General features: G+C 70.3%; 56 protein-coding genes (1 of these 56 running past the window's edge). 16 read left to right on the top strand and 40 right to left on the bottom strand.

Going from position 1 to position 56,682, the window contains the following annotated elements:
• Positions 1 to 79 precede the first annotated feature (79 nt).
• Positions 80 to 454 (top strand): SHOCT domain-containing protein, encoded by a 375-nt coding sequence (locus QYS60_RS16745; RefSeq protein WP_003935354.1) that lies wholly within the window; start codon positions 80 to 82, stop codon positions 452 to 454.
• Between the two features lie 25 nt (positions 455 to 479).
• Complete coding sequence (locus QYS60_RS16740; protein ID WP_371383698.1) at positions 480 to 1,262, top strand: crotonase/enoyl-CoA hydratase family protein; 783 nt, start codon at positions 480 to 482, stop codon at positions 1,260 to 1,262.
• On the opposite strand, the gene QYS60_RS16735 is transcribed toward QYS60_RS16740, so the two are convergent.
• On the bottom strand, positions 1,259 to 1,840 hold the full coding sequence (locus tag QYS60_RS16735) for a DUF488 family protein (RefSeq protein WP_289377609.1): 582 nt from the start codon (positions 1,838 to 1,840) through the stop codon (positions 1,259 to 1,261). The genes QYS60_RS16740 and QYS60_RS16735 overlap by 4 nt on opposite strands.
• A gap of 42 nt (positions 1,841 to 1,882) precedes the next feature.
• Entirely contained in the window at positions 1,883 to 3,298 is a 1,416-nt protein-coding gene (locus QYS60_RS16730; protein WP_371383697.1) for a TrkA family potassium uptake protein, read from the bottom strand.
• Between the two features lie 157 nt (positions 3,299 to 3,455).
• Between QYS60_RS16730 and QYS60_RS16725 the strand changes: the two genes are divergently transcribed.
• Positions 3,456 to 4,709, top strand: a complete 1,254-nt coding sequence (locus QYS60_RS16725; protein ID WP_371383696.1) for a MurT ligase domain-containing protein — start codon at positions 3,456 to 3,458, stop codon at positions 4,707 to 4,709.
• A complete protein-coding gene (locus QYS60_RS16720; protein WP_289377930.1) occupies positions 4,702 to 5,409 on the top strand; it encodes a type 1 glutamine amidotransferase in 708 nt (235 codons plus the stop codon). Before QYS60_RS16725 ends, QYS60_RS16720 begins: the two co-directional genes overlap by 8 nt.
• A gap of 165 nt (positions 5,410 to 5,574) precedes the next feature.
• Here the strand turns inward: QYS60_RS16720 and QYS60_RS16715 are convergent, their stop codons facing one another.
• The gene (locus tag QYS60_RS16715) at positions 5,575 to 6,291 is read right to left on the bottom strand and encodes a GAF and ANTAR domain-containing protein (protein WP_289377931.1); all 717 of its coding nucleotides are present in this window, start codon (positions 6,289 to 6,291) and stop codon (positions 5,575 to 5,577) included.
• Positions 6,292 to 6,547: 256 nt separating this feature from the next.
• Between QYS60_RS16715 and QYS60_RS16710 the strand changes: the two genes are divergently transcribed.
• Both QYS60_RS16710 and QYS60_RS16705 read left to right on the top strand, forming a co-directional pair.
• Entirely contained in the window at positions 6,548 to 6,781 is a 234-nt protein-coding gene (locus tag QYS60_RS16710; protein ID WP_003935361.1) for a hypothetical protein, read from the top strand.
• A gap of 214 nt (positions 6,782 to 6,995) precedes the next feature.
• Positions 6,996 to 7,136 (top strand): hypothetical protein, encoded by a 141-nt coding sequence (locus QYS60_RS16705; protein ID WP_289377932.1) that lies wholly within the window; start codon positions 6,996 to 6,998, stop codon positions 7,134 to 7,136.
• A gap of 44 nt (positions 7,137 to 7,180) precedes the next feature.
• Here the strand turns inward: QYS60_RS16705 and QYS60_RS16700 are convergent, their stop codons facing one another.
• The 13 genes from QYS60_RS16700 to QYS60_RS16640 form a co-directional block, all read right to left on the bottom strand.
• The gene (locus QYS60_RS16700; protein WP_289377933.1) at positions 7,181 to 7,576 is read right to left on the bottom strand and encodes a hypothetical protein; all 396 of its coding nucleotides are present in this window, start codon (positions 7,574 to 7,576) and stop codon (positions 7,181 to 7,183) included.
• Positions 7,577 to 7,595: 19 nt separating this feature from the next.
• Complete coding sequence (locus QYS60_RS16695; RefSeq protein WP_289377934.1) at positions 7,596 to 8,135, bottom strand: hypothetical protein; 540 nt, start codon at positions 8,133 to 8,135, stop codon at positions 7,596 to 7,598.
• Positions 8,135 to 9,346 carry an MlaD family protein gene (locus QYS60_RS16690; protein ID WP_289377935.1) on the bottom strand — a complete coding sequence of 404 codons (1,212 nt, stop codon included), beginning with the start codon at positions 9,344 to 9,346 and terminating at the stop codon, positions 8,135 to 8,137. Before QYS60_RS16690 ends, QYS60_RS16695 begins: the two co-directional genes overlap by 1 nt.
• Complete coding sequence (locus QYS60_RS16685) at positions 9,343 to 10,392, bottom strand: MCE family protein (protein WP_289377936.1); 1,050 nt, start codon at positions 10,390 to 10,392, stop codon at positions 9,343 to 9,345. Before QYS60_RS16685 ends, QYS60_RS16690 begins: the two co-directional genes overlap by 4 nt.
• Positions 10,389 to 11,516 (bottom strand): MCE family protein, encoded by a 1,128-nt coding sequence (locus QYS60_RS16680; protein WP_289377937.1) that lies wholly within the window; start codon positions 11,514 to 11,516, stop codon positions 10,389 to 10,391. The genes QYS60_RS16685 and QYS60_RS16680 overlap by 4 nt, the downstream gene beginning before the upstream one ends.
• Complete coding sequence (locus tag QYS60_RS16675) at positions 11,513 to 12,550, bottom strand: MCE family protein (RefSeq protein WP_289377938.1); 1,038 nt, start codon at positions 12,548 to 12,550, stop codon at positions 11,513 to 11,515. The genes QYS60_RS16680 and QYS60_RS16675 overlap by 4 nt, the downstream gene beginning before the upstream one ends.
• On the bottom strand, positions 12,547 to 13,569 hold the full coding sequence (locus tag QYS60_RS16670) for an MCE family protein (RefSeq protein WP_289377939.1): 1,023 nt from the start codon (positions 13,567 to 13,569) through the stop codon (positions 12,547 to 12,549). The genes QYS60_RS16675 and QYS60_RS16670 overlap by 4 nt, the downstream gene beginning before the upstream one ends.
• Positions 13,566 to 14,840, bottom strand: a complete 1,275-nt coding sequence (locus QYS60_RS16665) for an MCE family protein (RefSeq protein WP_371383695.1) — start codon at positions 14,838 to 14,840, stop codon at positions 13,566 to 13,568. The genes QYS60_RS16670 and QYS60_RS16665 overlap by 4 nt, the downstream gene beginning before the upstream one ends.
• On the bottom strand, positions 14,837 to 15,697 hold the full coding sequence (locus tag QYS60_RS16660; protein WP_289377941.1) for an ABC transporter permease: 861 nt from the start codon (positions 15,695 to 15,697) through the stop codon (positions 14,837 to 14,839). Before QYS60_RS16660 ends, QYS60_RS16665 begins: the two co-directional genes overlap by 4 nt.
• On the bottom strand, positions 15,697 to 16,506 hold the full coding sequence (locus QYS60_RS16655; RefSeq protein WP_371383694.1) for an MlaE family ABC transporter permease: 810 nt from the start codon (positions 16,504 to 16,506) through the stop codon (positions 15,697 to 15,699). Before QYS60_RS16655 ends, QYS60_RS16660 begins: the two co-directional genes overlap by 1 nt.
• Positions 16,507 to 16,565: 59 nt before the next feature.
• Positions 16,566 to 18,149, bottom strand: a complete 1,584-nt coding sequence (gene fadD5 / locus QYS60_RS16650) for a fatty-acid--CoA ligase FadD5 (protein WP_371383693.1) — start codon at positions 18,147 to 18,149, stop codon at positions 16,566 to 16,568.
• A 270-nt stretch (positions 18,150 to 18,419) separates the two neighbouring features.
• Positions 18,420 to 19,199: an enoyl-CoA hydratase gene (locus tag QYS60_RS16645; protein WP_371383692.1), complete on the bottom strand. Its 780-nt coding sequence runs from the start codon at positions 19,197 to 19,199 to the stop codon at positions 18,420 to 18,422.
• A complete protein-coding gene (locus QYS60_RS16640) occupies positions 19,196 to 20,179 on the bottom strand; it encodes a nitronate monooxygenase family protein (RefSeq protein ID WP_289377945.1) in 984 nt (327 codons plus the stop codon). The genes QYS60_RS16645 and QYS60_RS16640 overlap by 4 nt, the downstream gene beginning before the upstream one ends.
• A 249-nt stretch (positions 20,180 to 20,428) precedes the next feature.
• On the opposite strand from QYS60_RS16640, the gene QYS60_RS16635 reads away from it, so the two are divergent.
• Genes QYS60_RS16635 through QYS60_RS16625 form a run of 3 tightly spaced genes read left to right on the top strand, consistent with a single transcriptional unit; the run spans position 20,429 to position 23,318 of the window.
• The gene (locus QYS60_RS16635; RefSeq protein ID WP_371383691.1) at positions 20,429 to 21,724 is read left to right on the top strand and encodes a TetR/AcrR family transcriptional regulator; all 1,296 of its coding nucleotides are present in this window, start codon (positions 20,429 to 20,431) and stop codon (positions 21,722 to 21,724) included.
• On the top strand, positions 21,721 to 22,839 hold the full coding sequence (locus QYS60_RS16630) for an NAD(P)-dependent alcohol dehydrogenase (RefSeq protein ID WP_289377947.1): 1,119 nt from the start codon (positions 21,721 to 21,723) through the stop codon (positions 22,837 to 22,839). Before QYS60_RS16635 ends, QYS60_RS16630 begins: the two co-directional genes overlap by 4 nt.
• Positions 22,840 to 22,841: 2 nt before the next feature.
• The gene (locus tag QYS60_RS16625; RefSeq protein WP_289377948.1) at positions 22,842 to 23,318 is read left to right on the top strand and encodes a DUF4334 domain-containing protein; all 477 of its coding nucleotides are present in this window, start codon (positions 22,842 to 22,844) and stop codon (positions 23,316 to 23,318) included.
• A 92-nt stretch (positions 23,319 to 23,410) separates the two neighbouring features.
• Here QYS60_RS16625 and QYS60_RS16620 read toward each other — a convergent pair whose 3' ends face one another.
• Positions 23,411 to 24,088: a GntR family transcriptional regulator gene (locus QYS60_RS16620; protein ID WP_371383690.1), complete on the bottom strand. Its 678-nt coding sequence runs from the start codon at positions 24,086 to 24,088 to the stop codon at positions 23,411 to 23,413.
• Positions 24,089 to 24,091: 3 nt separating this feature from the next.
• Positions 24,092 to 25,243 (bottom strand): acyl-CoA dehydrogenase family protein, encoded by a 1,152-nt coding sequence (locus QYS60_RS16615; protein ID WP_371383689.1) that lies wholly within the window; start codon positions 25,241 to 25,243, stop codon positions 24,092 to 24,094.
• A gap of 129 nt (positions 25,244 to 25,372) precedes the next feature.
• Here QYS60_RS16615 and QYS60_RS16610 point away from each other — a divergent pair, with 129 nt between their 5' ends.
• Both QYS60_RS16610 and QYS60_RS16605 read left to right on the top strand, forming a co-directional pair.
• Positions 25,373 to 26,887, top strand: a complete 1,515-nt coding sequence (locus QYS60_RS16610; RefSeq protein WP_289377951.1) for an aldehyde dehydrogenase family protein — start codon at positions 25,373 to 25,375, stop codon at positions 26,885 to 26,887.
• Positions 26,888 to 26,892: 5 nt separating this feature from the next.
• The gene (locus QYS60_RS16605) at positions 26,893 to 27,867 is read left to right on the top strand and encodes an oxygenase MpaB family protein (protein ID WP_289377952.1); all 975 of its coding nucleotides are present in this window, start codon (positions 26,893 to 26,895) and stop codon (positions 27,865 to 27,867) included.
• A gap of 57 nt (positions 27,868 to 27,924) precedes the next feature.
• Here the strand turns inward: QYS60_RS16605 and QYS60_RS16600 are convergent, their stop codons facing one another.
• The 4 genes from QYS60_RS16600 to QYS60_RS16585 all read right to left on the bottom strand — a co-directional run bounded on the left by QYS60_RS16600 (position 27,925) and on the right by QYS60_RS16585 (position 31,020).
• A complete protein-coding gene (locus tag QYS60_RS16600; protein ID WP_054373314.1) occupies positions 27,925 to 29,424 on the bottom strand; it encodes an MFS transporter in 1,500 nt (499 codons plus the stop codon).
• Between the two features lie 100 nt (positions 29,425 to 29,524).
• The gene (locus QYS60_RS16595; protein ID WP_003935372.1) at positions 29,525 to 30,082 is read right to left on the bottom strand and encodes a TetR/AcrR family transcriptional regulator; all 558 of its coding nucleotides are present in this window, start codon (positions 30,080 to 30,082) and stop codon (positions 29,525 to 29,527) included.
• Entirely contained in the window at positions 30,079 to 30,687 is a 609-nt protein-coding gene (gene recR / locus QYS60_RS16590; protein ID WP_003935373.1) for a recombination mediator RecR, read from the bottom strand. Before recR ends, QYS60_RS16595 begins: the two co-directional genes overlap by 4 nt.
• Before the next feature lie 9 nt (positions 30,688 to 30,696).
• Positions 30,697 to 31,020, bottom strand: a complete 324-nt coding sequence (locus QYS60_RS16585) for a YbaB/EbfC family nucleoid-associated protein (RefSeq protein WP_040781537.1) — start codon at positions 31,018 to 31,020, stop codon at positions 30,697 to 30,699.
• Between the two features lie 77 nt (positions 31,021 to 31,097).
• Between QYS60_RS16585 and QYS60_RS16580 the strand changes: the two genes are divergently transcribed.
• Complete coding sequence (locus QYS60_RS16580; protein ID WP_371383688.1) at positions 31,098 to 31,856, top strand: Rv3717 family N-acetylmuramoyl-L-alanine amidase; 759 nt, start codon at positions 31,098 to 31,100, stop codon at positions 31,854 to 31,856.
• On the opposite strand, the gene QYS60_RS16575 is transcribed toward QYS60_RS16580, so the two are convergent.
• Positions 31,853 to 32,287 carry an SRPBCC family protein gene (locus tag QYS60_RS16575; RefSeq protein WP_003935377.1) on the bottom strand — a complete coding sequence of 145 codons (435 nt, stop codon included), beginning with the start codon at positions 32,285 to 32,287 and terminating at the stop codon, positions 31,853 to 31,855. The genes QYS60_RS16580 and QYS60_RS16575 overlap by 4 nt on opposite strands.
• 136 nt (positions 32,288 to 32,423) lie before the next feature.
• Between QYS60_RS16575 and QYS60_RS16570 the strand changes: the two genes are divergently transcribed.
• Together QYS60_RS16570 and QYS60_RS16565 are read left to right on the top strand one after the other, a co-directional pair.
• Positions 32,424 to 33,857 (top strand): FAD-binding oxidoreductase, encoded by a 1,434-nt coding sequence (locus QYS60_RS16570; protein WP_371383687.1) that lies wholly within the window; start codon positions 32,424 to 32,426, stop codon positions 33,855 to 33,857.
• Complete coding sequence (locus QYS60_RS16565) at positions 33,854 to 35,155, top strand: class I SAM-dependent methyltransferase (RefSeq protein ID WP_371383686.1); 1,302 nt, start codon at positions 33,854 to 33,856, stop codon at positions 35,153 to 35,155. Before QYS60_RS16570 ends, QYS60_RS16565 begins: the two co-directional genes overlap by 4 nt.
• Before the next feature lie 84 nt (positions 35,156 to 35,239).
• Here the strand turns inward: QYS60_RS16565 and QYS60_RS16560 are convergent, their stop codons facing one another.
• From QYS60_RS16560 to QYS60_RS16490, 15 genes are all read right to left on the bottom strand, one after another.
• Positions 35,240 to 37,390 (bottom strand): 3-hydroxyacyl-CoA dehydrogenase NAD-binding domain-containing protein, encoded by a 2,151-nt coding sequence (locus QYS60_RS16560; protein ID WP_289377958.1) that lies wholly within the window; start codon positions 37,388 to 37,390, stop codon positions 35,240 to 35,242.
• Between the two features lie 28 nt (positions 37,391 to 37,418).
• The gene (locus tag QYS60_RS16555; protein WP_003935381.1) at positions 37,419 to 38,633 is read right to left on the bottom strand and encodes an acetyl-CoA C-acetyltransferase; all 1,215 of its coding nucleotides are present in this window, start codon (positions 38,631 to 38,633) and stop codon (positions 37,419 to 37,421) included.
• Positions 38,634 to 38,782: 149 nt separating this feature from the next.
• On the bottom strand, positions 38,783 to 39,445 hold the full coding sequence (locus QYS60_RS16550; protein WP_371383685.1) for a response regulator: 663 nt from the start codon (positions 39,443 to 39,445) through the stop codon (positions 38,783 to 38,785).
• Entirely contained in the window at positions 39,430 to 41,364 is a 1,935-nt protein-coding gene (locus tag QYS60_RS16545) for a histidine kinase (RefSeq protein ID WP_289377959.1), read from the bottom strand. The genes QYS60_RS16550 and QYS60_RS16545 overlap by 16 nt, the downstream gene beginning before the upstream one ends.
• 44 nt (positions 41,365 to 41,408) lie before the next feature.
• Entirely contained in the window at positions 41,409 to 42,095 is a 687-nt protein-coding gene (locus QYS60_RS16540) for a hypothetical protein (protein WP_371383684.1), read from the bottom strand.
• Positions 42,096 to 42,367: 272 nt separating this feature from the next.
• Positions 42,368 to 42,505 (bottom strand): hypothetical protein, encoded by a 138-nt coding sequence (locus QYS60_RS16535; protein WP_017681507.1) that lies wholly within the window; start codon positions 42,503 to 42,505, stop codon positions 42,368 to 42,370.
• A 110-nt stretch (positions 42,506 to 42,615) separates the two neighbouring features.
• Entirely contained in the window at positions 42,616 to 42,843 is a 228-nt protein-coding gene (locus QYS60_RS16530; RefSeq protein WP_371383683.1) for a helix-turn-helix domain-containing protein, read from the bottom strand.
• Positions 42,843 to 43,475 carry a hypothetical protein gene (locus QYS60_RS16525; protein ID WP_289377961.1) on the bottom strand — a complete coding sequence of 211 codons (633 nt, stop codon included), beginning with the start codon at positions 43,473 to 43,475 and terminating at the stop codon, positions 42,843 to 42,845. The genes QYS60_RS16530 and QYS60_RS16525 overlap by 1 nt, the downstream gene beginning before the upstream one ends.
• 93 nt (positions 43,476 to 43,568) lie before the next feature.
• Positions 43,569 to 44,783 carry an RIP metalloprotease gene (locus tag QYS60_RS16520; RefSeq protein ID WP_371383682.1) on the bottom strand — a complete coding sequence of 405 codons (1,215 nt, stop codon included), beginning with the start codon at positions 44,781 to 44,783 and terminating at the stop codon, positions 43,569 to 43,571.
• Complete coding sequence (locus QYS60_RS16515; protein WP_003935388.1) at positions 44,783 to 45,469, bottom strand: cutinase family protein; 687 nt, start codon at positions 45,467 to 45,469, stop codon at positions 44,783 to 44,785. Before QYS60_RS16515 ends, QYS60_RS16520 begins: the two co-directional genes overlap by 1 nt.
• A 119-nt stretch (positions 45,470 to 45,588) precedes the next feature.
• Positions 45,589 to 46,434, bottom strand: a complete 846-nt coding sequence (locus tag QYS60_RS16510; RefSeq protein WP_371383681.1) for a polysaccharide deacetylase family protein — start codon at positions 46,432 to 46,434, stop codon at positions 45,589 to 45,591.
• The gene (locus tag QYS60_RS16505; protein WP_371383680.1) at positions 46,431 to 46,895 is read right to left on the bottom strand and encodes a hypothetical protein; all 465 of its coding nucleotides are present in this window, start codon (positions 46,893 to 46,895) and stop codon (positions 46,431 to 46,433) included. The genes QYS60_RS16510 and QYS60_RS16505 overlap by 4 nt, the downstream gene beginning before the upstream one ends.
• 5 nt (positions 46,896 to 46,900) lie before the next feature.
• Positions 46,901 to 48,847, bottom strand: coding sequence for a primary-amine oxidase (locus QYS60_RS16500; protein WP_371383679.1), 1,947 nt, complete (start codon positions 48,845 to 48,847; stop codon positions 46,901 to 46,903).
• Complete coding sequence (locus QYS60_RS16495) at positions 48,844 to 50,325, bottom strand: APC family permease (protein WP_371383678.1); 1,482 nt, start codon at positions 50,323 to 50,325, stop codon at positions 48,844 to 48,846. Before QYS60_RS16495 ends, QYS60_RS16500 begins: the two co-directional genes overlap by 4 nt.
• A gap of 198 nt (positions 50,326 to 50,523) precedes the next feature.
• A complete protein-coding gene (locus QYS60_RS16490; protein ID WP_371383677.1) occupies positions 50,524 to 52,029 on the bottom strand; it encodes an aldehyde dehydrogenase family protein in 1,506 nt (501 codons plus the stop codon).
• Positions 52,030 to 52,475: 446 nt separating this feature from the next.
• Here QYS60_RS16490 and QYS60_RS16485 point away from each other — a divergent pair, with 446 nt between their 5' ends.
• Both QYS60_RS16485 and QYS60_RS16480 read left to right on the top strand, forming a co-directional pair.
• Entirely contained in the window at positions 52,476 to 53,897 is a 1,422-nt protein-coding gene (locus tag QYS60_RS16485; RefSeq protein ID WP_371383676.1) for an APC family permease, read from the top strand.
• Entirely contained in the window at positions 53,894 to 54,649 is a 756-nt protein-coding gene (locus QYS60_RS16480; protein ID WP_054372950.1) for an IclR family transcriptional regulator, read from the top strand. The genes QYS60_RS16485 and QYS60_RS16480 overlap by 4 nt, the downstream gene beginning before the upstream one ends.
• A 46-nt stretch (positions 54,650 to 54,695) precedes the next feature.
• On the opposite strand, the gene QYS60_RS16475 is transcribed toward QYS60_RS16480, so the two are convergent.
• Together QYS60_RS16475 and QYS60_RS16470 are read right to left on the bottom strand one after the other, a co-directional pair.
• Positions 54,696 to 55,409, bottom strand: a complete 714-nt coding sequence (locus QYS60_RS16475) for a response regulator transcription factor (protein WP_371383675.1) — start codon at positions 55,407 to 55,409, stop codon at positions 54,696 to 54,698.
• Between the two features lie 92 nt (positions 55,410 to 55,501).
• On the bottom strand, positions 55,502 to 56,682 hold the 3' portion of the coding sequence (locus QYS60_RS16470) for an amidase (protein WP_054372953.1). 235 nt of this gene lie beyond the right edge of the window; the window shows 1,181 of its 1,416 coding nt (coding positions 236-1,416); its start codon lies beyond the right edge, outside the window — the gene reads right to left on this strand; its stop codon occupies positions 55,502 to 55,504.

Genomic DNA, 56,682 nt, shown 5'->3' with positions numbered 1-56,682 from the left:
GGCGGTACTCTTCCCCGGGGAGTGCCGTCGCATTCCGCGTTTTCCCACCGCGCGCGTGCCCCACGAAAGGGAGCGTCACATGGATTTCTGGGACATCATCTGGTTCATCATCGTCAGCTTCGCGTTCATCGCGTACCTGATGGTGCTCTTCTCGATCATCGGCGACCTGTTCCGCAACCACCAGCAGTCCGGCTGGATCAAGGCGATCTGGATCGTCTTCCTGATCTTCGTGCCGTTCCTGACCGCACTGATCTACCTGATCGTCAACGGCAAGGGCATGGCCGAGCGCTCCGCTAAGGAATACGCGCAGGTCAAGCAGGCCCAGGACAGCTACATCCGCGAGGTCGCCGGCAAGTCCCCCGCCGAGCACATCGCCGACGCCAAGGCGTTGCTCGACGCGGGCACCATCACCGAAGCCGAGTACCAGGCCCTCAAGGCCAAGGCGCTGTCCTGACCACCCGCCCGCAGGACCGAGAGCGATGACGTCGGATCCGGTGCTGGTCGACCGCGACGGGCCCGTCACCAGCATCGGCATCAACCGTCCGCACGTGCGCAACGCCGTCGATCGGGCGACGGCCGAAGCGCTGGCCGGCGCCTTCCGCGCCTTCGACGCGGACGACGACGCGGCTGTCGCCGTGCTGCACGGCACCGGTGGCACCTTCTGCGCCGGCGCCGACCTGAAGGCGATCAGCGAGGGACAGCCGAACCGGGTCGCCCCGGACGGGGACGGGCCGATGGGTGTGTCGCGCATGCGGCTGTCCAAGCCCGTCGTCGCCGCGATCTCGGGGCACGCCGTGGCGGGCGGGCTCGAACTGGCCCTGTGGGCCGATCTGCGCGTCGCCGAGGAGGGGGCGGTGCTGGGGGTGTTCTGCCGCCGCTGGGGCGTGCCGCTGATCGACGGCGGCACGGTGCGGCTGCCGCGGCTCATCGGCGAGAGCCGCGCGATGGATCTCGTCCTGACCGGCCGCGCCGTCGACGCCGAGGAGGCATTGCGCATCGGGCTGGTCAACCGGCTCGTCCCCGCCGGCCAGGCACTCACCGCGGCCCGGGCGCTCGCGGCCGAGATCGCCGCCTTCCCGCAGACCTGCCTGCGACGGGACCGCCTCTCGCTGCTCGAGCAGCACGGGCTCGCCGAGGACCAGGCCATGCTCAACGAGTTCCGGCACGGCGCGGTCTCCCTGGCGCACGACACGCTCGAGGGCGCGTCCCGGTTCGCCGGCGGTGCCGGGCGGCACGGCAGTTTCGGCGAGCCCGGTACCTAACCGTCCGCGCCACTGCCGTCCACGCCACTGCCGTCCGCGCCACTGCCGTCCACATCACTGCCGTCCCACACCACCTGCCCGTCCGCCCGCATGCGGGCACCCGGCGCCGCCTCGTGCGCCAGTAGGCGGCCGTCGTGCATGAGGTGCTCGACGTCGCGGCCGAAACGCAGCACGACGACGTCGGCGACGAGGCGGCGGTGGCATCGCCACCACACGCTCTCGCTGCACATCATCGCGGTCCGGCGCTGTGCGGACTCCTCGAGCAGCCCGTCGAGCGCGTCGGCGAACTCCTCGGTGCGGGTGTGGGCGGCGTAGGCGGCGAACTGCTCGACCCGCCACCACGAGTCCTCGGGTGTGGTCCCGGCAGGGAGCCGTCGCCGGCCGCCGAGCCGCCGCTCGAGCCGGTAGTCGATGCCGGCATCGGCCAGCCATTGCGTCATCGCGTCGCTCGACAGGTCCGGGTTGCGCCGGCTGCCCGGGAAGCGGCGGACGTCGACCAGCGACTCGACGCCGGCGGAATGCAGCAGCTCGGCCAGCTGCGTCCGGTCGAGCCGTCCGTGCCCTACGGAGAGCAGCATCGCGACGATCCCTTCCCTCGGGTCGGTTTCCCTCCGGCGTACTCACTCCGCCGGCATACCCACCCGCCCGGCATACCCCGCTGCCGGCTGTCGCATGCCCGTCCCCACGCCCGCGGCCGGCGCGTGCCGGCAGCCACCCGGCGACGCGATCGGCAGTTCCTCGAACCGGCCGTCCGGGAGGCGCAGGTGCACATGCACCGCCCCGGCGACCACCCCCAGCGGTTCGCGACCGAGCAGGCGCGCGAGCACGTAGGTCGCGCTCAGGCTGGTCACGTCGCGGATCACGCCGAGCGGCAGCAGCGAGCCCGTCTCGGCGAGCACCTCGCGCTCCCCGGCGCGCAACACCAGCCGCAGGCCCGGTGCGATGCCCTGGACGGCGAGCGAGACCGCGACGTTGTCCCGGTCGTCGGACCCCACCGCGGCGAGCGCGACCGCCCGACGGACCCCGACGCGCTCGAGCAGCCGGCGGTCGCCGCCGTCGCCGACCACTGCGGGGATGTTCAGGTCGCGCACCAGCCGCAGATTGCGCGCATTGGTGTCCCGCTCGACACCCACCACCGGGATACCGAGGTCCCGCAGCTCCCGGCACAGTCGCAGACCCACCTGCCCGAGGCCCACGACGATCACGTGCCCGGAGCGGGGCAGCGAACGAGGGCCGAACAACGCGGTCAGGCGCGGGCCCAGCAGCCGGTCCACGACCCCGGCGGTGAACATGGCGGTGAACACGATCGTCGCCAGCATCGCGGTGGACGCGATCGCGGCGTATGCCTCGTTGCTGTGCGGGTCGGCCGCCGGTCCGACCGTGGTGACCACGCGGACTGCCTCGTGGAACGCGTCGATCGTTCCTTTGCCCTCCCCGAAGGTCAGCCAGGCCCAGTCGCCGAACAGCACCGCCGCCAGCCCGAGCAGCCCGGCCAGCAGGATGCGCGTGCCGGTCTCGTGCGTGCGCAGCACCGCGGTGAGCTGACCGGCCCACCGCTGCCACAGGATGCGGCGCGGCACCGCCACCGGCACCTCGTCGAGCACGTCACCGGCCACGCGGATGCCGCGCGGTCCGCGGGTGGAGGTCACGGCCAGCAGGTCGGGTGCCACGCACGGCCCGGCCAGGGACGCGGCAGCAAGATCGGCCGGCGACGTCACGTCGCACTGCGGCAGGAACCGCGCGAGCTGATCGCCGATCGTGCGGTCGAAGATCGTCGCGACCATCGGTGCGTCCGGCTGCAGATGCGCCGCGGCGAGCGCATACCGCAGGGCGACCACGTCGTCCTGCAGGAGCACCGCGATCCCGGCGACCGGCGGCCGGTCCAGCAGGGCCCGCAGCTCCTCGTCGTCGGGCCGCGGCGCGTGCCGCACGGCGCAGCCCAGGGCGACGAGTGAGGCGCAGACCCGGCGCGCGACCGTGGTGTCGCCCACCACGACGTAGGTACCCGTGTTGCTGGTTGTGTCCGCATCCGCCACGGCGACCACCTCCCCGCCCCAGGGGACCACGCCACCTGGGGGGGACGCATCCGGCACCGCCGGTCCTGTGAGCGATTCGCACCGGCGCAGCGGCGTGTGACAGCGCGGACACGGCGGCGCCGCGGCGCTGCCGGCGGCGCTGTGGAAAACTCGCGACGTGGGTACAAGCACTCGAATCACCGGGCGCGGGCGGCTGGCGCTGCGCGCAGCGAAGGCCGCCTCGTGGGCGTCGCTGAAGGCGGGACGTGGCAAGGGGTCGATGATCGGCGGTCTCGTCGCGCTGAAGATCGATCCGCGCCTGATGGAGCAGCTCGGCCGGGGCCGGCGCACCGTCCTGGTCACCGGCACCAACGGCAAGTCCACCACCACCCGGATGACGGCGGCGGCACTGGAGACGGTGGACTCCGTCGCCACCCAGGCCGACGGGGCGAACATGGACGCCGGCATCGTCGCGGCGCTGGTCGCCAACCAGGACGCGCCGCTCGCGGCGATCGAGGTCGACGAGTTGCACACCCCGCACGTCGCGGACGCCCTCGACCCCGAAGCGATCGTGCTGCTCAATCTGAGCCGCGATCAGCTCGATCGGGTGGGCGAGATCAACATGATCGAACGCAAGCTGCGGGCCGGTCTCGAACGGCACCCGGACGCGGTGGTCGTCGCGAACTGCGACGACGTGCTCGTCACGTCCGTCGCCTACGACCACCCGAACGTGGTGTGGGTGGCAGCGGGTGCCGGGTGGGCGGGCGACTCGGTCAGCTGCCCCCGCACCGGGGAGCCGATCCTGTGGGAGGACGGGCACTGGCGCAGCACGGGATCGGAATTCGCGCGGCCCGAACCGGATTGGTGGGTCGACGACGAGAATCTCTACGGCCCGGACGGGCTGGTGCTGCCGATGACGCTGACCCTGCCCGGGCGCGCCAATCGGGGCAACGCCGCGCAGGCGGTGGCCGCGGCGGTTGCCCTCGGCGCAGATCCGGCCGCGGCCGTCGCCGCCGCGGGTGTCGTCGAGGAGGTCGCCGGCCGGTACAAGACCGTGCAGGTCGGTCCGCACTCGGTGCACATGCTGCTGGCGAAGAACCCGGCCGGCTGGCAGGAGGCCCTGTCGATGATCGACCCGACGGTCGACGGTCTGGTCATCGCGGTCAACGGGCAGGTACCCGACGGGGAGGACCTGTCGTGGCTGTGGGACGTGCGGTTCGAGCACTTCGAGGGCGTGCAGGTGGTGGCGTCCGGCGAACGCGGCACCGATCTGGCCGTGCGGCTGACCTACGCCGGGGTCGAGCACACGCTGGTGGCCGATCCGGTCCGGGCCATTGCGTCGTGCCCGCCCGGACGGGTCGAGGTCCTGGCCAACTACACCGCGTTCCGGGATCTGAACACCGCCCTGGCGAAGGGAGCTGCGCATGTCTGAGTCCACCGTGCGGATCGGCCTCGTGCTGCCCGATGTGATGGGCACCTACGGCGACAGCGGCAATGCGCTGGTCCTGCGGCAGCGCCTGCGGATGCGCGGCCACGACGCCGAGGTCGTATCGATCAACCTGACCGACCCGGTGCCCGATTCCCTGGACCTGTACACCCTCGGCGGGGCCGAGGACTCGGCGCAACGCCTCGCCACACGGCATCTGCAGCGGCATCCGGGTCTGCAACGGGCAGCCGAGCGGGGCGCCCCGGTACTGGCGATCTGCGCGGCCATCCAGGTGCTCGGCAACTGGTACCAGACGTCGGCGGGCGAACGCGTCGACGGCGTCGGCCTGCTCGACGTGACCACCGCTCCGCAGCAGACCCGCGCCATCGGCGAGGTGGTGACCACTCCCCTCGCCGACGGGCTGCACCTGCCGTTGACCGGATTCGAGAACCACCGCGGCGGAACGACCCTGGGGCCGGATGCCCGTGCCCTGGGCCGGGTCACCCGGGGTGTCGGCAACGGCGTGGGCGACGGCGTCGAGGGCGCGGTGCAGGGTTCGGTGATCGGCACCTACATGCACGGACCGGTCTTGGCTCGCAATCCCGAGTTGGCGGACCTGCTGCTGGCACGCGCGCTCGGCGTGGACTCGCTGCCGCCGCTGGATCTGCCGGAGGTCGAGCAGTTGCGGCGCGAGCGACTGGCCTGACCCGGCGTCCGCGAACATCCCCTGGACAGGGGTTCGGCCCGGGAAATCGCTTTCGCGTTCACCGGGCCGGATCTCTGCTTCACGAGCCTCTGTCGTCCTCGGACGTCTGCTCGATTCGCACTACCGATGTTATCTGCATCACACCCCGAGCGCAAGGGTCGGGACTCAACTGCGTTTTTTCGTCTCGTGGTGATGCTGCTCGACGACGGTGCGGGCCAGTTCGGCGACCTTGACGTTGAGCTGTTGCGACGTCCGGCGGAGCAGGTCGAACGCCTCGACGTCGGAGATCTTGTTCAGCGCCATCAGAAGACCGACTGCCTTGCCGATCTCCCGGTTGCTCTCGATGCCGTTGCGCAGTGATGCGATGTCCTCGCCCCGCGACGTGGCGGCGACGGCAACGGCGGCGAAGGCGGCCAGAACGCTGCCGTGGGTGGCGGACGCGAGGTCGAAGGCCCCCGGCGTATCGGAGAACAGGTTCAGCGACCCGACCTTGCGGTCGTCGACTCGCAACCGGAATCCCATCGCTCCACGCACGGGCGTCTGCGTCACGATGCCGGGCGCCAGGTGCGGCCATTGCTCGGAGACATTCAGGTCCGGCTCGATCTGGGCGGCGTCCTCCTCGATCGCGTCCAGGCACGGCCCCTCACCGGTCACGCGTTCGAGGTCGTCGATGTGCCGCGCGACGTCGTCGGAGGCACCGACGGTGACGTACGCCTTACCTTCCCGCAGCATGAGACTCGCACGGTCGCAGCCGGGTACCAGCATCGTGGCGGCCACACAGATCGCCGAGTACGTCTCGGAAGGGCCGGCGCCGCGATAGACGATCTCGGCAAGCGCGGTGAACACCGTCGCCGGATCGGCCGCGGACTGACCGTTGTGCATGAGCGCTCCTCGCCCTCTTCTTGCCGCGCCTTCGGTGCGGGCCCTCGAACCGCCATTCAATCAGACATGCGGAAACACCCACGATCCGCTGGGACGGCGAATTCGCTCGCCACGTGCGAATTCAGACCCGACGAGCGACCCGGGGCCCGAGTTGGACAGTCGCTCGAGTAGCACTTGTCGCTGTGATGGGGTACAACACATCGGCATTGGTTTTGTGAACCAAGTCACGGATTGCTTGCAGGGGGATTAACCGAATATGACAGGCACGGCAACGCGCCAGCACACCGCACGCTACGAGGACGTCCGGAGCGTCCCGATGGTGCTCGTGTCCACCACCAGCTCGTCGACGCGAGGGTGGCGCGCCGCTCTCGGGCACACACTCGGCACCGCCGTCTCGGTCGGCGCCGCAGCCCTCATGGTCACCGGCCTCACCGCGGTCGGTGCAACCACCACCGTCACGGGTCTCGTGTCCTTCCTCCGGACGAACTGATCGTCCAGGTCGACCGAGCCCCGTTCATCCGACACCACAGACAGGAACACCACCACACATGCACACCTCCGCTGTCGCCGCACCCCGTCGCTCCATGAGCACCGAGGAGATCAAGGCCCGCATCGAGGCCATGTTCGCGGACCACGACCAGCAGGAGCGCCCGACGGCCGACTGACGGTCGGCGCCCGGGCCGCACGTCGAGAGGAGAACAGATATGAACGCGAACGTGGTCGAGCTGCTGCTGTTGCTCGGTGCCGCACTGGGCGGCACCGCAGCCTTCAAGGCCTACCTGGCGCGACCGGATTCCGCGCATCCGCCCGTATCCGACGACCTGGTCCGCCCGCCCCGGTACTGACGAGAGAGCACCCGTCCGGAAGGCTTCCTTCCGGACGGGTTTTCTCATCCCGGACGGCCCGGCCCGCGAAGCACGACGCGGGCCCGGTGCCACGGTCCGGACAGGATCGGCAACATCCCGGTAGGCAACCGGGACAGCTGCCCGCGGACCGCGGTGACCGGAGTGAGCAGCCAATCGGCGGTGTCCACGATCCGCTCGATCCTGCGGAGGGTCAGGTCGACCCGGTCGATCGACGCGCCGAGCCGGTCCACAGCCACGGCGAAGTCGCCGAGCTGCTCGTCGAACCGGCCGAGCACGCGGTCGAAGTTCGCGAGCGAGACACCGATCCCCTCCGCCGCCCGTTCGACCCGGGCGATCGTCGCGTCCGCGTTGAGCGCGGCCTGCGTGAGCCTCCTGATCCGGCCCGACGCTCCGTCGCCGGGCCCGGTCAGGTCCGCCACGTCGCCACCTCGCAGATCGTCATTTCGCGTCCGCCCCCTGCAGGAGCCACCGGTCGTCCACCCGGTGGAGGGTGATCAGGAACCGCGTCGCGTCGACCCGCCCGTCCGGCACCGCGACGTTCTGCACGTCCTGGTCGAGAAACACGAGCACCGTCGCGCGATCCGCCTCCAGTGTCTCGACCGCGGCGTGCGACACGGTCGCGACCGACACGCCCTGCCCGTTCTCCACGAGCCCGCGCAGATCTCCCGCCACCGCGCGGTACTTGTCCGCGAACTCGGGGGTGGAGACGTCGGTGACCGCGGCGAGCGCATCGTCGAACTGCCGGTAGTCGTAGGTGCCGAGCGCGATCGCGTACTCCCGGGCCCGCTCGAGCGCACCGGCCCGTAGGTCCTCGGCCTGTTCGGCCTGCCACCACCGGAAGCCGCAGAAGCCGGCGGCCGCCGTGAGCAGCACGATCAGGGCGAGCAGCAACTGTCGCCGCGGCCGGGAGCCCGGGAGCGGCGAATCCGGCAGCGCGGTCGTAGCAGTGTCGTCGACGGTGGATTCGGTGGTCGGCATCAGTTTCCCAGTCCTTCCAACAGCTTCTGCCAGTACTGCAGCACCTCGACGCCGGTCGGGACGAGCAGCGGGTCCTGTGCCATGTCCGGCCCGGTCACCCGTCCCGGGGTGGTCTGGTGCTGCAGACCGAGATCGTCGGGTCGTGGCGCGACGCGCGCGCCGCGCTGGGCGAGACCCTCACCCGGCGGGCAGTACAGGGACAGGTTCGGCGTGCGGGGGCTCTCGTCGCCGACCGTGCGACGCCGGGTGTCGTAGTAGCAGACCGGCCCTTGCGTGGCGACGAGCGAGAAGTCGCCGCGGTCGCCCTTGACCACCGAGGTCAGATCACCGAGCGCCGCCGGGATCGAGTCGACGCCGGCAGCCAGGGCGGGGGTGCGCGGGGCGAGCACGTCGCCCACGGTCACCAGGTTCGTCAGCAGCAGCCCGTAGTCGTCACGGGTGTCGGCGAACAACTGCTGCGTCTTCGCGAGGGCCTCCGGCGACCGGTCCAGCAGGTACACGAGCGAGTCCCGGCTACCGACGAGCTGGTCGGAGACGTCCCGCACGGCCCGCACCGCACCGGGGAACGTGTCGGAGTTCTCGGCGAGCGTGTTCACCAGGTCGACCCCCTGCTCCAGCAGGGCCGCGAGGGTCGGCGCCCGCTCGGACGCCATCGCCGAGAGCGCGTCGGCGTTCTCGAGCAGGGCCTGCAGATCGGGCCCCGTGCCCGCGAGGGCGGTGCCCCAGGTCTCGCCGAGCGTCGCGACCGACCCTGGGTCGATGCTCTCGACGAGCGCACTCATCCGGACGAGCATCCGGTCCAGCCGAAGTCCCTGCTCGTCCGCCGGCACCTCGAGGGTGTCGCCGTCGGCGAGAAAGGGTCCCTCCGCGGTCTGCGGTTCGATGTCGAGGGTGATGATGCCGATCGCGGTGGCCGTCGCGACGCGGCCCGTGCTGCCCACGGGAATCCGGGTGTCCGGATCCAGCGTGAGCACCGCCCTCGACCCGCGACCGCCGTCGTCGATCGTCACCGAGTCGATCTCCCCCACCGCGACCCCGCGGTAGGTCACCGTCGTGCCGGGACCGATACCGCGCGCGTCGACCAGGTGTGCTCGCACCTCGATGCCACCGCCGAAGCTCTGCGGGCCGAGGACGTAGCGGACGCCGAACGCGGTGGCCAGCAGACCGACGACGGCGAACAACGAAACCTGCACCAGCACCGGTCGCTTCATCGGAGCCCTCCCCGGAGCAGGTCGGGCAGACCCGACGGGACGGTGACCGGTGGCGGCCCGCCCGGTGTCGGGACGCCGCCGGTGAGCAGCATGTCGAGCGCTCCCGGCACGTCGAGAGCGCCGTCGAACAGCAGGTAGTCGCCGTGCACGGACCGGTTGAACCCGTCGACGAAGGCCTCCATGTTGGTCAGCGCGGAGCCGACCGTCCGGTTGAAGTCCCGGATACCGGCGAGGATCTCGGCGATGTCGTCGACGGAGCCGCCGATCCGGCCGGAGTCGGCCATGACCGCGTCCAGCGACGTCAGCATCGTGGACGTGCTCGACACCAGGGACCGTAGGTCCGCTTCCTGCGCGGCGAGCACCTCGACGATCTCCGCGCTGCTCGCGATGCCGTCGTCGATCAGCTGCTGTTGCTGCGCCAGCCGGGCCGCGACGTCGTCGGCGGCGCGCAGCGTACGGGCGAGGTGATCGCCGTTCCCGGCCGCGAGCGCCATCGTCCGGTCCATCCGCTCGAGCAGGGTGCGGATCTTCTCGCCGCGACCGCCGAACGCGGTCGTGAGTTCGGTGGTGATCGTGCGGAGTTCGTCGAGGCCGCCGCCGCTCACGATCTGTCCCAGCATCGCGAAGGTGGCCTCGAGCTCGGGGCCCCGCTCCGTCCGCTCGATGACGTCCCCATCGGCGAGCGGCTCGGGGGACGGCTCCCCGGGCAGGTCGATCTGGACGAACGGACTGCCGAGCGCGGACGGCAGCCGCACCGACGCGGCGACGTTCGCGGGCAGTGCGACCCACTCGCTCATGCTCAGCTCGAGGAATGCGCGGCGACCGTCCGTGGAGATCGACCGCACGCGGCCCACCACGGCCTGCCCGACGCGCACCTCGGTGCCGGGATCGACGCGGTCCGCCCCGTCGAACACCGCTGTCACCCGGTAGGTTTCACCCTCGCCGCTGCGCCCGATCGGCAGCTGCTGCAGGCTCGCGCCGCACCCCGTGGCCGAGACCGCGGCCGCAGCCAGGACGGCGGCGAGCCCGGCTGCGCGCCGGTTCATCGGCCGCCTCCCAGTGCCCGGTCCAGCGACTGCGGCACGAGATCCCCGAAGGGATCGGCCAGGTCGAACGGAACGGTGATCGGGTTGGTGAATCCCGCTCCGGTGCACAGCGGCAGCTGTTCCCGCTCGCACAGCTCCTTCGCCCGTGGGAACTGACCGATCTGGGTGGAGATGTTCAGCCGGATGCGGGCGGTGGTGTTCTCACCGATCGCGTTGTCGATGTTCTGCATCGCCAGCGGCAGCACGTCCAGCAGCTCCGCGAGGTCGGCCCGGTGCTCGGCGAACAGCCCGGTGAGCACCTGCGTGTCGGCGACGACGGCGTCGATGTCCTGACCGCGGGCACCGAGCAGGGCGTCGAGCCGGTCCAGGATCGTCGTCAGCTGACCGACCGGCCCGGCGACGTCGAGGTTCTGCCGCTGCATCTCGGTGCCCAGTTCCGCAAACCCGGTGGCCAGTTCGGACAGCGAGCCCTGCCGGGCGTTCACGGCCTCGACCGCGATCCCGAGGTCGTCGACGAGCGCCCCGATGTCCTCGGATCGGGCGCCGACGACGGAACTCGCGGAACCCACCGCGCGCAGCGCCCGGTTGATCTCGGGTCCGAGCCCCGCGGTGGCGCCGGCGGCCAGGTCGAGGGTCGAGCCCAGTGCGCCGGCTTCCGGCCCGAGGGCCGCCGCGATGGTGTCCACGCTCTCGAGCAGTTCGTCCCAGTTGATCGGTGCGTGGCTGCGTTCGGGCGGGATGACGTCACCGTCCTCGAACCGGGCCCCGCCCGCATAGGCCGGGCTCAGTTCGACGAACCGGTCGCTGATGATCGACGGATTCATCACGAACGCCGAGACGTCGGCGGGCAGGGCGATGTCGTCGGGGATCCGCATCGTCACCGTCACGACCGTGCCCGCCGGCTCGACCGATTCGACCGTGCCGACGGGCAGCCCCAGGACGGCGACCTTGCTACCGGGATAGACCCCGCTCACGGACGCGAACTCGGCGGTCACGGTCCGGGCACGATCGGTGCCGAGGAAGACGTACCAGGCCGTCGCCGCGCACACCACGGTGACGACGCCGAGCGCGAGCCCGCGGATCGCACCTGTCTTCCGGGCGGGCACAGCCTTCCGTGTGGTCACCGGCAGCCCTCCATCACGCCGAGCGCGCACAGCAGGTTGTCGGGGATGGGGCCGGCGGGGGCGTGCACGTCGACCCAGTTGCCGTTGCCCGACGCGTCGGTGGCGGCCCGCAGCGCCGGCGGCAGACGGGTCATCAGCACATCGATGTTCTCGGCGTTGCGGTTCAGCGTGTCGGTCACCGAACGCAGGTTGACCAGCAATGCGTCGATCTCCGCGGAGTTGTCCTCGAGGAAGGCTGCGGTGCGCTCGGTCAGCAGGCGCAGATCCGCCACGAGCTGCCCGAGCGCGTCCCTGCGGGCGGCGAGCACCGACACGACGGTGGTCGCGTTCTGTACCAGCGCCGCGACGTCCTCGCTCTGCCCGGCGACGATCGCGGAGAGCGAGCGCGACGCCTCGAGCAGCGAGTGGATGCGGGCGTCGTTGCGCGACAGCATCTCCGCTGCGGCGGTGGCGCCGGCGAGGGCGTCGGCGACCTGCGCCGAATCGGACGGCACGGTGTCGGCGAGCGCCTGCATCATCGCCTCGAGCCCGGGCACGTCGAGATCGCGCGCCACCTGCCCGGCGTCCGCCGCGATCTCGTCCAGGCTGTACGGAACCGAGGTGCGTGCCAGCGGGATCCGGCCGTCGGGGAGTTCCCCGGCCCCGGCCGGCGTCACCGACAGGTAGAGCTTGCCGAGGACCGTCTTCAACTTCACCTCGGCCGCAGTGCGATCGCCGAGCGGTTGACCACCGTCCACCCGGAACGTCACGACGACCCGGTCCGTCCCCAGCCGCAGGCCCTCCACTCGCCCGGCGGGCACCCCGGCCACGTAGACCGGGTCGTTCGGTTGCAGCCCCGCCGCGTTCGCCAGTTCCGCCGTGTACTCGTCGGTGCGGAGGAGGTAGGTGACCCGCGGTGCAGCGAGGGCGACGGCCATCACCGCCGTGACGAGGACGATGCCGACGGCCCCCACCACGAGCGGGTCGGCGGTCCGATCGTGCCGGCCCGCGAGCATCGCGAGTGCGGCGTCGCGGATTCGACGCACGACGCTCATCGGCACACCTCCGAATAGGACGGACCGAAGAGGTTGACCTCGACGTCGTGGCTCTTCACCGTGAAGTTGCACATGTAGAGGTTCAGCCAGCCGCCGTAGTCGCCGATGCGGTTGATGTTGCCGGCCAGCTCCGGAAGTCCGCTCATCACCCGCTCGAACTCCCCGGTTCGGGGGATCCACGCGTCGGTCATCGCCCGCAGGTCGGTCACCGCGCTCCCGAGCGGGGCCGTCGCGCCGGACACGAGCGCTGCGGTGGCGCGGACGGAGGTGGACCCGCGCTCGACGAGCACCGCGAGCTGATCGCCGTCCCCGGCCAGGGCGTCGCTGACGACGGCCAGTCCCGAGATCAGGCGGGCGACGTCCGTACTGCGCCGGTCCGCGACGGCGACGAGCGTCTCGAGGTTGGCGGCGAGACTGTCGAAGATCTGCTCGTGCTCGACGAGGTCGGTGCTCACCGACGCGATGTGCAGCAGCAGCGAATCCAGGGTGCTGCCCTGCCCCTGGAACGCCTCGACGACCGCGGTGGCGAGCGTGTTCACCTGGGCGGGGTCGATCGCCTCGAACAGCGGCTCGAAGCCGTTGACGAGCGCGGTCAGGTCGACCGGTGGCGACGTCTGTCCGACCGGGATGGTGCCACCGTCGGGCAGTGCGGTGCCGGTCCCCTCCTCGGGCAGCGTCAGCGCGACGTACCGGACGCCGATCATGTCGCCGTAATGCACGTCGGCGGTGACATCCGTGGTGAGCTCGAACTCCGATTCGACCTCGAAATCGACTACTGCCCAAGATGTTCCGTCGCCCTGCGGGGCGAACGTCACGTCGGACACCCGCCCCACCCGCACACCGGCGAGCGTGACGTCGCTGCCGGGGCCGAGCCCCTCGACATCCGTGAACTCCGCGGAGTACGCGCGGGTGGACCCGGCGATCGTCCTGTCGAGAGTGTTCCCGACGACGACCGCCGCCAGCACCCCCACGGCGCAGAACGCCGTGAGGCGCACTCCCGGTCCGAGCAGCGAATTCACGAGACTTCCACCTCCGTGCCGCGGACGAGCGGCGCGAGCAGGATCGACGCGGCGGTGGACGGATTCGTCCCCGTGGCCGCGGGATCGGACGGGTCGGCACCACCTGCGATCTGCTCCAGGTATCCCAGCGACTCCCGCTCCGCGGCGGCCGAGAGGACGGGATCGTCACAGTTCGCGCCGTCCATGCCGGGATACCGGGGGCAGTCGGCGGCGGTGTACGGCATCGGATCCGAGAAGTCCGCGACGGCGGTGATGTCGAACCGCCCGGTCGCGAAGACCCGTGCGCCGGCGTCACCGAAGATCGTCAGATGACGCAGGGTGTCGTCGAGCCCGACGGTGTCGGCCGCGAACGTCTCGAGCACCGGGGCACCGTTGCGGACGACGGCGATCATCCGCTCGGTGTTCTGCGCGATCAGGGTGGAACCGTCGGCGGCCAGCGCGGCCCCGCCGCGCAGCAAGCGTGCGACGCCGTCGCGGCGTTCGAGCGCGATCTCCGAGAGCACGGCCGCGTTCTGCATGGTCGCGACCATGTCGTCGGTGGCCGCGGCCATCGACTCGGTCACCGCCGTGAGTTGCGGCGCGGAGGCCAGTCCCTCGTCGATCAGCGGGCCGAGCTGCTCGGTGAGCGCGACGCTGCGGTCGATGGTGCGGCCGAGGGATTCGCCCCGTCCCGCCAGTGCGCGGCTCATCGCGTCGAGGGTGACGGCGAGCAGGTCCGGCCGCAGTTCCCGCAGCAGATCGGTGGTGGTGTAGTACAGGTTCGCCAGCTGCACCGCCTCGGCGGAGGTGTCCACCGGGAGTTGCGTGCCGGCCCGCAGTCGGGGCCCGGTTGCGGGGTCCGCGGCCGGGACGAGTTCGAGGAAGACGTCACCGAAGAAGGTGCGCGGAACGATGCGGAGCTGCACCGAGGCGGGAATGTTCCGGATTGCGGCGGCGTCGAGTTGCATCGTGATCCGTGAACTCGCGAGGCCCGCTTCCAGGTGCACGAGCCGGCCGACGTGCACGCCCCGGTACTGCACCCCGGCGGCGCCGTGGATCACCCCCGCGCCCGCCGGGACCACCGCGGTGACCTCCGGGTCGCGCGAGAGGCCGCCCGACCCCGACGCGACGAGCAGGGCCCCCGCGGCGATCAGGACGACGACGGCGACGACTCCGACGAGAGCCGTTCCCGCCCTGCCGATTCCGTCCCGGCGTCGGCGACGGCTCTCGCGCCGCGGTGGGGGCGACGCGGTGACGGCAGGACCCGGTGCCGTCGCCTGCTGGGTCGTCACGACAACCCCACCCCCGGCACGGTCGGCACGAGCCCCCACAACGCGAAGGTCAGAACCACGTCGGTGACACCGATGGCCAGGATGCTGGTACGCAGCGCCCGTCCGGCCGCGCGACCGACCCCCTCCGGCCCGCCGGTGGCATGGTACCCGTAGGAGCAGTGCACGAGCGCGACGATGATCGCGAACACCACGGCCTTCGTCAGCGAGTACCACAGGTCGGACGGGCCGAGCGCGAGGTGGAAGTAGTAGTCGTAGGTGCCCGCGGAGTTGCCCTGGAAGGTGACGACGACGAGCCGAGTGGCGACGTACGCCGACAGCAGGCCGACCATGTAGATCGGGACCACACAGACGGCGGCCGCGATCAGCCGCGTGCCGGCCAGGAAGGGCACCGACCGCACGGCCATCGCGTCCAGCGCGTCGATCTCGTCGGAGATCCGCATGGCGCCGAGCTGGGCGGTGAAGCCGGTGCCGACCTTCGCCGCCAGCGCGACGGACGCGACGACCGGGGCGAGCTCACGGGTGTTGGCGATCGCGGACAGCATTCCCGACAGCGACGTCATGCCGATCAGCTCGAGGCCGCGCTGGGTCTCGACGCCGACCATCATCGCGGCGACCGCGGACATCGCGAAGACGATGCCGATGGTGCCGCCCCCGGCGAGCAGCGAGGCGTAACCGAAGCTGACCTCCCCCACGTGGTACATCACGTGCTTGTGGTACCGGCGCAAGGCGGTGGGAACGCCTGCGACCGCCTGTATCCCGAACAGCACGTGGCGGCCCACGGTGGCGAATCCGTCGACGACGCCGGTCATCGTGCGGTGGACGCCGCGGACCCGGGTGACGGTGGAGTAGGACAGCATCAGTAGGTCCCCACGGCCGGCACCATCACGGTGTACATCTGGGACAGCACGGTATTGACGACGAACACCATCACGAAGGCGAGCACGACGGCCTCGTTGACGGCGTCGGCCACGCCGCTGGGACCGCCCTTGGCGTGCAGGCCCTTGAACGCGGCGATGAGAGCGGAGGTGATCCCGAAGAACGCCGACTTCACCATCGCCATCACGAAATCCGACAGCCGGCCGTACTCGGCCAGCGTGCGCAGGAAGCCACCACCGGAAGCGTCGTCGACGTAGATCTCGTACAGGTAGCAGCCGCCGACACCCACGAGCGTGACGAGCGCGCAGAGCATCACCGACACGAGGATGGAGGCGAGCAGCCGCGGCACGACGAGCCGCTCGACCACGTTCAGCCCCATCACCTCCATCGCCTCGATCTCCTCGCGGATCGTGCGGGAACCCAGGTCGGCGCAGATCGCGGAACCGCCGACACCGGCGAGCATCAGCGCGCACACCAGCGCCGCGGCCTGACCCACCACGACGAACGCGACGATCGCGCCGGAGTACGCGCCGGCGCCGAGCTGGCCGGCGAGAGAGCCGACGGAGACCGCGATGAGCACGCCGACGGGCAGCATCAGCAGCAGCGCCGGGCCGCTGCACACCTTCGCGATGAACAGCGCCTGTGTGATCGTCTCGCGGAGCGCGAGACGACGGCCGGCGACGACGCGCACGGTGGTGGCGAGGGTCTCCACCGAGAAACCGACCAGCGCACCGACCTGGATCGCCAGGTCGTGCACCGGTCCCCTCGCCTCGGGCAGCTCGAACGTCACTCCCACACCCCCGTACGCGTCATCGCGGCCTCCCCGTCCCCCGATGGCTCCTCGACGTCTCAGCCCTGGACGACCGCCGACAGGCCGCCGCGCAACTGGTGCTTGACGACCTTGCCGCTGGCGTTGCGCGGCAGGGCCTCGACGATCACGACGTCCTTCGGATGCTTGTAGCGGGCGAGCTGCTCGTCGAGGAACGGCTGCAGCTCGTCCAGGGGGAGATCGTCGTGGCCGGGCCGCAACGCGATCACCGCGACCGGCACCTCGCCCCACTTCGGATCCGGACGTCCGATCACGGCGGCCTCGAGGATCTTCGGGTGCGAGAACAGCACGTTCTCGACCTCGGCGCAGTAGATGTTCTCGCCGCCGGAGATGATCATGTCCTTCTTGCGGTCGACGACGTAGACGAAGCCCTCGTCGTCGACGCGCACGAGGTCACCGGAGTGGAACCAGCCGCCGTGGAACGCATCCGCCGTCGCGGACGGGTTGTTCCAGTATTCGCTCATCATGGTGGGTCCGCGGTAGACGATCTCGCCGACCTGACCGGGAGCCACATCGTTCATCTCGTCGTCGACGACCCGCGCCTGGATGGTGGGGATGACGCGGCCGACGGAGCCGAGCTTGCGCAGCGCGTCCTCGCCGTCGAGCACGCAGGTGATGGGCGACATCTCGGTCTGGCCGAACACCGCGACGTTCGACGCGTCGGGGAACGTCGCGGCCATCGCGCGCAGGATCGTGTCGGACGACGGTGCGGCACCCCAGGAGATGTTGCGCAGGGCCAGCTTCCGCGGGTTCGCCTGCTGTGCCGCGCACACCGCCTGCCATTGCACCGGCACCAGGAACAGGTTGGTGACCTGCTCGGCCTCGAGGACGTCGAGCAGCTCGTCCGGGTCGAACGCCCCGACCGGATGGATCACGGTGGTGACGCCCAGCATCAGGTTGGGCGCCATCGCACCGAGTGCCGCGATGTGGAACATCGGCGAGGCGCAGAACCCGACGCCGGACTCGTCGAACAGATGGAACGCACGGATGCACGTGAGTGCCTGCGCGGACATGTTGCTGTGGGAGAGCACCGCACCCTTGGGTCGTCCCGTGGTCCCGGACGTGTACATGATCAGGGCCGGGGTGTCGTCCGGGACGTCGACGGCCGGGTGCGGCTCGCCCGTCTCGGCGACCAGGTCCTCGTAGGCGACGCTGTCGCCGTCCGGGGCCCCGCCGACGGTGACGGACAGGCCGAGCCCGTCGCTCTCCGCGCGGGCCGCGGCGGCCAGCGGAGCGAGGGGTGCCTCGACCACGATCGCCGAGGCCCCGCTGTCGTTCATCAGGTACGCCACCTCGGGTGCGGTGAGACGGAAGTTGACCGGTACGGCGATCGCGCCGAGGGCGTTCGCGGCGAGCACCGTTTCGAGGTACTCGGGGCGGTTGAGCATGAGCACGACGACCCGGTCACCGAAGCCGACGCCGCGCCTTGCGAGGGCACCGGCGAGCCGCTCGACCCGGTCGTGCAACTCCGCCCACGTGATCGACCGGCCCTGGAACCGCAGCGCGGTGCGGTTCGGGATCATCAGGGCGTGCCGCTCGAGGTGGTTGTTCCAGTTGTTGCGACGCAGGCGCTGCGTCTCGGCGAGGGTGGAGGCGGTGACCATGAGGATTCCTCTCGGGGCGTGGGGGGTGCCGACGGGACGCGATCCCGGTTCTCGATGTGAGGCACATTACAGGCAGCGGCCATGTTCGACCAGCACTTTGTTAATGGTGATTCTCGTCGGATCAAGCGCGCGAAGGAGTGACGGCCACGTGCGTCACGAATCGCCGTCGACATCGAATGATTCTGTTGCCCAACGGCTGAACCGGACACTCCGGCGTGCGCGCGCTCGGGCAGCGGCCTGGTTTCCCTACCGAAAGTGCACGGACTGTCGTCAGGAGAAACGCGGTGGTCGCTTCTCGAGCATCGCCATGACCGCCTCGGCGAAGTCCGCCGAGGCGAGCAGCTCGGTCTGGCCGCTCTTCTCCCGTGCCAGCGCGTCGTCGAGCAGGCCGAGCGTCGCGGCATGAAGTGCCCGCTTGGTCAGTTCGAAGGCGCGCCGTGGTTTCGTCGCCGTCCGGGCCGCCACATCCGCGACATGCGCGGCGAACTGCGCGTCGGGCAGGGTGCGCGCGACGAGACCGAACCGGTCGGCATCGGCGGCCGACACCCGCTCGCCGAGCAGTGCCATCTCCGCGGCCCGCGCACGCCCGACCGCGGCCGGGACGAGCAGGCTCGCTCCACCGTCGGGCATCAGCCCCATGTTCACGAACGACAGCAGGAAATAGGCGCTCTCGGCGGCGTAGGTGAGGTCCGCTGCAACGGCCATCGACACGCCCACGCCCGCGGCGGGGCCGTTGACGGCGGCGATCACCGGCACCGGAACCGTCGCGATGGATCGGATCACCGCGTTCGCCACGTCCATGACCTCGGACGGGTCGGCCGGGTTCGTCGCTGCCGCAGCGAGATCGGCGCCGGTGCAGAACGCGGTTCCCGCTCCGGTGAGGACGACGGTGCGGATCCGGGGATCGGTGCCCGCCTCGTCCAGCGCGGCGCCGAGGGCCCGCATGGTCGGCAGATCGACGGCGTTCATCCGCTCCGGCCGGTCGATGGTCAGCCGCAGGATGCCGTCGGCGAGTTCCGAGCGCAGCCCCTCGACGGTCGGTGTGCTCACGCCCCGACCCCCTGTGCGACGAATCCGCGGAGCCGGTCTTCGATGATCGACTCCGCCTCGGACACCATGCGGTCGACGAGTTCGGCCACGGTCGGGATGTCGTCGATCAGGCCCTGGCTCTGTCCGGCCGTCCAGATGCCCGCCTCGAGATCGCCGTCCTCGAACACCTTCCGGCCCCGTGTGCCGGCGACGAGGTGCGCGATGTCGCCGAACTCCGCTCCGCCGGATTCGATCTCGACGACCTCCGCGCTGATCGAATTCGCCGCCACGCGAGCGGTGTTGTGCAGGGTGCGGAAGATGAGCCGGGTGTCGCGTTCGGTGTTGGCGACGATCTGTTCCTTGACCGCGTGCGCGACGGGCGACTCGACGGTACACATGAACCGGGTCCCCATGTTGACCCCGTCCGCCCCGAGGGCGAGCGCGGCGACGAGACCGCGTGCGTCGGCGATGCCACCCGAGGCGATCACCGGGATCTGCAGCTGCCGGGTGGCGGCGGGGATCAGGACGAGACCGGGCACGTCGTCCTCGCCGGGATGACCGGCGCACTCGAATCCGTCGATGCTGACGGCGTCCACCCCGACGCGTTCCGCCTTGAGCGCGTGCCGCACGCTCGTGCACTTGTGAACGACCTTGACGCCGGCGTCCTTCAGATGAGGCAGGTGGTCGACGGGGTTGGACCCGGCGGTCTCGACGATCTTGATACCCGACTCGACGATGGCCTGCCGGTACTCGGCGTACGGCGGCGGGGTGATCGACGGCAAGATCGTGAGATTGACACCGAAGGGTTTGTCGGTGAGCTCGCGGGTCCGGGCGATCTCCTTCACGAGGTCCTCGGGCGTCGGCTGGGTGAGCGCGGTCAGGAAGCCCAGGGCGCCGGATTCGGCCACGGCGGCGACGAGTTCGGCGCGGCCGACCCACATCATCCCGCCCTGGACGATGGGGTGCTCGACCCCGAATGCCTCGGTGAATCGGGTTCTCACTGGACCTCCTCGGATCCTTGACCTGCGCCGCGACGCGCATCGGACGGACACATCCGGCGCAGCGGCCGGACACCGTGGTGACATCGGGAATGCTCGTTAACTTTCGCGGTGCGCCACCGCGTTTGTCAAGGGTCCTCCGCTGGCTTTTCCAGCCTAGGCCGCAATCCGATTCGCCGACGCGGATATGGTGTTGACCGCTAACGTTTGCGATAGGCTGCCGGCATCACGCCCGGCATGGATGGAGGTACGGTGGCGGAGCAGACCCGGGCCGGTTCGCGGGCGACGCGGACACGGTCGACCGCCCGCACGGCGACCGAAGGAGCACCGACTCCGCGACGACGGCCGAAGAACCGCAAGGCACAGATCGCCGCGGTCGCCGCCGAGGCGTTCAGCGAACGCGGGTACCACAGCGTCGGGATCGACGAGATCGCGGCCGCGGTCGGCATTTCCGGCCCCGCCCTCTACCGGCACTTCCCCAACAAGTACGCGTTGTTCCGCGACGCCGCGCTGAGCCTGGGCACGACGCTCGGGACGGCGGTCGCCGAAGCGGACGCCGCGTGCGCCTCGATCGCCGACCCCGCCGAACGCCTCGACCGCCTGCTGCTCGCCGCGATCCGCACCACCGTCGAATGCCGCCGCACCGCCGGGCTCTACCGGTGGGAGAGCCGCTATCTCACCGCAGAGGACCGCGACGCGGTCCGGCGAGAGATCTGGGGGGTCAACCGTCGGATCGGGGCCGCGCTGGCGGCGCTGCGCCCTGAGCTCCCGGAACCGGACAACGTCATCCTCAGCGCGGCCATGCTCAGCGTCGTCGGCAGCATCACCGCACACCGCGCCCCGCTGGCCAACCGCCGGATCGAGCGGCTGCTGCTCGAGGCCTGCCGGTCCGTCGCGCGTGTCCGTCCGGCGACGACCGGCTGGTCACACGACGAGCCGCCCCGCGCCCCGGGCCTCGCCGTCGCCAACAAGCGCGAGGTGCTGCTGCACGAGGCGATCCTGCTGTTCTACGCCCGCGGGTACCACGACGTGAGCATCGAGGAGATCGGTGCGGCGGCCGGCATCAACGCCTCCGGCGTCTATCGGCACTTCGCGAGCAAGGCCGACCTGCTCGCCGCGGCCTTCCACCGGGCCGCGGACCGGCTCGCCGTCGCCGTGAACGGCACGCTGGCCGACTCCACGACTCCGGCCGAGGCGCTGCGCTCCCTGACCCGCGTGTACGTGCAGTTGTCGTTCGCCCGCAGCGAGCTGATGGTCGTGTACTTCACCGAGATCGGCAACCTGCCCGATTCGCACCGCACCGACCTGCGCAACATCCAGCGGCTCAACGTCGAGGAGTGGGCCCGCCTGCTCGGCGAGGTGCGTCCGGACCTGTCCGCCGTCGAGTGCCGATTCCTCGTGCACGCCGCGCTCAACCTCGTGCTCGACGTCGGACGTCTCCTGCACTTCGACGCCACACCCGCCAACGAGACCCGCGTGCAGCAACTCATGCTGGCGACCCTTCTCGGCGACACGGCCCTTCTCGCCGACCCGGCGGCGGACGCGTGACGCGTACGGCGCTCGCCGCGGTGGTGCGGGAGTACGGCGCGGACCCGCAGCTCGAACCGGTCCGGCTACCCGAACTGCGGCTTGACGAGATCGTCGTGCGCATCGCCGGCGTGGGCATCTGCCACACCGATCTGACGGCCGCGGCGGGCGGCGTCCCGGTACCGCTTCCCGTCGTCCTCGGACACGAAGGCGCCGGCACCGTCGTCGAGGCCGGTGCGGCGGTGTCGCGTCTCGCCGTCGGCGACCGGGTCGTGCTCGGCTTCGATTCGTGTCGTCGGTGCCGCAACTGTTCTCGCGGACGACCTGCCTACTGCGCGCGCTTCGCTCCGCTCAACTATGGTGGGTGCCGACCGGACGGGACGACCGTGCTGCGCGATGGATCGGGTGATCCGTTGCACGGTAACTGGTTCGGTCAGTCGTCCTTCGCGTCGCTCGTGGTCGCCACCGAGCGCAACGCGGTTCTGCTGCCGCGGGACGTGCCGGTCGAGCTGGCCGGCCCGCTGGGCTGCGGGCTGCAGACCGGCGCCGGGGCGGTGCTGCGGGTGCTGCGGCCCGAACCCGGTTCGTCCCTCGCGGTGTTCGGCCTCGGCGCGGTCGGCATGGCCGCCGTCATGGCGGCACGGATCGCCGGCTGCACGACCGTCGTGGGGGTGGACCCCGACGGCGGGCGCCGGGACCTGGCCCGCACGCTCGGAGCCACCGAGACCCTCACCCCCGCCGGGCACCCCGACGTCGGTCGCCGGATCCGCGAACTGACCGGCGGCGGTGTGGACTTCGCGGTCGAGGCCGTCGGCTCGGAGGACGTGATCCGGCAGGCACTGTCCTCGCTCACCGCCCCCGGAACCTGCGCCACACTGGGACTGCGGGCCGGCCGCAACCCGGTGACCGTCGACCAGACGCATCTGCTGGGCGGGCGCACCCTCACCGGCGTCATCGAGGGCGACGCCGACCCGCACGTGTTCCTCCCCGACCTCGTCCGCCTGTGGCAGCAGGGCTCGTTCCCGGTGGAGAAACTGATCCGCACCTTCCCGTTCGAACGATTCGACGAGGCGCTCGCCGCCGTCCGGGCCGGCGACGCCGTCAAGGCAGTACTCACCTTCGACCGTCAGGAGTGACCATGACCGTGGCCGACGAGCTGGCCGCACTGCGCAGCCGCACCGACACGATCTCGCCGCGCGAACTCGACGCCCTGTGGGCGCGCCTCGAACCCGCCCGTATCGACGATCTCGTCGGATACCGCTGGCGCGGATTCAGTTTCGACACCGGACACCGCACCCACACCCTGCTGGGCAGGGCCCGCTGGTACGGCAAGCAGTTCGCCGCTGCCCACGACGTGCAGCCGCTGATGTGCCGGGACGCGAACGGCGAGCTCTACTCCGACGTCGAAACCGGCCGCGGCGAGGCGTCGCTGTGGGAGGTCCGGTTCCGCGGCGAGGTGACCGCCACCATGGTCTACGACGGCATGCCGGTGTTCGACCACTTCAAGAAGGCCGACGACGACACGCTCGTCGGCGTCATGAACGGCAAGGGCGGGCTCGTGTTCGACGCGGGCGAGCACTACTGGTTCGGCCTCGAACGCGACATCGTGCTGTAGCCCCTGCGCAGCACCCCAGTGCGGCGGAACCCCCGCGCGTCGGGGCCGAATGTGACATCCGGTCGATGTGATCGACCGGATGTCACATTCGGTCACTCGGGGCGCCGGTCCAGGTGCTCGAGCAGCCGGCGGACCGCATCGTCGAACTGCCCCGCGGTCTGCGCGATCACCTCGTCGCGATCCCCCCTGCGGAACGCGTCGATCAATCGGGTGTGCGAGTCGACGGCGGACCGGCCCCATGCCGGGTCCGCTGTGTAGAGCCGGTAGGGGGTGTAGCGGGCCGCGCTGTAGAGGAACCAGGCGAGCTTCGGACTGTCCGCGATCCGGTTGACCTCGCGATGGAACTCGAACTCCGCGGCGGCGATACGGTCGGCGTCCGAGGACGAGACCGCGCGCCGCAGCTCGTCGTTCAGCGCGGTGAGCCGATCGAGGTCCGCAGGCTCCGCGACCCGCAGTACACGCACCGCCAGTTCCACGGCGATCCGTTTCTGCAGCCAGAAGATGTCGGTCACGTCGCCCCGCCCGAGCGGTGAGACGACGTAACCGCGGTTGGGCACCGACTCCACCAGCCCTTCGCCGCGTAGGGTCAGCAGCGCCTCCCGGACGGGGGTGACGCTGACCCCGAGTTCGGCTGCGGTCTCGTCGAGCCGCACGAAGTCGCCGGACCGCAGGGCGCCGGAGATGATGAGGCCCCGCAGGTGGATCGCGACCTCCTCCGAGAGCTGAGGCCGTCGCCGCAGGGGACGGGCCGCCCGGGTCGGTGCCGCCATCGTCTACAGCCCGTAGCTCTTGCCGATGATGTCGCGCTGGATCTCGTTGGTGCCGCCAAAGATCGTCGACACGACTGTGCGACGGACGTGGTGCTCCATGTCGAACTCGGTGGCGTATCCGTAGCCACCCATCATCTGCATGCCTTCGAGGGCCGTCTTCTTGGCGACCTCGGTGGCCTTGAGCTTGACCATGGACGCCTCGCGCGGGAACAACTTGCCCGGGTTGTCGTCGACGAGCCGCGCGACGCGGTAGACGAGCAGGCGCGTGGCCTCGATCTCGGTGGCCAGGTCGGCGACGCGGTGGCGGATGGCCTGGAACGTGCCGACCGGGCGGCCGAACTGCTTGCGTTCGGTGACGAACTGCAGGGCGTCGTCGAAGGCGCGCTGCGCGGTGCCGAGCATCATCGCGGCCAGGATGAGCCGCTCGGTGTTCAATCCGGCCATCAGCTGGGTCCAGCCGTTGCCGACCTCGCCGACGACGGCGTCCTCCGGCAGATGCACGTCGGTGAGGTAGAGGTCGTTGACCTCCTTGCCGCCCATGGTCTCGATGCCGCTGATCTTCAGTCCCGCAGTGCCGGCCGGCAGGTGGAACATCGTCAGGCCCTGATGCTTGGCGCCACTGCGGTCGGTGCGGGCGACGAGCAGGATGTTGTCGGCGAAGTGCGCGTTGGAGCACCAGGTCTTCTGGCCGTTGATCAGCCAGCCGTCGTCGACCTTCTCGGCGCGGCAGGTCAGGGCGCCGACGTCGGACCCGGCCTCGGGCTCGGACATGGAGATGGACTGGGATCTGCCTTCGACAATGCCGCCGAGCACCGTCTCCTTCTGCGCCTGCGTGCCGAACTTCTCGTAGGCGGCGCCGGTGATGAGGGTGGGTCCGATGCCGCCGATCGGTGCCATGCCCTTCGTGCTCTGCTCGAGCAGGATGCACAGGTCGACCGTGCTGCCGGCGGACCCGCCGAACTCCTCGGGCACCGTCACCCCGAGCCAGCCGAGCTCGGCCATCTTCCGGTACAGCTCCTGGCTGTGGCTGTGCTTGCCGTGGTCGGTGAGGGCGTCGCGCTGTTCGCGGGTGCCGACCTCCCGTCGGCAGAAATCGGCGACGGCTGCCGCGAAGTCCTGCTGCTCGGGAGTGAATTCCGTCAGGTTCGTGTGCATGGGATCGGCCTCCTGGCCTGGACAAGTAGTGGGGGGTTGTCGACATCGGACGCGCCGCCTAGTGTGATATCCACGACAGTGAATCACATCAAATATATTTGATGTGACCCATCGAAGGAAGCGGCGCCCATGACCCAGGAACTCACGCCCACCGATACCCAGCCCCCGGCCCCTCCGGGGGACACCTTCGCGAGTCTCGACCCGCGCAACGGGTCCGTCCTCGCCGAGTATCCGATCGCCGGCGCCGCCGACGTCACTGCCGCCGTCGGCCGCGCGCGTTCGGCGGCCCGATGGTGGGCCGACCAGGGCTTCCGTGGCCGCCGCGACTGGCTGCTCGAGTTCAAGAAGGCCGTCGCCGCCGACGCCGAGTCCCTCGCGGCCCTCGTCTCCGCCGAGACCGGCAAGCCGCGCGGTGACGCCTTCCTCGAGGTGATGCTCGCGATCGAGCACCTCGACTGGGCCGCCCGCAACGCCAGGAAGGTGCTGCGCCCGCGCACGGTGCCGTCCGGTCTCGCCAGCGCCAACCAGCGGGCTACCCTCGAGTACCAGCCGCTCGGCGTGATCGGCGTCATCGGACCGTGGAACTACCCGGTCTACACCCCGATGGGTTCGATCTCCTACGCCCTCGCCGCCGGCAACGCCGTCGTGTTCAAACCCTCCGAGCTGACCCCCGGCGTGGGCAAGTGGCTCGAGGAGAAGTGGAACGCACTCGCCCCCACGCAGCCGGTGTTCCAGGTGATCACCGGTCTCGGCGAGACCGGGGCGGCACTCGCCCGCTCCGGCGTCGACAAGATCGCCTTCACCGGCTCCGGTGCCACCGCCCGCAAGGTCATGGCCGTGTGCGCCGAGACCCTCACCCCGCTCGTCGCCGAGTGCGGGGGCAAGGACGCGATGATCGTCGCGGAGGACGCCGACCTCGACAAGGCCGTGGAGATGGCCGCGTTCGGCGCGTTCGGGAACGCGGGACAGACCTGCGCCGGCGTCGAACGCATCTACGTGGTCGATTCGGTCTACCGGCAGTTCCTCGACAAGCTCACCGCGACCATCGAGCGGGTGCGCCCCGGCGGCAGCGACGACGCGAGCTACGGACCGATGACCCTGCCCCGGCAGATCGACATCGTGCGCGGCCAGATCGACGACGCACTCGAGCACGGCGCCCGCGCCGTCGTCGGCGGCCGCGAGTCGGTGCACGACCGCTACGTCGACCCGGTGATCCTCACCGACGTCCCGGAGCGGTCCTCGGCCGTGTGCGAGGAGACGTTCGGCCCGACGGTCGTGGTCAACAAGGTGCGCGATCTCGACGAGGCCGTCGAGCGCGCCAACGCCACCGACTACGGCCTCGGCGCGTCGGTGTTCACCAAGGACCGCGCTCGCGGACGGAAGATCGCCGACCGGCTGCGCACCGGCATGGTGTCGGTGAACTCGGTGCTCGGTTTCGCGGGCATCCCGTCGCTGCCGTTCGGCGGCATCGGCGAATCCGGGTTCGGCCGCATCCACGGCGCCGACGGCCTGCGCGAATTCAGCCGGCCTAAGTCGGTGACCGTCGAGAAGTTCCGGGCACCGCTGAACCTGCTCACCCTCGAACGCACCGCGCGGGACATGAAGATCGCCGCGTGGATGCTCCGCACCCGGCACGGGCGGTGACGGCGATGACGTCGACCTCCCCCGACCGCACCCGGGAACGCACGCGCGGGGCGTCCGTCGTCGCCCACCCCGACGCCCGGACCGAGAAGGCCGCCACCTTCCCCGCGCCGAATCAGGACCCGCACGCCGGATTCGGCCGGTTCGGCTGGCTGAAGGTGATCGAGGGCCTGGACCCGGTCACCCACCACCAGGACATCCTGCGGATCACGGCCGGCTACGAGTTCCCTTGGGACTACCAGCGGTCGCTCGAGTTCGCGCTGTTCCGTACGTACTGTGTGCCGAGCATCTCCGCGCTGCTGGCCCGCACCGGCGAGTTCGAGCACCGCCCGCAGAAGCGCTACGACGACACCGCGATCCTGATGTCCGAACTCGTGGAGCACGGCTACGATTCCGACCGGGGTCGCGAGTCGCTGCGCAACGTCAACCGGATGCACGGCAAGTATTCGATCGACAACGACGACATGCTCTACGTCCTCTCGACGTTCGTCTACGACCCGATCGACTGGATCGACCGCTACGGCTGGCGGCGGTTGCACCCGCACGAGCGGCTCGCCTCGTTCCACTTCTACCGCCAGGTGGGGATCCGGATGGGGATCAAGAACATTCCGGAGTCGTACCAGGACTTCCAGCGGTTCAAGCTGGACTACGAAGACGCGCACTTCACCTACAGCGACGACAACCATCGCATCGGCACCTACACCCTGCGACTGTTCCAGTCGTGGTATCCGAAGGTGCTCGCACCCGCCGTCGCCACGGCGGTGTACTCGCTCATCGACGAGCGGATGGCGGCGGCGTTCGGGTTCCCGCAGGGCTCCCCGCGGGTCCGGGCCGTCGCGGAAGCCGCGCTGCGGGCCCGGTCGGCGGTGGTACGCCGGCTGCCGAAACGTCGGACCTCGATGGCCGCGAGCAATCCGAGCAACCGCACGTATCCGGGTTACCCGGAGGGCTATCGCCCGCGGGACCTCGGCGTGGAGTACTAGACCCGGGGAGGGAGGAGGCCGGTTCGCCGCCTGCGCGCAGGCGGCGGACCGGTGAACTCACACGGACGGCACTTCGGAGGTGACGTGCTCGACGGGCCGCCGGTTCGCCGCCGGCAGCGCGAGCGCAGCCACGAACACCACCACCGCGCAGGCGGCGCACGCCAGGTAGGCGATCGAGAATCCGGCCGTGCTGATGCCGCCGTTCACCAGATGCGCCGCGAGCACGGTCGCGACCACGGCGCTGCACACCGTGCTGCCCGTGGTGCGCAGCAGCACGTTGACGCCGTTCGCCGCGGCGGTCTGCTCGAGCGGGACCGCACCCATGATCAGCACCGGCAGTGTGCAGTAGACGAGCGTGGTGCCGATGGCGGCGACGCCGAGCGCCACCACCACCGACCACAGCGGCTTGTCGGGCACCGCATGCAGCGAGTACCCGCCCAGCAGGAACAACGCGCCGGCCAGCATGGGGACCTTCGTGCCCCACCGGTCGGACAACCGCGCGGCGACGAGGGCGAACGACATCATCGCGAAGCTCGCCGGTAGCTGGCACAGCGCCGCGAGCAGGATCGGCAGCCCGTATCCGGCGCCGTGGTCCGGGTCGGCCTGCAGCAACTGCGTGGTGATGAGGGTGTTGCCGTAGAACGCGAATCCGACCAGCAGGGCGGCCAGGTGCGGCATCAGGACCGTGCGCCGCGCCGAGGCCCGCAGGTCGACGAGCGGATTGCGGTTGCGCAGCTGCTGGAATCCCCACAGTCCGAACAGCACCACGGCGGCGGCGAACATCGACAGCACCGCGGGGCTGGTCCAGCCCCAGGTGCTGCCCTGGGTGAGGGGGACGAGCAGGCTCACCAGCGCGGCGCTCAGGCCGACCGCGCCGACGCCGTCGAACCGGCCGCCGGTGCGGGTGCGGGACTCGCGGATGAACACCGCGGCCGCGGTCGCCACCGCCGTGCCGATCGCGGTGGTGACCCAGAACAGCACGTGCCAGTCCGCGAACTGGACGATGGCGGCGGCGAACGGGATACCCAGCGCGGTGCCCAGACCGAGGGTGGAGCTGAGCAGGGCGATGGCGCGTCCGACGCGGGCCTTGGGCAGTTCCTCCCGCAGGATCGACATGCCGATCGGAATGACCGCCGCGCCCGCGCCCTGCAGGCCGCGGGCGGTGATGAGGACCGCGATGTTCGAGCTGATCGCGCACAGCAGCGATCCGACGGTCATCAGGACCAGCGCGACGAGCAGCATGCGCTTCTTGCCGACCATGTCGGCGAGCCGCCCGAAGATCGGGGTCATCACGGCCCCGACGAGCAGGGTGGTCGTCACCAGCCACGACACGGCCGTGGTGCCGGCGCCGGTCAGCGCCGGCATGCTCGGCAGCAGCGGCACCATGACCGTCTGCATGATCGCCTGGAAAATCGCCCCGACCGCGAGGATCGGGAAGACGAAGCGCGACGGCCGGGGCGCGGCCGCCGTCGTCGCCCCGCGGACGGACGGCACGGCGAGCGACCGGTCCGGCCGGGACCCGCGCAGCCGGAGGGGGTGGATGGACACGTACGCCATCGGTCCTCCTCCGTGCGGGGTGAATAATTGTTTACAAGGCTAAGTGAATAGCCGTTTACCCCGCAACAGAGGTGACCCGCATCTCACTCCGGGCCGTCGGTCACTCCGCTCCGTCGAGCAGCTTCTGCACCAGCGGCGCGTACCGCGCCACCACGTCCGGCACCGAACCGGTGGCCCGCTCCCCGAGCATGCGCCGCCGCATGATCGCCAGACCCATCACCATCGACATCGCCAGCTCCGCCCGCAACCGTGCATCCGGGCCGGGCAGCCGTGCCGCGAGCGCGTCGATCATCTGCTTCGAGTAGTTCTCCCGGAGCTTGCGGTTGCTCTCCTCGCTCGCCCCACTCATGAACAGGATGTTCATCGAGAGCGGCTTGTACGGTTCGAGCGGGCGCGCCAGCATCGACACCATCCGCTCCCCCAGTTGTTCGAGGGGTCCGTCGAACAAGACGTCCGCTGCGCTCTGGAAGTCGACCAGCGCGTCGAACAGCTGCTCCTTGGAGCCGAAGTACTTGATGATCAGTGCCGGGCTGACCCCGGCGTCCTCGGCGATGTCCTTGAGGGTGATCTCCCGGTACGGACGCGTCGCGAACGCCACGCCCGCCGCGTCGAGGATCCGGCGGCGCGTCTGCTCCCCGGTGCGTCTCGGGGCGGTCACAGTGTGCGTCGGCCCGAGAGCGCCCGCCCGAGGGTCAGCTCGTCGGCGAACTCGAGGTCGCCACCCATGGGCAGACCGGATGCCAGCCGCGTCACGGTCAGACCCGGGAAGTCCCGCAGCATCCGCACGAGGTACGTCGCCGTCGCCTCGCCCTCCGTGTTGGGGTCCGTCGCGATGATCACCTCGGTGACGTCGACGCCGTCCTCCTGATTGCCGATGCGGGTGAGCAGCTCACGGATCCGCAACTGGTCGGGACCGATTCCGCTGAGCGGATCGAGCGCGCCGCCGAGCACGTGGTAGCGCCCACGGAACTCGCGGGTGCGCTCGATGGCCTGCACGTCCTTCGGCTCCTCGACCACACAGATCTGGGTCCGGTCCCGGCGCGGATCGGAACAGATCCGGCACCGCTCCTGATCCGACACCGTGCCGCACACCTCGCAGAACCGGACACCGTCGCGCACCTGCTGCAGGGCCGCCTGCAGCCGGTCGATCTCCGGTGGCTCGAGCGACAACAGGTGGAACGCGATGCGCTGGGCGCTCTTCGGACCGATGCCCGGCAGCTTGCCGAGCTCGTCGATCAGATCCTGGACCGGTCCCTCGTACACGTGACTCCTCTAGAAGCCGGGCAGACCGGGGATGCTGCCGCCGAGCCCACCGGCCAGGGGACCGAGCTTCTCGGAGGCGATCTCCTGCGCCTTCGCCGACGCGTCGGCGATCGCCCCGATCACCAGATCCTGCAGCGTCTCCACGTCCTCGGGGTCGACGACCTTCGGGTCGATGCGCAGCCCGACGACCTCACCGGTCCCCTTCACCGTCGCCGTCACCAGGCCGCCACCGGCCTGGCCGGTCACCTCCGCCTGCGCCATCTCCGCCTGGGCGGCCATCAGCTGCTGCTGCATCTGCTGCGCCTGCGCCAGGAGCTGCTGCATGTCGGGCATTCCACCGGGTTCCACAGGCATGTCCTTTCCGCGGGATTTCGCAACTCAGGGTAGTCCGTCCCCGGTACCGTGACGGAATGCGCGTGCGTGGACTGTCCCGCCGGATCACCGTCGCCGCCACCTGCGTGCTGGCCCTGTCCCTGCCGGCAGTCCCGGCGACCGCGACCCAGGACCTGCCGCTGACCGGGCGCACCGTCTTCCTCGACCCCGGCCACAACGGCGCGAACGACGCGAGCATCACCACCCAGGTGCCCACCGGCCGCGGCGGCACCAAGAACTGCCAGACCACCGGCACCAGTACCGACTCGGGCTACGCGGAGCACACCTTCAACTGGGACGTCGCGATGCTCGTGCGCGCCGAACTCGAGCGGCTCGGCGCGCACGTGCTGCTCAGCCGCCCCGACGATGTGTCCGTCGCAGCCTGCGTGGACCGGCGCGCCGAGGAAGCCAACGCCTCCGGCGCGGACGTCGTGGTCAGCCTGCACGCCGACGGCGGTCCCGCCGACGGTCGCGGCTTCCACGTCAACTACTCGGCGCCCCCGCTCGACGAGGTGCAGGCCGGTCCGTCCGTCGCCCTCGCCGTCGCCGTGCGCGACGCCCTCGTCGACGCCGGACTGACCCCGTCCACCTACCTCGGCACCGACGGCCTGCTCGGCCGCGACGACCTGGCCGGCCTCAATCTGGCCCGACGGCCGTCGGTGCTGGTCGAGCTCGGCAACATGCGCAATGCGACGGACGCCGCGACGATGACCGATCCCGACGGGCGGCAGCGCTACGCCACCGCCGTCGTCGCCGGGATCGTCGCGTTCGCCGGCGACCCCGCCGAGGCCCTCTAGTCCAGTTCGCGCTTCAGGTTCGCCAGCACCTGCTCCTGGATCTTGCGCAGCCCGAGCGGCGCGAAGGTCTTCTCGAAGAAGCCGCCGATGCCACCCGCCCCCTTCCACTCGGTCAACGTCACCACGGTCGAGCCGGTGCCGTTGGGCACCACGCTCCACGTGGTCACCAGGGACGAGTTCGCGTCCCGCTCGGTGATCGTGCTGCCCGAGACCGCCACTCGCGCCTCGACGTCGCGGGCCCGCTTCTTCGTCGCCTGCAGGATCCAGTGCACGACCGTGCCGTCACCGCGGCCACCCGAGAGCACCCGGTAGTCGCGGTACTGCTCGGTGAGGATGCGCGGACGCACCGACTCGTAGTCCGCGAGCGCCTCGAGCACCCGCTCCGGTGCCGCGGTGAGCTGAATCGAACTGCTGGCGCTTACCTGTCCCACTGTTCCTCCTGTTGCTCGTGGGCCGCTCGTGGCGCGGCCGTCACCGGTTCCCATCCTGCCTGCTGCATCGTCGCGCCCGGCCGGGCCCGCGGGGCTATTGTGAAGGTCGCCACCGTGCGTCGCCCCAGGGAGTCGTATGCAGAAACCGAAGTCCGTCGTTGTCCCGAGCGGAGAATCCGCACATCGGGCGGGTGTCGAGCGCCTGTTGCGCTCCTACCGCGACATCCCGGCCGACGCCCCCGTGCGCCTGGCGAAGAAGACCTCCAACCTCTTCCGGGCCCGGGCCCGGGTGAACGCGCCCGGCCTCGACGTGTCCGGCCTCGGCGGTGTCGTCGCCGTCGACCCCGTCGCGCGCACCGCCGACGTCGCCGGCATGTGCACCTACGAGGACCTGGTCGACGCGACCCTGCCGCACGGCCTCGCACCCCTGGTGGTGCCGCAGTTGAAGACGATCACGCTCGGCGGCGCGGTCACCGGGCTCGGCATCGAGTCGACCTCCTTCCGCAACGGCCTGCCCCACGAGTCGGTCCTCGAGATGGACATTCTCACCGGCGCGGGCGAGATCGTCACCGCCACTCCCGACGGTGAGCACGCCGACCTGTTCCATGGCTTCCCCAACTCCTACGGCACCCTCGGCTACGCCACGCGCCTGCGCATCGAGCTCGAAGCGGTGAAACCGTACGTGGCGCTGCGGCATCTGCGGTTCGACACGCTCGACGAGATGCAGACGGCCCTCGACCGCATCGCCACCGAGCGGGTGCACGCCGGGGTGCCGGTCGACTACCTCGACGGGGTGATGTTCTCCGCCACCGAGTCGTACCTGACCCTCGGGACGCAGACCGACGCCCCGGGTCCGGTCAGCGACTACACCGGCGAGCACATCTACTACCGTTCGATCCAGCACGCGTCCGTCAACCATCCCCGGACCGACCGCCTCACCGTCCGGGACTACCTGTGGCGGTGGGACACCGACTGGTTCTGGTGCTCGCGCGCCTTCGGCGCCCAGAATCCCCGCATCCGGCGACTGTGGCCGAAGCGGCTGCTCCGCAGCAGCTTCTACTGGAAACTGATCGCCCTCGACCACCGCTACGGCGTCGCCGACCGTATCGAGCGACGGAAGGGGAACCTGCCGCGCGAACGTGTCGTGCAGGACATCGAGGTGCCGATCGAACGGACCGCCGAGTTCCTGCGCTGGTTTCTCGAAGAGATTCCGATCGAGCCGGTCTGGCTGTGCCCCTTGCGGTTACGCGAGGGCGGTCCGGCGGCACGCGACGCCCAGCGGCCGTGGCCCCTGTACCCGCTCGAACCGAAACGCACCTACGTCAACGTCGGCTTCTGGTCGTCGGTCCCGACCGTTGCGGGCGAGATCGAAGGCGCCGCGAACCGTCGCATCGAACACAAGGTCGCCGAGCTCGACGGCCACAAATCGCTGTACTCCGACTCGTACTACACGCGCGCGGAGTTCGAACAGCTCTACTACGGCGGTGGGGACTATCCCACCCTGAAGAAGCGTTACGATCCCGAATCCCGTTTGCTGGACCTCTTCTCGAAGGCGGTGCACAACAAATGACTACGTTGCGAGAACCACGCACGCCCGACGGCCGGCTCACCCTCGCCCAGATCCTCGAGACCGTCACCGGCGGTGCGCTGCCGGTGCGGTTCACCGCGTACGACGGCTCCAGCGCCGGCCCGACGGACGCCCCGTACGGCCTGCGGTTGACCTCCACGCGCGGCACGACCTATCTGGCGACTGCACCCGGCGACCTCGGCATGGCCCGCGCCTACGTCTCGGGTGACCTCGAAGCCGAAGGAGTCCACCCCGGCAACCCGTACGAGCTCCTGAAGGCCCTGGGCGACCTGCACTTCCAGCGCCCACCGGCACTGACGCTCGCGCAGATCGCCCGCTCGCTGGGGCTGGAGACGCTCAAGCCCATCGCGCCGCCCCCGCAGGAGCACCTGCCGCGCTGGCGCCGGTTCGCGGAGGGGCTCCGGCATTCGCGCAGCCGTGACGCCGAGGTGATCCATCATCACTACGACGTCTCGAATGCGTTCTACGAGCACGTCCTGGGCCCGTCCATGACGTACACGTGCGCGCTGTTCGACTCCGAGGCGCAGAGCCTCGAGGACGCACAGGAGAACAAGTACCGCCTCATCTTCGAGAAGCTGCGGCTGCAGCCCGGGGACCGGCTCCTCGACATCGGTTGCGGCTGGGGCGGGATGGTGCGGTACGCGGCACGGCGCGGCGTCAAGGCACTCGGCGTCACCCTGTCGCGTGAGCAGGCGGAGTGGGCGCAGAAGACCATCGCCGACGAGGGACTCACCGATCTCGCCGAGGTCCGCTTCTCCGACTACCGCGACGTGCCCGAGACGGGCTTCGACGCGATCTCCTCGATCGGGCTGACCGAGCACATCGGCGTGCAGAACTATCCGGCGTACTTCCGCCGGTTGCACGACAAGCTGCGCGAGGGCGGCTTGCTGCTCAATCACTGCATCACCCGTCCGGTCAACCGCGGTCCCGTCAAGGCCGGGGGCTTCATCGACCGGTACGTCTTCCCCGACGGGGAACTCACCGGCTCGGGGCGCATCATCACCGAGGTGCAGGACGTCGGCCTCGAGGTGCTGCACGAGGAGAACCTGCGCCAGCACTACGCGCTGACGTTGAAGGGCTGGTGCGAGAACCTCGTCGCCAACTGGGACGCGTGCGTCGCCGAGGTCGGCGAGGGCACCGCCCGCGTGTGGGGTCTGTACATGGCCGGATCCCGCCTCGGCTTCGAACGCAACGTCGTGCAGTTGCACCACGTCCTGGCCGTCAAGCTCGGCCCGGACCAGGAGCCGAACGTCCCGCTGCGTCCCTGGTGGATCGCCTGAGCGAGCCGGTCTTCACACAGAAAATGGACATCCGCACGCGTCCGGACGCGTGCGGATGTCCATTTGTGTTGCGACTGTGGGGGGTCAGCGCAGGGACGCGGGTGGGGTGAAGCGCTCGCCGTACTTGGCGGCGAGTTCCTCGGCACGCTTGACGAAGCCCTCCTTGCCGCCGGGGTAGCCGACGATGTACTGGGCGACGCCACCGGTCCAGGCCGGGAAGCCGATGCCGAGGATCGAGCCGATGTTGGCGTCGGCGGTGGTGCGCAGCACGCCCTCGTCGAAGCACTTCTGCGTCTCGATGGCCTCGATGAACAGCATCCGCTCGATCAGGTCCTGGATCGGGACGTCGGTGGGGGCACTGTTGAACTTCTCACGCAGACCCGGCCAGATGCGGGTGCGCTTGCCGTCGACGTACTCGTAGAAGCCGCCGCCGCCCGCGCGGCCCGGACGGCCCTCGTCGACGAGGAAGTCGACGACGGTGGACGAATCGTCCTGCGGCACCTTCAGACCCGAGGCCTCGGTCGCCGCCTCGGTCTCCTTGCGGATCTTCTGCATCAGTGTCAGGTTCAGCTCGTCCGACAGCTGCAGCGGCGGCGCCGGGTAGCCGGCCTGCGAGCCGGCCTGCTCGATCGTCGCGGGCTCGATGCCCTCGCCGACCATGCGGATCGCCTCGTTGACGAACGTGCCGATGACGCGCGAGGTGAAGAAGCCCCGCGAGTCGTTGACGACGATGGGGGTCTTACGGATCTGCTGAGCGAGATCGAACGCCTTGGCCAGCGTCGCGTCGGAGGTCTTCTCCCCGGCGATGATCTCGAGCAGCGGCATCTTGTCCACCGGCGAGAAGAAGTGCAGGCCGATGAAGTCCTCCTGCCGCGTCACACCTTCCGCGAGACCGGTGATCGGCAGCGTCGAGGTGTTCGAACCGAGCACCGCGTCCGGCGCGACGACGTCCTGGATCTCCTGGAACACCTTGTGCTTGAGTTCGGTGTTCTCGAACACCGCCTCGATGACGAGGTCCGCGCCGGCCAGATCGGCGACGTCGGCGGTGGGGGTGATGCGGGCGAGCAGCGCCGCGGACTTCTCCTCCGTCGTCTTGCCGCGCGAGAGCGCCTTGGCCTCGAGGCCTTCCGAGTACGCCTTGCCCTTCTGCGCCGACTCGATCGTGACGTCCTTGAGGATCACGTCCATGCCGGCCTTGGCGCACACGTAGGCGATGCCCGCGCCCATCATGCCCGCGCCCAGCACGGCGACCTTCCGGAAGGTGGTCTTCGGGAACGGCGTGCCGTCGGCCTGGTTCGGCCGCGACGCACCGGAATTGATGGCCTGCATGTCGAAGAAGAACGCCTGGATCATGTTCTTGGCGACCTGGCCGGTGACGAGCTCGGTAAAGTACCGGCCCTCGATCTTCGACGCGTTGTCGATGTCGACCTGCGAGCCCTCCACGGCGGCGGCCATGATGGCCCGCGGCGCCGGCATCGGGGCACCCTTGAGCTGCTTGCGCAGGTTCGCCGGGAACGCCGGCAGGTTCGCCGCGAACGCCGGCGACGCCGGGGTGCCACCGGGGATCTTGAAGCCCTTCTTGTCCCAGGGCTGCACGCCGCCCTCGGGGTTGGCCTTGATCCACGCCTTGGCGGCGGGGACGAGTTCGTCGATGCTGCCGACGATCTCGTCGATCAGGCCGATCTCCTTCGCCTTGGCCGGGTTGTAGCGCTGACCCTGCAGCAGCACCTGCATCAGCGCGGTCTGCAGACCCAGCATCCGCACGGTGCGGGTGACGCCGCCACCGCCGGGCAGCAGACCCAGCGTCGCCTCGGGCAGGCCGATCTGCACGCCCTTGACGTCGGCCACGATGCGGTGGTGAGTGGCGAGCGCGATCTCGAGGCCGCCGCCGAGGGCCGCACCGTTGATCGCGGCGACGACGGGCTTGCCGAGGGTTTCGAGCCGGCGCAGGTCCGCCTTGATCGCCTCGACCTCGTCGAAGATCTGCTGCGCGTCCTCCGGGCCGACCTTGATCATGTTCTTCAGGTCGCCGCCGGCGAAGAAGGTCTTCTTGGCGGAGGTGATCACGACACCGGTGATGTCGTCCTTCTCGGCGACGAGGCGGTCGACGGTGGCCTTCATCGACGCCTTGTACAGCTCGTTCATGGTGTTCGCGCCCTGGTTCGGGTCGTCGAGGGTCAGCACCACGATGCCGTCGGCGTCGCGCTCCCAGCCGATCATGTTGTTCTCAGTCACTGTGAATTCCCCAGTCCCTTCCGAAGTTTCAGACGCGCTCGATGATCGTGGCCACACCCATGCCGCCACCGATGCAGAGGGTGACGAGGGCGCGGCGGGCACCGCGGCGCTCGAGCTCGTCGACCATCGTTCCCATGATCATGGCGCCGGTCGCGCCGAGCGGGTGCCCCATCGCGATGGCGCCGCCGTTGACGTTGAGCTTCTCGTCCGGAATCTTCAGGTCCTTCTGGAACTTGAGCACGACGGACGCGAACGCCTCGTTGATCTCGAACAGATCGATGTCGTCCACGGTCAGGCCGGCAGCGGCGAGCACCTTGTGCGCGGCCGGGGTGGGGCCGGTGAGCATGATCGTCGAGTCCGCACCCGACGTGGCGGTGGCGACGATGCGCGCCCGCGGGGTCAGGCCCATGTCCTTGCCGGCCTGCTCGGAACCGACGAGCACCAGCGCGGCGCCGTCGACGATGCCGGAGCTGTTGCCGCCGTGGTGAACGTGGTCGATCTTCTCCACGAAGTGGTACTTCTGCAGCGCGACGGCGTCGAAGCCGCCCATCTCGCCGACCATCGCGAACGACGGCTGCAGTCCGGCCAGACCCGCGAGGGTGGTGTCGGGACGCATGTGCTCGTCGTGGTCGAGGACGGTCAGGCCGTTCTGGTCCTTGACCGGCACCACGGACTTGGCGAAGTAGCCGCCGGACCAGGCCGCCGCGGCGAGCTGCTGCGAGCGGAGCGCGTACGCGTCGACATCCTCGCGGCTGAAGCCCTCCATGGTGGCGATCAGGTCGGCGCTGACACCCTGCGGCACGAAGTAGGTGTCGTAGTTGGTGGCGGGGTCCAGCGCCCACGGGCCGCCGTCGGAGCCCATCGGCACCCGCGACATCGATTCGACGCCGCCCGCGACGACGAGTTCGTCCCAGCCGGAGCGGACCTTCTGCGCGGCCATGTTCACGGCCTCGAGGCCGGAGGCGCAGAAGCGGTTGATCTGCACGCCGCCGACGGTGTCGGGCATGCGCGCCGCGGTGACCGCGGTGCGGGCGATGTCGGCGCCCTGGTCACCCACCGGCCCGACGACGCCGAGGATCAGGTCCGAGATGCGGTTCTCGTCCAGGTCGGGGAACCGCACGCGCAGTTCGTCGATCAGGCCGGTGACCAAGGAGATCGGCTTGACCGAGTGCAGCGACCCGGTCTTCTTGCCGCGGCCGCGCGGAGTTCGGATGGCTTCGTAGATGAATGCCTCGGAGGTCACAGTGCGCAGGTTCCTTCCCGTGCTTTGCGGATGCGAGGGGCGCCAGCTCGTGACAGCCGTCACGCCCGACGTCGTCCACCCTAGGAGCCGGAGCGCCGCGGACTGAAGGACCGAACCGAGCGGAGTCCGTGACCGAACCGAGCGGACGTTCACGCCCCGAGGCCGGCCTCGCGGGCCCGCACGATCGCGGTCGACCGGTCGGCCGCGCCGAGCTTGCCGAGCACGTTCGACACGTGGTTGCGCACCGTTTTCGGGCTCAGTACCAGCCGACGGGCGATGGTGGCGTTGTCGTGCCCGCGCGCCATCAGGTCCAGCACCTCGCGTTCCCGGTCGGTCAGTTCCGGGAACACCGTGGGCGCCAGGGTGCGGGAGGCGGCCATCGCGCCGATCGCCTTGGCGGCGACGGCGGCACCGACGATGACCTCGCCGTCCGCGACGGCCCGGATCGCCCGCTCCACACCCGACGGGTCCGCTCCTTTGACGAGATAGCCGCGTGCTCCGGCGCGCACCGAGGCGACGAGCGAGTCCTCGTCCTCGTGCATGGTCACCACCAGCACCCGCAACCCGGGGAACCGTCCGAGCAACAGGCGGGTCGCCTCGATGCCCGAGCCGTCCCCGAGTTCGAGGTCCATGAGCACGACGTCGACGTCCGCGGTGATCACCTCGAGCGCCTCGGCGACCGAACTTGCCTGCGCCACCACCTCGATGCCGTCGAGGGTGCCCAGCAGGGCGACGAGGCCGAGCCGGAACACGGGATGGTCGTCGACGACCGCGACGGCGATCGCCGTGGGGGTGCTCACGACGGTCCCCACGGCAGATGCGCCGTGACGACGGTGCCGTGCGGCTGCGCCGCGGTGATCTCGACGCTGCCGCCGACGTCCTCGGCGCGTTCGCGCATGCTGTGCGTTCCCACTCCCCGTCGCGCGTTCCGGTCCATCCCCCGGCCCGCGTCGCGCACCTCGAGGGTGAGCCGGTCCGCCGCCGACCGCACGCGCACGCGGCATCCGGCGGCCCCGCTGTGCCGGCGCGCATTGGTGACCGCCTCGGCGGCGATGCCGTACGCCGCCGCGACGACCGCACCGCTGCGGCCCGAGGGCACGTCGGCATCCACCTCGACGCGAAACCCGCTGCGCGAGTGGACAGCCGACATCTCCTCCAGCGCGGCGGCGAGACCGAGCTCGTCGAGCGCGGGCGGCAGCAGCCCCCGGGAGAGCTCGCGCACCCCCTCGACCTGGTGGTCGAGCTCGCGCAGCAGGGAGTCGATCAGCGGAACGGCGTCGGCGGAGTCGGAATCGACGAGGTTGCGGGCGCCCTGCAGCCCGAGCCGGATGCCGGCCAGCGACGGACCGAGCCCGTCGTGCAGTTCCCGGCGGATGGTGCGACGTTCGGCGAGCCGCGCCTCGGTGAGCCGGGCGCGGGCGGCGTCGAGCTCCTCGGAGGACCGCAGCACCACGAGGCCGGCCTCGACCACGGAGGCGAGCTCGCCGAGCGCGCGGAGGCTGCGGGGCCCGAGGGTCTCGCCGGGTGGCGCCGTCACCTCGACCCGGCCGTCGCGCAGGACGACCTCCTCGCCGGGGCCGGTGGGTGTGCCCCAGCGGGCGAGCATTTCGTCGTCGCGGCGCACCGTCACGGACTCGAGTCGCAGCGCGACGCCGATGCCGGCGGCGAGGTCCTCGAGCAGTTGTCGCGGCGTCTGTGCCCCGGCGAAGTGCCGGCCGAGCCGGCGCACCGCGCTCGCCGGATCGTCGCCCTCGCCGTAGACGAGAGTGTGCACGCGGCGGGTCAGCCAGGCCCGCACCGGCTGCACCGCCAGCGCCACCGCGACCGCCGCGACGGCCTGGGCCACGACCGAGCCGTCCGTCGGCAGGATCAGGGCGACGGTGGCGGTCACGACGAGGTAGCCGGTGGCGAGTACCGCGACGAGGCTGCCGGCGACGGCGGCGCGGCTGACGGCGAGGTCGAGCCCCCACAATCGTTGCCGCAGCACCACCACGAGGATCGCGACCGGGTAGAACGCCTGGGTGGCCAGGTGCAGCAGGGGTGTGAGCATCCACGGCAGGCCGGGCACCGCGAGCGGGATGTAGGACACGGCCATCAGCGCGGTGCCGAGCGCGAGCCAGCCCAGGCCGATGCGGTCGGAGACCGGGCCGCGCCGCCACCGGTAGGTGATGTCCGCAGCGGCGAGCAGACCGACGGTGACGACGGGCAGCACGAGCCAGCCGACGGCGGTGCCGGTGAAGGTGCGGGCCCAGAAGAACCAGGCGGTGACCGCGGCACCGGTGAGTACACCGAGACGGGCGCGCCGGTCGAGCGGTGCGTCACGGACCAGCCAGGGCACCACCAGGAACAGTGCCAGGGTGCCGGGGATCCACGTGGTGCTCTGCAGGGGCGCGAGGATCCCGGCGAACGGCAGCCCGGGCCGCACCTGCGCGAGCTTCGTCCAGGCATAGCTCAGGGCCGAGAGCCCGACGCCGATCGATGCGAGCGACAGCAGCAGCGGCACCGGATGCACCCGGCGGGCGAGCACCACCCCGGCGACGGTCCCGTACACGGCGGCGCCGACGACGTCGACGAGGAAGAACAGCTGATCCGAATCGAGGTCCGGACGAGCGGCCGCGAAGACGGCGAGGGCGGTGACGGCGAGACCACACGACAGCACGGCGACGACGGCGGCGGGCACCGGTGCGCCACCGGTGCCCGCCGCCGTCTCGGATGCGTCCGCAACAGCCATGGTGCGGTGAGTATGCCCCGCGGCCGGTCCCGTCGCGCGGCAGCCTATCGGCGTGCCCTGTCGGAGACGACGAATCCGACGCCGGCGACGAGCACCCACACCGGGCCGACGAAGCCGGCCATGTACTGCAGCGGGGAGATCCCGAGCAGCGCCGTCAGGCCGCCGAGCACCACGCTCGCCCAGCCCAGCCACCGGGGCGTCGCGCCGTGGCGCAGCGATGCGGCGGCCACCGCCAGGCCGCTGACCCCCGCGCCCACCCACAACCACGGGATTGTGCCGACCCAGTGCGAGCCGACGACGGCGACCTCGGCGACCATCTGTCCCGGCTCGCTCAGCCCGAACAGCAACTCGGTGTCGAGGCCGGCGCCGAGCAGGCAGGCCGTCGCGGTGAGCAGCAGCCCGAACGCCGCGACGGCCGGCAGCAGGCTGTCGTCGGGCAGGGCGATCCGCAGGCGGCGCTGCAGGCCCGCGGCGAAGATCAGCAGCAGCACCGTCGACACCATCAGCGACAGGTGCATCACCAGCAGTTCGGTGCGTTCGCCCGCGAAGGCGTCGGCGATGGCAGGCGCGTTGCCCGCGGTGGATTCGTCGTAGGCGGCCCCCATGCCCATGCTCGCCTGGATGGCGATCACCCCGGCGAGGCCGGCGACGGCCCCGGCCCAGGCCCAGGCGCTCGACGACGCGCGCCGTGCGCCCGTGCGGCTGTCCTCCGTCACGCTCGCTGTGCTCATCGGTGTCTCTCCCCTCGTCCCGGCGCGCTCTGCGCCTGACGGAGAGGCTGCTGCGCCCGGTGTCCCGGTCGCCAGGGACACCTGTCCCGTCCCGGTGGGAATTCTCCCGGACGCGACGCCGGCCGTGCGTCGGTGCGAGTTGCGCGCGTCGGTGCGAGTTGCGCGCGTCGGTGCGAGTTGCGCGCGTCGGTGCGAGTTGCGCGCGTAAGTACGGGCGCAACAGGCACTTTCCCGCGCCGATCCCGAAAGGCGGGTGGGTGGCCGGACGCCGCTCACACCAGGGCGGGGCCGATCACCAGCAGCGCGACGAGAGCGATCAGCGCCGAGCAACCGGCGATAGCCACACCACCGGCCGGCGACTCGACGTCACCGAACAGCGGTTCGTCCTCGTCCCAGCACCACCGCGGCATCACTCAATGGAAGCGGTTCGGTCGCGCATCCGCAACGGCCGGGAGGCATTCGCCGCGAGGACCGGACAATGTGCGCCGCACACCCCGTACCGCAGGAGTTCTTCGGGTGGTCACCGCGGTGGTTGCACGGTCAGCAGATCCCCGACGGAGCAGTCGAGCACGTGACAGATCGCGGTCAGTGTCGAGAACCGGATGGCACGAGCGCGGTCGTTCTTGAGCACGGAGAGGTTGGCGACGCTGACCCCGACGCGTTCGGACAGCGTCGCGAGGGTCATGCCGCGCTCGGCGAGCAGGTCGTCGAGCCGGCAGTGGACGGCGTGTTCGGTGTCCGGGGGCATCACACGAGCCCTTCCTGGTCGCGTGCCATCCGGTTGCCCACCCGGATCGCGATCGCCACCGCCGAGAGCACCATCGCCCCGGCGTACACCAGCCAGAACTCGGCTCCGAGCCAGCTGCCCTCGACGCCGGGGACGTGGGTGAGACCGAGATCGCGGATCGCCATGTTGGTGCCGAGGATCCGCGGGAACATCGGGACCAGGGCGATCGTCAGCGCCACCCAGCCGAGGTGATAGGTGAGCCGGTAGGTGCCGTGGTCGAACATCCGGCCCTGCACGAAGCGGCGCACGAGCAGGGCCAGCAGCCCCAGCACGGCCAGGTAGCTCAGCGTCTGCGCCGCGTCGCCCGTGCGCAGCAGCGCGACGGTCACCGGCGACAGCTCGGCGACCGGCAGCGAGGTGGTCACCGCGCCGTCGAGTGCCGCCTGCACTCCGGACGGGGTGGGGACGGGTGCGGCGGCCTCGCCGAGTTCCATGCGCGCGGTCACCGTCGCGGTCGAGAGCTGACCGGACAGGGTGGCGACGTAGTCGGCGACGACCACCGCCGCGGTACCGGCGAACACAGCCATGCTCGCCCACAGGTCGCGCCGATCCTTCGCGGTGGGCCGGAGAACGGACACCGAAGACGTACTCATGACACCCTCCCATATCGATTATCGATACCCTATCGATAATCGATATGGGAGGCAACGTGGCCGGTGTGGCGGGACCGCACGCGGCGGATCGGCTCACGCCAGGTGGATCGGGGCGACGACGTCCGCGGCGACGGTCAGCACCGTGAAGGCACCACCGGCGACGACGAACGCGTAGGTCACCGGCAGCAACCTCCCGAAGTCGACGGGCCCTGCGGCGGGCAGACCTCGCAGCCGGCGCAACCGGTTACGACATCCCTCGTAGACGGCCACGGCCATGTGCCCGCCGTCGAGGGGCAGCAGCGGCAACAGATTGACCAGGCCGACGAACAGGTTCAGCCCGACCATCAGCAACACGAACGATTCCCACATGCCCCGTTCCGCGGCCTGGCCGCCCAGGGACGCGGCGCCCACGACACTGACCGGGGTGTCCGTATCGCGCTCGCCGCTCGCCACGGAGTGCCACAGCGGCGCCACCTTCGACGGGGCACTCACCAGCGTCCGCGCCGACGCCACGACGAGGTCCCCGGTGAACGCGAACGCGGCGGGAACGGCGGCGACGAGGTCGTAGCGGACCGGACCGGCGGCCGGTTGCGCGGAAAGGCCGATCGCCCCGACGGTCGCCGACCGCTCGGCCCCGGACCGGTGGTCGACCACCCAGCGCTGCACCGGTTCGACAGCGACCGGCACCCGCAGCTCCCGTCCCTGCCGATCGATCACCAGGTCGACGACCCCCGAACTCTGCCAAACTCTTTCGACGAGATCGCCGAATCGGTCGACGTCCTCACCGTCCACGGCGAGGACGACGTCGCCGGGGCGTATCCCCGCCGACGCGGCCGGTCCCGGCCCGTCACAACCGGCGAGGCCGTACCCGGGCGCCGCCTCCTGCGACGGCGGGACGCACCCGACGGACTCGACCACGATCCTCGGGTGCAGGTCCGGCAGACCCCACCCGACCGCAAGCCCGACGACGAGCACCGCGGCCAGCAGAAAACTCATGCCGGCGCCACCGGACATCACGGCCAGGCGCTTCCACGTCCGCTGCCGATAGAACGCCCGTTCGTACTCACCGGGGGCCAGTTCGTCGAGTGCGGTGGTGCCGGCGATCTCGCAGAAACCCCCGATCGGGAACAGACCGAGACCGTACTCGGTCTCCCGGCGGCGGAACGAGAAGACCGTCGGGCCGCGCCCGACCACGAAGCGGCGCACCTTCATCCCGAGACGCTGCGCCGCCCACAGGTGACCGGCCTCGTGCAGGGCGACGGACACGGCGAGGGCGAGCGCGAACAGCGCGACGCCGAGGGCGAACATCAGGGGTGATACGTCGCGTGCTCGCGAATGTATCCGCTGACGTTGCCCTCCGGGTCGCAGATCATGTCGCCCTCGAGGCACTCGGTGGTGACCGGGATGTGCCGCAGCTCGTCGGCCGGCTGCGGAAGGGTGATGCCGGGAACGAGCGGGCCGGCGTACTGGGCGGGCCGGCCCTGCGCCGGATCGGCGATCAGGTGCACCCGCACGCGGTCCTGGAGGTCGGTGCCGTCGTCGTGCACGGGCGGCACCGCATCGATCTCCGTCGCAACCCGGCGCACGACGATCGCGCCCTGGGAGTAGCCGTACAGCTCGTAGCGGGTGCGCGGCCCGCAGGCAGCCTCGGTCCGGCCGATCTCCGCCCACAGGTTCTGCACGCCGATCTGCACCGACTGGTCCATGAACGTGTCCCAGCCGAACACCCCGGCGACCATGCCCGCCGGGTACCGCACGTGCCGCACGGCGAAGTCGGGACTGTCACGGTACTGATCGGTGTAGGAGTTGAGGGGGCTGTCGGGATCGATCGAGTCCGGCGTTTCGGGACCCTTCGTGCCGTCGACGGCGAGCACCACCGTCGGCGCACAGTAGGCAGCCGGGGACGGGTCGGCATGGGCGATCGACACGGCACCGAACATCGAACCGATGGTCAGCGCGCCGACGATCGCCACCCGGACAGCGGAAAGGATCATCGAAACCGTCCTTCAACCCATGGGATCCACCCCAACGATTCCCGACCGCGTTCATAAGTAAGCACAGCGATCGTAAGCGCGCAAATCGAAAGACACGGGTGCGACGCACCGTGGTGGGCTCAACGGACGACATCGGTCAGATCCACGAAACTGTAACTCCGCGTCCGCAGGCCGTCGATGATCGCGGGCAGCGCATCGGCGTCCAGGGTCGTGCCGTCGTCGGGGTTCGCGCCCACGTGCATCAGGACGATCTGCCCGGGCACGGCTGTGGTGACGACCCGTTCGGTGACCGCCCCGGCGTCGAGACCGCCGCTGGTGCCCTTCCAGCCGAGCGAGTCCACCGTCCAGCGCACCGGCACGTACCCGGCATCGTTGACGACCCGGATGTCGGCGTCGGTGCGGGCACCGAACGGAAACCGGAACAACGGCATGGCCGGACGTCCGGTCAGTGCCGTGATCGCGGCCTCGGCCGCAGCAAGATCGGCTCTGATCTGCTCGTCCGTCAGATCCGGATAGGCCGGGTGGGTGTCGCTGTGGTTCCCCACCGGATACCCGGCCGCCGCGATGGCGCGGACGCGGTCCGGATACGTCCGCGCGAACTCCCCGGTGACGAAGAACGTCGCCGGTACGTCGTACCGGGCCAGCGTGGCGAGGATGCGGGAGACGGCCGTGTCGGAGGCTCCCCCGTCGAAGGTCAGGGCCACCACCTTCTCCCCGGTGGGAATCCGTTCGAGATCGACGCCGCGCAGGGCCTCGGGCACACCGGTACGTGGCCCCGGAACAGGCACCGGGAAGGTGACGGACGGGGCGCGTGCCGGCACCTCGGACGGCGGCGTCGTCGCCGCTTCCGACGTCGGGCCGCTCGTCGCGGTGGATTCGGACGACTCGTCGGGCGTGCCGGAACCGCACGCCGTTACGACCAGGATCGACGCCGCGACGACGAGCGCTCCCCGCCGGATGTTCATGCGGACAGTGTGCCGCTCGATCCCGCCGGGTCGAGCCCCCGGGTGCGGTGGAACACCACACTCACGGCGAGGAGGACCTCCGCGGACGCGACCGCCAGCGCGGCGGCCATGAGCGGAGGCAGCGACGCGTCCGCTGCACCGGCGGTCAGCGGCACAGCGTGCCCGTGGTGACCGCCTCCCAGCCCTCCGGGGCTCATGGTGGTCAGGTGCAGCATGATCATCACGACGTTCATGACGGTGACCAGGATCCAGTCCCGCTGGTCGCCGCGCCTCCAGAGATGGCGCGCGCAGTAGAGACACCCGGCGGTCATCACGACCGTCAGGGCGGCCGACGCCGGGGACGGTGCGTGCTCCCCCAGCGCGCCGACGTGCAGCACGGCGGACGCGACGGCCAGAGCTGCGGCCGCCCGGCCGCACCACGTGGGCGTGGTGCGGCGGGCGGCCGGGTCGACGGTGGTCACGGCCGTCAGTCCGTGCAGCAGTGCTTCGACGTGCCGGCCGGGACGTCGAGCGCCGGATTGCGGTCGAAGAACCCGACCGGCTTCAGCTTGAATCCGGCATAGTCGACGGGCATCACGGGCCAGTCCTCCGGGCGCGGGAAATGGGTGAGCCCGAAGGTGTGCCACAGCACGAGGTCCTCGCCCTCGATGTTCCGGTTGCCGGCGACGAACGTCGGCAGTCCCCCCTGCCCCGGATGCTGGTTGACGAAGTCGCCGGCCGGATACCGCTGCGCCGGGTCGTACTGCGTGACCCACAGGTGCTTGGTGGCGAATGCGGCGCGAGCGGCGATGGAACTCGACGGGTCGGCCAGCAGCACGGGCTGGCCCTCCGGGTGCAGTGCGTAACCGACGTTCCGACCGAGCCGGTTCTGCTTGGTCGGGTTGGTGATGTGCCAGACCCGGGCCTTGGTGTTGTCGGCCAGCCGTTGCCCGTCGGCCTCCGTGGCGAGGGTGGTCTTGCGGCAGCGGAACGCATTGCCCCAGGGGTTGTCCGGGCCCATCGGTTCGGGTACGGCGTCGACCTCCTCGACCGTGTTGACGTTGCCGTCGACCGCCATGTCCAGGCGCGCGGAGAACAGGTGCTGGTGGAACGGTGCGCCGAGGCCGGGAGCCATCTCGGTGGCGAACCCGTCCTCGCCGCGGTAGGCGGAGGTGAACACGATGCCGGTGGCCTTGGCTTCGAGCTCGATGGTGCCGTCCAGGTAGAGGTACCAGTAGAAGCCGTAGTCGTAGTTGCCGATCGTGAGGAAGAACGAGATCACGAGCCGGCGCGAGCGACGGGTCTCGGTCATGCCGTTGAACATGTCCGAGTGCTTCCACAGGACGCCGTAGTCCTCCTCGTGGAGGCAGATCGCGTTCTTCATCACCCGGGGATCGCCCTTCTCGTCGGCGATGGTGACGTCGAAGTACTGGATCTCGCCGAGGCAGTCGCACCCGAGTTCCAGCGAGTTGGTGTAGCGGCCGAAGAGGTACTCGCCCTGGTCGAAGTAGTTCTGCCAGTACCGCACCGGCGACGGGTCGGCGTAGGGCACGACCATCTCGGCGATGGATGCGCGGTAGATCACCGGGCGCTCCACACTGTCGTCGGAGAACGACAGCTGGTGCAGGGTCAGGCCCTCGCGGACGTCGAATCCGAACCGGAACGTCCAGTCCGCCCAGGTGATCCGGTTGCCCTCGACCGTGAAGCTCGGCCCCTCGGGCTGGGTGATCTCGATCGGCTTGAGATCGGTGCGGACCGGCTTCGCGTGCGGCGCGGCGTCCCATTCGCCGCGTTCGGCCGGCACGGGAAGGGTGATCTCGTCGACCACCTTCACCACCCGCTGTTCGGTGAGGTCGACGTAGGCGACCACACCGTCGATCGGATGTGCCCACGGCAGGTCGGCCCGGTCCTCCTGATGGAACGCGAGCACGCGGACGATCCGGTGCCCCACCTCGTCCTCGTGCCCGAACACCCCGGCCGACAGCGGAACCGCGCGCACCTTCGCCGGGTCGATGCCGCGTGCGGCCATCGCCGCAATCCAATCGAAGCTCGAGAGCAGGAACAATTCGATGTCCTCGAACTCCTCGTCGAGGATCGGGACATGCCCGTCGGTGGCGGCGTCGACGGCGACGGTGTCGAGGATCCTGCGTTCGGTGACGGACACGACGTGGTCGGACCCCGCACCGGTCGCGCGGTCGAGGAGCAGGACGCGGGCACGACGCTCGAGGTGGTCCCCCGGCCGGAACGCCAGGACCGTCGACTTGTGGGGTTCCTCGAGCCCGACGTAGACGAACCGGACGTGCTCGGTCACCAGCCCCGCCGCCGACACCGTTTCCTTGACTGCGGTGATCTCGTCGGCGGTCAGCGGGGTGAGCGGATGGTCCGGCGCGGGCGTCGCTGCCGCTTCGGTGAACGGCGTGGTGGCAGTGCTCATCGTGCGATCTCCTTGTCGATCTGGGGTTCGGTCGTGACGGCGGGCGCGATGCCGCCGTGGGGGTGGTCGTTTCGTGCAGCGTGGGGGCGGAGCACGGCCACGGCCGCTCCGCCGGCGAACGTCCCTGCGAGAAGGACGGCGATGACGGCGGCGAGGGTGCTCGATCCGCCGACGAGCAGTGGCAGGTTCGCGATCGTCATGGTGAGCAGCGCGCCCAGTCCCGCCAGACCCAGCGTCGGCGCGATCAGTGTGGGCCACGGCCGGGTGTCGGCCCGGGAACGGCGGAAGAAGACGAGGACGGCGATCGACGTCAGCGCCATGAGGGCGAGCACACCGACGGACGCGACACCGGCGAACCAGGCGAAGACCTCCGTGACGGGATCGAGGCCGCCGACGGCCGAGGCCACGACGAGAACCAGCGCCGACACCGTCTGCACGACCGAGGCCACGTAGGGCGACGCGTGACGTTCGTGCGATCGGCCGCATCGCGCCGGCAGTGCCGCGCTGTTGCCGAGCGAGAAGATGTAGCGCGAGAGCACGTTGTGGAAGGACAGCAGTGCCGCGAACAGACTGGTGACGAGGAGCACCTGCACGACGTCACCGGCCGCCGCTCCCACGTAACGGGTCGCGGTCTCCACGATCATGCCCTCGGGGTTCTCGGTGGCCAGGACGACCGCGCCCTCGTCACCCCACGCGCTGACCAGCGCCCAGCTCGACAGCGCATAGAAGCCGCCGATGACCACCAGGGCGAGGTAGGTGGCCCGGGGAATGGTCCGGGCGGGATCACGCACCTCGTCGCGGAAGACCGCGGTCGCCTCGAAACCGATGTAGCCGGCAACGGCGAAGATCAAGGCGATTCCCGGTGCGCCCGAGAAGAACGCGGACGGCCGCAGCGCAGCGGTGGACAGACCTTCCGCTCCACCCCGGACGACCACCGCCGCATCGATCACCAGCACGATGCCGACCTCGCACAGCAACAGGACCCCGAGGACCTTCCCGGACAGGTCGATGTGACGGTAGCCGAGCACCGCGACCGCCGCCAGCACGATCAGAGCCCAGAGATACCAAGGCAACTCGGGACCGCCGTGCGCGGTCACGAAGTCGCCGAGGGCCGCGCCGATGTACCCGTAGACCGCGCCCTGCACCGCCGTGTAGGACAACAGCGCCAGGAACGCCGAACCGAGACCGGCGTGCCGGCCGAGACCGTGGGTGACGAAGGTGTAGAACGCCCCCGCTCCGGGCACATGCTTCGCCATCGCGGTGAAGCCGACGGCGAAGAAGAGCAGGACCACCGTGCAGACGACGTACGAGGCGGGGAACGCGGGGCCGTTACCGGCGGAGATGCCGAGCGGGACCGTGCCGGCGATCACGGTCAGCGGGGCCGCGGCCGCGACCACCATGAAGACGACGGCGCCGGGGCCGAGGCTGCCGGACAACCGGTGGGTGGGAGGTTCGTGTGCGCGAGCGTTGAGGGTCATCGGTGCTTCGACTTTCGGGAGAGGGGGTGTACCGGCGGTTCGGCGCCGACCGCCGCGAGAAGCGTGCGCCCGGCCGTTGTCGGTGCGGTCGGCGTCACGGTTCGTCGACGGCTGACGGGAAGGGCAAGGGCCGGGTTCTCGTTCGACCGGGAGTACGGGCGGCGGTGCCCACGTCGTGCCGGGCACCGCCCCGACCGATCACAGTGCGATGTTGACCGACTTGGTCTGGGTGTACTCCGCCAGGGCTCCCTCACCGAGTTCCCGCCCCCACCCCGACTGCTTGTACCCCCCGAAGGGGAGGGCGGTGTCGAACGCGTTGTGGCAGTTGATCCAGACCGTGCCCGCCTTGATCTCGGCGGCGACCTCGTGCGCCCGGGACACGTCTCGCGTCCAGACACTCGCCGCGAGACCGTAGGGCGTGTCGTTGGCGGCGGCGCGAACCCCCTCCTCCCGGTTGAAGGGCACCGCCACGGCGACCGGACCGAAGATCTCCTCCCGGTACACGCCGAAGTCGCTGCGCACGTCGACCAGCAGCGTCGGCTCGACGTAGAAGCCGCTGTCGCCGTGGCGCTTTCCCCCGGACAGGGCACGTGCGCCGTCCTCGAGCCCGGCGTCGATGTAGCCGGTGACCTTGCCGAGTTGTTCCGCCGAGATCAGCGGCCCGATGTCGCTCGTCGGGTCGAGCCCCGGACCGATCTTCTGCGACTTCGCGAATTCGGCGACACCCTGGGTGAATTCGTCGAAGATCCGGTCCTCCACCAACAGTCGCGTACCCGCGGTGCACGCCTGTCCGTGGTTGAACAGGAAGCCGCTCGCCACGCCCGGGATCGCGGCCTCCAGGTCGGCGTCCGAGAAGACGACCTGTGGGCTCTTGCCTCCGAGTTCGAGCGAGACCTTCTTCAGGTTCCCGGCGGCGGCGGTCACGATCTTCTTGCCGACCTCGGTCGAGCCGGTGAAGGCGACCTTGTCGACGTCGTCGTGGGCCGACAGGGCCGCACCCGCATCCCCGAACCCGGTGACCACGTTGACGACGCCGTCGGGTACGCCGGCCTCGGTGGCGACCTCGGCGAGCAGCAGGGCGGTGAGCGGGGTCTGCTCCGCGGGCTTGAGCACCAGAGTGTTCGCGCACGCCAGCGCGGGGGCGAGCTTGAAGGCGGCCATCACCAGCGGGAAGTTCCACGGCACGATCTGGGCGCACACACCCACCGGCTCGCGGCTGGTGAACGCGTGGAAACGGGCACCCGGAGCCCACGGAACCGACACCGGGACGGTGCGTCCCTCGATCTTGGTCGCCCAGCCGGCGTAGTAGAAGAAGATCTCGGCCGCCCAGGTGACGTCGACGGCCTTGGCGACGACCACCGATTTGCCGTTGTCCAGGGACTCGAGCTGGGCGAACTGGTCCGCCCGGGCCAGGATGCCCTCGCCGATCCGCCACAGGATGCGCTGGCGTTCGGCCGGGGTCAGGCGCCGCCACGGCCCCTCCTCGAACGCCCGGCGGGCGGCGGCCACGGCGCGGTCGACATCCTCGGCGCTGCCGTGCGGCACCGTGGTCAGCACCTGCCCGGTCGCGGGGTCGACCGTGTCGAACCGCCGGCCCGAGGCCGACTCCACCCACCGGCCGCCGATCAGCATCTGCTTCGGCGACGAGAGGAACTCGGCCACCTCCGGAAGCAGAGCGGTGGCGGATTGCGCAACTGCAGTCATGCTGTCTCCGACTCTGAAGGAAGATGAAAAACTCTCGGGCACAGTGGTTTCGACGTCGAATCGTCGGTTTCCGTCGCTGTGACCCGAACCCACGATAACCACACGATGTGGCGGGAGTCACCCCCGATTCCGGATGGAAATTGCGGCCTGTCCGATTCTCATTCGACTGGGGCCCAGACCGTTTCCCGATTCTCGTTCGACTTCTCGTCGGCGCCGCAGGTGACGGTCGTGCGTGCACCGCCGGACCCGTCCCAGGGCACGCCCGGCGGGCTCGGCGTTCTCATTCGGGTGACCGAAAATTGATGTGCGATCGGTACAGCGCACAGCGCGCCTGCGCTACCGTGCACCCCACGGGATCGTCCGGCTGCCGACGCTCGACGTCCCCTGGCGAGTGCGGAAGCAGGTGCAAGGTGTCCGGTACACCACAGATCAGAGGGACGTCGCCGGTGGCGGGCCTCGAGCGCGGACGCCTGACCTTCGTCGAGGTACTGGCCCAGTCCGTCTCGGCCGTCGCCCCCTCGGCGGTGATGGTCACCCTGCCGGCTCTCGTGATCCCCGAAGCCGGGCGCGCCGCGATCCCGGTGTTCGTCACGGCGGCCGTCCTGATGGCGGCCGTCGGCTACTGCATCGGGCAGTTCGCCGCCCGCATGGTCGCGGTCAGTGGCCTGTACAGCTACACGGTGAAGGGACTCGGTCCCCGCCTCGGCTTTGCCGGGGGATGGTCGCTGCTGATCGGGTACGCGGCCGCCGCCATGGCCAGCACGGTGGGCGCCGCGAGCTATCTGGCGTCGCTGCTCGAACGGGTCGGGTTGTCCGCCGGAGCGGCGACGAGCGCGGTGCTCGCCGGAATCGTCGGGGTGGTCGCACTGCTGCTGATGGTGCGCGGCGTCCAGCTCTCCGCCCGGATCATGCTGGGCGTCGAGGCATTCGCCATCGTCGCTGCCTCGGTCGTCCTGGTGATCGCGTTCGTCGTGGCCGTCCGGGACGGCGCGTCCCCCTCGGCTCCGAGGGGGACCGGTTCGGAATCCGCGATCGGTTTCGCGCTCCTGCTGGCGATCACCTCGTTCGTCGGTTTCGAGAGCGCCGGAACGGTGGCCCGTGAGGCCCACAACCCGCTGATCAGCGTGCCGCGCGCGATCCGGTGGACGCCGATCGTGCTCGCGGCGCTCTACGTGTTCGCCGCAGCGATGCAGTCCCCCGAGTCCGCGAGGGAGGGAGTCGGCTCCCTGCGGATCGTGCTCACCCTCCCGGACACTGCCGGGAGCGGTTCGGCGGTGCTGGCGGTCGTGATGGAACTCGGGATCACCGCGTCGTGGTTCGCATGCGTCATGGGTTCCACCACCGCGCTGTCGCGCACCCTGTTCGCGATGGGCCGTGAGGGTGTCGCCCCGGCGATCGTCGGCCGGGCCCACGCCCGGTTCCGCACGCCGCACGTCGCCCTGATCGTCGCGATGCCTGTCGTCGTGGTCGTGCCCGTGGTGTTTCTGATCGCGACGGGCTCGACCCGCGACGTCCTGATCGGGTTGCTGGCCCTCTCGGCGCACGGGTACGTCCTCGCCTACATCCTCGTCTGTGTCGCTACGCCCGCATTCCTGCACCGGATCGGCGAGCTGACCCGGATGCCGCTGATCGTCGGCGCGGTCACCGCCGTCTGCCTGGTGGCGCTGATCGTGTGGGCTGCCGCGTCGAGGATCTACGTGGCGGGCGCGATGACCGCCGTGTACGCGGTCCTGATGCTCCTCGGGGCTCTGCTGCTCGCGGTGCGGGTGCATCGGGACCCGGGCGTCGCGGACCGGATAGGCGTCTACGACGAGACCGTGGCCGACGATCTACTCGGCCGGCACCGCCCCTGGCAGGTGCAGCGGTGAGCCCCGTCGACGGAACCCTGTCGGGCCGTCAGCCGAAGGCCGTGATCAGCGCCCTGCGGGTCCTCGAGGAAGTGGCCCGGGCGGGCCCCGGCGTCACCGCCAAGGACATCGCAGCACACCTGTCCCTGCCGCCGGCGACGACCTATCGGCTCCTGAACCTGCTCGCCGGCGAAGGCTACGTCGTCCGGCTGCCCGATCTGTCCGGCTTCGCCCTGGGGCGCAAGATCGGCGTACTCGTCGACGCGGCCGTCGTCCCGACCGTCTGCACGGCCGCACGCACCCTGCTGACCGAGCTTCGGCTGACCGTCCGCTTCGGCGTCCACCTGTACTACTACACCGACACGGCGCTCCGCCTCGCGGACGCCGACCCCGAGTATCCGCCCCGCACGGACGAGGCGGTCCTGACTCGGCACCTCCATGCGAGCGCCGTCGGCAAGCTCCTGCTCGCCGAGAAGAACGACCTCGACGCGGTCCTCCCGCGGTGGGACCTCCAGGCATTCACCGGTCGCACGATCGTCGTGCGCAGCGACCTGCTCCGTCACCTCGCGGAGATCCGCGACCGGGGCTTCGCCACCCAGCTCGGCGAACTGCGCGACGACTGCGCGTGTCTCGCCGTCCCCGTCCGGTCCGCCGCAGGCACCCTGGTTGCGGGCCTGGTCCTGTCCGGCAGCATCGACCACCAGCATCTGATGACGCGCCACCTCGAGTCGCTCCGCGAGCACGCGCAGCAACTCGTGCCCCTGCTCACCTGAAGGAAGGGCACACCCGACGAGCCCGCTGCCGGCTCGGAACGGCCTGCTACGTGGACTGCACCCACGCATCCCGGTTCGACACCAGACCGAGCCGCACCGCTCGGACCACCGCGCCGACCCGGTTGGGGGCATCGAGTTTTCGCAGCAGATGCTCTACGTGAGTGTTGACGGTGCTGCGCGAGAGCTGCATCTGCTGCGCGATCTCACGGTTGGACAGGCCGGCGATCACGAGTTCGAGAACCTCGTGCTCCCGTGGCGTGAGGGCGACCGCTTCCTGTCGCGTCAGAGTGTCCACCGACCAGGCGGCGTACTGCCGGGCATCGCTCAGTGTCGTCTTGACCCCGGAGGGCACCGAATCACGCGTCACACTGACGTGCAGCGCACCCACTGCGACCCCGGTGGGAGACGTCAGGACGACGGAGGTGCCTTCGGAGAATCCGGCGGGAACGAACACTTCGCGCACCGAGTAGGTCTCGCGATACGACGGGATGTCGCGCCAGGTCAGTACCGCGGAGGGCTCGGCCCGAACCGCCTGCATGCCCGGGTCCCGGTCGACGAAATCGGTGACCAGGTAGTCCAGGGTGCGGTCGTCGTATCCACGGCTGGCCACCACCGCGTGCCGCCCGCCGGCCACGCGGGTCACGGCCGCCGCCGCGCAGCCGAGCTGATCCGTCATGTACCGGGTGAGCCCGGTCATGCGATCGACGGCGTTCTCTCCCAGCAACACCGAGACCAGTCCACTGAACACGGGTTCGACCATCGCTCGACGATAGTCGAATCCCGTGTCCAGCGGAGTCGAATCCTGTTATCGGACAGATACGTTCCGGTTCGTGCGGGCGCTCGTCCGTCCTGTCACAGTTCCGGGACCCGATGCGACCAGGGGCGAGCGCGTTCGAAGTTCGCCGCTGCGCGCAGGACCGCGGCGTCGGCGTGCAGCCGTCCCGCGATCTGCAGGCCGACCGGACGTCCGTCCGAGGTGAATCCGGCGGGGACGGTGACGGCCGGGGTGGTCAGCATGTTGTACGGATAGGTCATCAGCCAGCCGAGCAGTTGCGAGCGCAGCGACGCCCCCGCCAGCCGGTCGGGAGCGAACTGCCCCAGCGGATGAGCCGCTTCACACAACGTGGGCGAGACCAGCAGGTCGTAGTTCTGCATGAACGCCGAGAACGTATCCCACATCCGGCCACGGAACAGGTCTGCCCGCCCGACGTCGACGCCCGTGAGACGCTCCCCCTCACGCATCAGTTCGACGAGATTGTCGTCCACCTGACCCTGCCACTCGTCCCAGTCGAGCATGTCGTGTTCGGCCGCGAAGCCGGGAACCCAGATGCCGTGCCACATAGCTTCTTCCGGGTCTCCCCAGCCGGGTGTCGCCTCCTCTACCCGGGCTCCGAGGTCCTCGAACACCCGGACGGCCTCCGCGCAGATCGCCGCCACCTCCGGGTCGACCGTCGCGAAACCCAGGTCGGGCGACCACGCGATGCGCCACCCGGTGATGTCCTTCGTCGTTTCGGCGACGTAGTCGGTGTCCGAGGCCGGGAGACTGAGCGGATCGGATTCGTCCGGGCCGGCGACGACACCGAGCATGAGGGCGTTGTCCTCGACTGTGCGGGTGATCGGACCGTGGTAGGCCCAGTGATAGAAGCGACCGGCCAGGATGGTCTGCGGCACCCGTCCGGTCGAGGGCTTGAGACCGACCACGCCACAGAGAGACGCGGGGATGCGCACCGATCCTGCCCCGTCGCTGCCTTCGGCCAGCGGGCCGAGACCGGCTGCGACGGCGGCAGCAGCGCCACCGCTGGAACCTCCCGCGCTGTATCCGCGCTTCCACGGGTTGTGAGTGGGACCGAACAGGTGGTTGTCCGTGCCGCCGTAGTAGCCGCTCTCCGGCGTGTTGGTCTTGCCCAGGTAGAGACCGCCTGCGGCCTTGAGCCGCCGGACGATCACCGCGTCGTGGTCGGCGATGCTGTCCTTCATGGGCACCATGCCGAACGTCAGGGGCCGGCCCGCCACGGCCGTCAGGTCCTTGATCG

The organism is Rhodococcus sp. GXMU-t2271 (genome assembly GCF_041414735.1).
GTDB classification, from domain to species: Bacteria; Actinomycetota; Actinomycetes; order Mycobacteriales; family Mycobacteriaceae; genus Rhodococcus; species Rhodococcus indonesiensis.
The sequence above is the reverse complement of the archived record's forward strand: the minus strand, read 5'-3'. Positions and strand labels throughout refer to the sequence as shown.

Excerpts from the sequence above, each read along its gene's own strand:
- QYS60_RS16745 (WP_003935354.1), top strand. The coding sequence starts at position 80 with ATGGATTTCTGGGACATCATCTGGTTCATCATCGTCAGCTTCGCGTTC.
- QYS60_RS16740 (WP_371383698.1), top strand. The coding sequence starts at position 480 with ATGACGTCGGATCCGGTGCTGGTCGACCGCGACGGGCCCGTCACCAGC.
- QYS60_RS16735 (WP_289377609.1), bottom strand. The coding sequence starts at position 1,840 with ATGCTGCTCTCCGTAGGGCACGGACGGCTCGACCGGACGCAGCTGGCC.
- QYS60_RS16720 (WP_289377930.1), top strand. The coding sequence starts at position 4,702 with ATGTCTGAGTCCACCGTGCGGATCGGCCTCGTGCTGCCCGATGTGATG.
- QYS60_RS16715 (WP_289377931.1), bottom strand. The coding sequence starts at position 6,291 with ATGCACAACGGTCAGTCCGCGGCCGATCCGGCGACGGTGTTCACCGCG.
- QYS60_RS16710 (WP_003935361.1), top strand. The coding sequence starts at position 6,548 with ATGACAGGCACGGCAACGCGCCAGCACACCGCACGCTACGAGGACGTC.
- QYS60_RS16705 (WP_289377932.1), top strand. The coding sequence starts at position 6,996 with ATGAACGCGAACGTGGTCGAGCTGCTGCTGTTGCTCGGTGCCGCACTG.
- QYS60_RS16695 (WP_289377934.1), bottom strand. The coding sequence starts at position 8,135 with ATGCCGACCACCGAATCCACCGTCGACGACACTGCTACGACCGCGCTG.
- QYS60_RS16690 (WP_289377935.1), bottom strand. The coding sequence starts at position 9,346 with ATGAAGCGACCGGTGCTGGTGCAGGTTTCGTTGTTCGCCGTCGTCGGT.
- QYS60_RS16685 (WP_289377936.1), bottom strand. The coding sequence starts at position 10,392 with ATGAACCGGCGCGCAGCCGGGCTCGCCGCCGTCCTGGCTGCGGCCGCG.
- QYS60_RS16675 (WP_289377938.1), bottom strand. The coding sequence starts at position 12,550 with ATGAGCGTCGTGCGTCGAATCCGCGACGCCGCACTCGCGATGCTCGCG.
- QYS60_RS16660 (WP_289377941.1), bottom strand. The coding sequence starts at position 15,697 with ATGCTGTCCTACTCCACCGTCACCCGGGTCCGCGGCGTCCACCGCACG.
- fadD5 (WP_371383693.1), bottom strand. The coding sequence starts at position 18,149 with ATGGTCACCGCCTCCACCCTCGCCGAGACGCAGCGCCTGCGTCGCAAC.
- QYS60_RS16625 (WP_289377948.1), top strand. The coding sequence starts at position 22,842 with ATGACCGTGGCCGACGAGCTGGCCGCACTGCGCAGCCGCACCGACACG.
- QYS60_RS16620 (WP_371383690.1), bottom strand. The coding sequence starts at position 24,088 with ATGGCGGCACCGACCCGGGCGGCCCGTCCCCTGCGGCGACGGCCTCAG.
- QYS60_RS16615 (WP_371383689.1), bottom strand. The coding sequence starts at position 25,243 with ATGCACACGAACCTGACGGAATTCACTCCCGAGCAGCAGGACTTCGCG.
- QYS60_RS16610 (WP_289377951.1), top strand. The coding sequence starts at position 25,373 with ATGACCCAGGAACTCACGCCCACCGATACCCAGCCCCCGGCCCCTCCG.
- QYS60_RS16605 (WP_289377952.1), top strand. The coding sequence starts at position 26,893 with ATGACGTCGACCTCCCCCGACCGCACCCGGGAACGCACGCGCGGGGCG.
- QYS60_RS16600 (WP_054373314.1), bottom strand. The coding sequence starts at position 29,424 with ATGGCGTACGTGTCCATCCACCCCCTCCGGCTGCGCGGGTCCCGGCCG.
- QYS60_RS16585 (WP_040781537.1), bottom strand. The coding sequence starts at position 31,020 with ATGCCCGACATGCAGCAGCTCCTGGCGCAGGCGCAGCAGATGCAGCAG.
- QYS60_RS16580 (WP_371383688.1), top strand. The coding sequence starts at position 31,098 with ATGCGCGTGCGTGGACTGTCCCGCCGGATCACCGTCGCCGCCACCTGC.
- QYS60_RS16570 (WP_371383687.1), top strand. The coding sequence starts at position 32,424 with ATGCAGAAACCGAAGTCCGTCGTTGTCCCGAGCGGAGAATCCGCACAT.
- QYS60_RS16565 (WP_371383686.1), top strand. The coding sequence starts at position 33,854 with ATGACTACGTTGCGAGAACCACGCACGCCCGACGGCCGGCTCACCCTC.
- QYS60_RS16545 (WP_289377959.1), bottom strand. The coding sequence starts at position 41,364 with ATGGCTGTTGCGGACGCATCCGAGACGGCGGCGGGCACCGGTGGCGCA.
- QYS60_RS16540 (WP_371383684.1), bottom strand. The coding sequence starts at position 42,095 with ATGAGCACAGCGAGCGTGACGGAGGACAGCCGCACGGGCGCACGGCGC.
- QYS60_RS16535 (WP_017681507.1), bottom strand. The coding sequence starts at position 42,505 with ATGCCGCGGTGGTGCTGGGACGAGGACGAACCGCTGTTCGGTGACGTC.
- QYS60_RS16530 (WP_371383683.1), bottom strand. The coding sequence starts at position 42,843 with ATGCCCCCGGACACCGAACACGCCGTCCACTGCCGGCTCGACGACCTG.
- QYS60_RS16525 (WP_289377961.1), bottom strand. The coding sequence starts at position 43,475 with ATGAGTACGTCTTCGGTGTCCGTTCTCCGGCCCACCGCGAAGGATCGG.
- QYS60_RS16520 (WP_371383682.1), bottom strand. The coding sequence starts at position 44,783 with ATGTTCGCCCTCGGCGTCGCGCTGTTCGCGCTCGCCCTCGCCGTGTCC.
- QYS60_RS16515 (WP_003935388.1), bottom strand. The coding sequence starts at position 45,469 with ATGATCCTTTCCGCTGTCCGGGTGGCGATCGTCGGCGCGCTGACCATC.
- QYS60_RS16510 (WP_371383681.1), bottom strand. The coding sequence starts at position 46,434 with ATGAACATCCGGCGGGGAGCGCTCGTCGTCGCGGCGTCGATCCTGGTC.
- QYS60_RS16500 (WP_371383679.1), bottom strand. The coding sequence starts at position 48,847 with ATGAGCACTGCCACCACGCCGTTCACCGAAGCGGCAGCGACGCCCGCG.
- QYS60_RS16495 (WP_371383678.1), bottom strand. The coding sequence starts at position 50,325 with ATGACCCTCAACGCTCGCGCACACGAACCTCCCACCCACCGGTTGTCC.
- QYS60_RS16490 (WP_371383677.1), bottom strand. The coding sequence starts at position 52,029 with ATGACTGCAGTTGCGCAATCCGCCACCGCTCTGCTTCCGGAGGTGGCC.
- QYS60_RS16475 (WP_371383675.1), bottom strand. The coding sequence starts at position 55,409 with ATGGTCGAACCCGTGTTCAGTGGACTGGTCTCGGTGTTGCTGGGAGAG.